The sequence below is a fragment of the Micromonospora sp. WMMA1996 genome (genome assembly GCF_002573675.1).
GTDB lineage: Bacteria > Actinomycetota > Actinomycetes > Mycobacteriales > Micromonosporaceae > Micromonospora > Micromonospora sediminicola.
Genome location: NZ_PDHU01000001.1, coordinates 56913 through 114354, shown reverse-complemented (window position 1 = coordinate 114354; position 57442 = coordinate 56913). Strand labels below are relative to the sequence as shown.

The following is a 57442-nucleotide window of genomic DNA, read 5'->3' as shown; positions in this document are numbered from 1 at the left end:
CCTGGGCGCCGCCGCGCCGCTGTTCGCCGCCGTCACCCGCCGCTACGTCGACGCGCACTTCGGCGCGCGGCCGCACTCCCGGTTCGTCGCCATCATCGGCGACGCCGAGCTGGACGAGGGCAACATCTGGGAGGCGGTCGCCGACCCGGCCACCACCGGCCTGGGCAACGTGATGTGGCTCGTCGACTTCAACCGCCAGTCGCTGGACCGGGTCGTCCCCGGCATCCGGATCAACCAGTGGCGGGGCCAGTTCGAGGCCGCCGGCTGGCACGTCGTGGAGGTCAAGTACGGCCGCAAGCTGGCCGAGGCGTACGCCCGGCCGGGCGGGGTGGCGCTGCGTGACTGGATCGACCGGATGCCGAACGAGCAGTACCAGTCGCTGTTCGGGCTGGCCGGGCCGGCCCTGCGCAAGCAGTTCCTGGACGGCGCGCCGGCCGAGGTGGCCGCGTTCGTCGCCGAGATCGGCGACGACGAGCTGGGCCCGCTCGTCACCGACCTGGGCGGGCACGACGCGCAGGCGATGCTCGACGCGTACGCCCAGTGCGACGCGGTCACCGACCGGCCCAGCGTGGTGTTCGCGTACACGGTCAAGGGCTGGGGCCTGCCGATCGCCGGCAACCCGCGCAACCACTCGGCGCTGCTGAGCACCGAGCAGGTGGACGCGTTGCGCGCCGCGCAGGGCCTGACCCCGGAGACCGAGTGGGACCGCCTCGACCCAGCGTCCCCGGCCGGCATCCGGGCCGGCGAGCGCCGGGAGGCGCTGTCCCGCCCGCCGCGCGAGCGGGCGCTGGGCGTCACCGTCCCGGAGACCACCCGGGTACGCGCGAACAAGCCCGTCTCCACCCAGGAGGTCTTCGGCCGGGTGCTGGTCGACCTGGCCCGCGATCCGCAGGTGGCGCCCTACCTGGTGACCACCGCGCCGGACGTGGCCACCTCGACCAACCTGGCCGGGTTCATCAACAAGACCGGCGTCTTCGCCCCCACCGAGCAGCGTTCCTGGACCGAGGACCGGATGCTGCGCTGGACGGAGAGCCCCGCCGGGCAGCACATCGAGCTGGGCATCTCGGAGATGAACCTGTTCCTGCTGCTGGGCCAGCTCGGCCTGTCGTGGGACCTGTCCGGCCAGCCGCTGCTGCCGGTGGGCACGGTCTACGACCCGTTCGTGCTGCGCGGGCTCGACGCGTTCCTCTACGGCACCTACTCGGGTTCCCGGTTCGTGGTGGCCGGCACCCCGTCCGGCATCACGCTGGCGCCCGAGGGCGGCGCCCACCAGTCCACCATCACCGCCTCGGTCGGGCTGGAGCTGCCCGGCGTGACGTTCCTGGAGCCCGCGTACGCCGGCAGCCTCGACTGGCTGCTCTGCGACGCGCTCGGGCAGATCGCCGGTGGATCCGCGCCGGCCGCGACCGCCGCGCCGGCCGAGGACGGGGCGTACTACTTCCGGCTCAGCACCCGGCCGGTCGACCAGGCCCCGTTCGAGGCGGCCCGGGCCCGGCTCGGCGAGGCGGTGCTGCGCCGGCAGGTGGTGGCCGGCGCGTACCGGCTCGTCGACGCGCACCAGGCGTACCCGGATCTGGCGGACGCCCCGGTGGTGCAGCTCGCGGCCTCCGGCGCGGTGCTGCCGGAGGTCCTGGCCGCCGCCGCGGAGCTGGCGGAGGAGGGCGTCGCGGCGCACGTGGTCGACGTGACCAGCCTGGACCGGCTCTACCGGGCGTGGCAGCGGACGCTGCGTCAGGGCGTGCGGACCGCCACCGTGCCGAGCGTGCCCGGCGCGTTGCGGTCGGCGTTCGTCGACCGGGTGCCGGTGGTCACCGTGCATGACGCCGCCTCGCACGCGATGGCCTGGCTCGGCTCGGCGGTGGGCGCTCCGGCGGTGCCGCTCGGGGTGGACGAGTTCGGCCAGTCCGGCAGCGTCCGTGACCTGTACGAGCTGCACGACCTGCTGCCGGGCAGCATCGTCAACGCCGCGCTGGCCGCGCTCGCGCTGCGCTGACCCGACCGCCGCGGCGGCGCCGGCGGGCGAGTGGCGGGAGGACCGGTCAGCCGGTGGTGGTCGGGCTCGGGGAGGTGGCGCTCGACGAGGGCGACGGTGACTCCGACGGGCCGCGGGTGGGGGTCGGGGTGACCGGCACCTGGTCGCCCTTGGCCGGGTCCCGGATGACGTGTCGCTCCAGGTTGACCTGGGACTGGCCGGTGCCGCCGACGGTGATCTCGTCGTAGGCCTGGAGCAGCTTCTGCTGGTCGAAGTAGAGCACCGTCATGGTCAGCGGGGTGGGCTTCTCGCCCTCCAGCCCGCGCAGCCCGGCCCCGCCGGTCGAGCCCTCCACCATCAGCGTGGTCGGCTGCTTGCCCGGCGCCTGCGGCAGCTTCGAGACCTGCCGGGAGTGGGTGTGCCCGGAGAGCACCAGCGGGCAGGTGCCGGAGAGCGGCCCGGCCGAGGCCGGGTCGTGCACCAGCGCGACGTCCACCTTCCGCGGCGACTTCCCGACCGTGGCGGCGAGCTGCTCGCCGGCGCCGATCACCTGGTCGGCGACGGCCGAGGTGAGGCCGCTGCCGGCCGGTGAGGTCTCCTTGTCCGGGGTGAACCGGGGGTCGCCGATCCCGGCGATGGTCAGCCCGCCGACCGTCGTGACGGAGTTGTTCAGCACGATCGCGTTCGGCTGCTGGGCCACCGCCGCGGCCGTGCGGGGCGAGTCGTGGTTGCCGCGGATGAACACGTACGGCTTCTTGAGCAGGCCGATCGAGCCGACGAAGGAGGCCTCCGGCTCGCTGCCCCAGTCGGTGATGTCGCCGGTGTCGATCACGACGTCGATGCCGAACTGCTCGACCACGGTGCGGATCAGCTGCCAGCCGGTCGGGTTCAGGTGCATGTCCGACACGTGCAGCACCCGGGTGGTGCCCGGGGACGGCTGCACCACCGGCAGCGCGGAGACCGTGGTGTAGAGCTTGCTGACGTTGCCGACCAGCCGCTGCAACTGCTCCGCGTACTTGGTGTAGTCGTTGGCGATCCGCCGCGCGTCACCGACGATCGCGGGCGCGTTGACCAGCAGGCCCTCGTACCGGGGCTCCTCGATCGCCTGCGGCCGCAGGGTGGCGGCGCCGAGGCCGAGGCTGCCGGCGGTGACCACCAGCGCCAGGCCGCCGGCCCAGGCGGTACGCCGGACGTCCCGGAACACGAGCGCGGCCAGGAGCAGGGTGGCCAGCACCGTCGAGGCGAGCGTCTTCAGTCCGAGTCGCATCACGCCGGCGCGGACGTCCTCCACCGCCGACTGGCTGGCCCGGCTGATGCTGGCCGGGTCGTCGATCAGCGCCTCGGTGCGGCCCTGGTCCAGCGCGCCCACCTCGACGGTCAGGTAGGCCGGCCCGTCGTGACTGTCCAGCAGCAGCGCGCCCAGCGGCGGGATGTCGACGGTGGTGCCGCCGGTCAGCGACGGGCTGAGCTTCAGCTCGGCGCGGAACGGGCCGATGTCGGTGCCGACGTGGCCGCCCGCGTACGTGCCCACCACGATGCCGCCGAGGGTGACCGCGAGCAGCGCGAGCACCACGCCCACCCGGCGCAGCCGGTGGCCGGGTCGCCACGCCGTCCAGCGGCGGGCAGGCCCGGTCTCCGGGGGCGTCGTGTCCCCGGCGCGGTGCTGTTCGTTCTCGTGGTCGTCCATGCTGAGATTCTGACCTGCCCCTGTGGCGATCTTGGTAAACCCGGCCGAAGCCGGTCAGCTCCGCCCGGCCCCGCCGTCGGCGAAGACCAGGCGCAGGATCCGGTCGTCCTCCGCGGCGGGCCTGCCCCGGCCGTCCCGGTTGGAGGTGCTCACCCAGATCGAGCCGTCCGGCGCCACGGCGGCGGCCCGCAGCCGGCCGTACTTGCCGGTGAGCAGCTCACGCGGCTGGCCCAGCACGGTGCCGTTGCCGGCCAGCTCGACCAGCCACAGCCGTTGGCCGCGCAGGCAGGCGGTGACCAGCAGCCGCTCGACCGCGGCCAGCCCGGAGCAGGACGCGTCGGCGGTGCGCCACTGCACGATCGGATTCACGTAGCGCTTGTCGTCGCCCCGCCCCTCGACCTGCGGCCAGCCGTAGTTGCCGCCCTGGTTGATCTGGTTGATCTCGTCCCAGGTGTTCTGGCCGAACTCCACCGCGTACATCCGCTTGTTCGGCGTCCAGGCGAAGCCCTGCACGTTGCGGTGCCCGGTCGACCAGACCGGGGATCCGGCGGTCGGGTTGCCGGGGGCCGGCTTGCCGTCCGGGGTGATCCGCAGGATCTTGCCGCCGAGGCTCTTCGGGTCCTGCGCGTTCTCGGTGCGCCCGGCGTCGCCGGTGCTCGCGTAGAGGTAGCCGTCCGGGCCGAAGCCCAACCCGCCGCCGTCGTGGTTGCCGGCCTTGGGGATGCCGGTGAGGATCGGGGTCGGCGGCTGGCCGAGCCGCAGCTTCGCGATCCGGTTGTCGTCCTGCGCGGTGTAGTAGACGAAGACGGTGCGGTCCCGCGCGTAGCCCGGGGAGACGGCGATGCCGAGCAGGCCGCCCTCACCACCGGACGCCACGCCCGGCACGGTCTGCACCGGCCGCACGGTGAGCCCGTCCGGCCCGGACTCCGGCCCGACCTGGAGGATCCGCCCGCTGTCCCGTTCGGTGACCAGGGCCGCGCCGTCGGGCAGGAACGCGATGGCCCACGGCACCTCCAGCCCCTTGGCCAGCACCGTGGCCACCACCTGCTGGCCGGCCCCACCGGGACTGGCCGTGGCCGAGGGCGTCGGCAGGTTGGGTGGCTCGCCGGCCGGGTCCGGCTCGGGCTCGCCGAGGGCACAGCCGGCGGTGCCCAGCAGCAACGCCGCGCACGAGGCCGCCAGCGCCGTCCGGAGGCGGCGGATGCGGGGGTACGTCAGACGCGGGCTCACCCGGCCCAGCCTAGCCGGGCGGGCCGGGGAACCCGGCGTGTCGAGCGCGGACGCGACGGTGGCCGGTCAGCCGGCCCGCAGCGCGAGCAGGGCGACGTCGTCCTCGCGGCGGTGCGCGGCGGCGAGCAGCCGGTCGCAGAGGAGGCTGAGCGGCACCCCGGACCCGGCCGCGGCGAGGTGGGCCAGCAGTTCCGCCTGCCCCTCGTCGATCGGCTGGTCGCGGCGCTCGATCAGCCCGTCGGTGTGCAGCAGCAGCGTGTCGCCCGGCGCGAGGACGAGAGCCCGCCCGGTGCGCCGGGGCGGGCGGGCCAGACCGAGCAGCGGACCCCGTCCCTCGGCCACCGACACCGTGCCGTCGGCGCGGATCAGCAGTGGTGGCGGGTGGCCGGCGTTGCACCAGCAGACCCGCAGCCCGTCGCCGTGCGGGCGGACCCGGGCCAGCACCGCGGTGGCGACCGTGGGCACCCGCAGCCCGCCGATGGCCCGGTCGAGGTTGGCCACCAGCTCCTCCACCGGGTCGTCCCGCCCGTACGCGTTGCCCCGGACCAGGTTGCGCAGCTGGCCCATGGAGGCCGCCGCCTCGATGTCGTGCCCGGCGACGTCGCCGATCGCGGCCACCAGCTCGCCGTCGGGCTGGACGAACGCGTCGTACCAGTCGCCGCCGACCTCGACCCGGTCGGCGGCCGGCAGGTAGCGGGCGGCCAGCTCGATCCCCGGCACCGCCGGCAGCGCGGGCAGCATGCTGTGCTGGAGCACCTCGGCGACGTGCCGCTGCTCGCCGTAGAGCCGGCTGTTGCCGACGGCCTGGCCGGCCCGTACGCCGATGTCCTGGGCGGTGCGCAGGTCGCTCGCGTCGAAGCCGCGCCGGCCGGGACGGTTGACGAGCGTGACCGCGCCGATCACCCGGTCACCGGCCGCGGTGATCGGCACGGTCAGGTGGGAGCTGATGCCGAGCCGCTCGGCCAGCGTCACCAGCTCCGGACGGGTGGTGCCGCGCGCCACGTCGTCGAGGCCGGCGACGCCGCGCATCACCGGCCGGCCGCTGCGCAGCACCGACCGGATCAGCGACTCCGGGCCGAGCCCGGTGGTCAGCAGCGCGGTGAAGCGGGCGAGGTCGGCGTCGCGCTCCGGGTCGCGGTGCACCCCGGAGACGGTGCGCGGGCGGCCGGCCGGGTCGACCAGGGTGATCAGGCACCAGTCGCCGAGCAGCGGCACCATGGCGTGCGCGAGCCGGTCGACGGCGGTGGACACGTCGAGGGTGCCGCCGAGCATCTCGCTCATCCCGGCCAGCATGGCGAGCCGGTCGTGTGCCTCCTCGGCGCGGCGGCGGGCCTCGTCGGCGCTGCGGACGGCGATCCGCAGCCGCAGCTCCGAGGAGCAGGCGGCGGCCAGGTCGCCGAGCGTCCGCAACTGCTCCTTGGTCCAGGCCCGGGGCTTGCTGTCGATCGCGCAGAGCGAGCCGAGCACCCGCCCGTCCAGGTCGGTCAGCGGCATGCCCGCGTACGCCACCACGCCCAGGTCCTCGATGGCGAGGTTCAGCCGCACCCGGGGGTAGAGGCGGGCGTCGGGCAGCACCATCGGCACCTCGATGTCGACGACGTGCTGGCAGAACGAGTGGCTGAGCGGGGTCTCCCGGCGGGCCGCCCAGGGCTCGGGCAGCCCGGTCGCGCCGGGGAAGAACTGGCGCTCCGCGTCGACCAGGGAGACCAGCGCGACCGGTACGTCGAGCAGGTCACCGACCAGTCGGGCGAAGCGGTCGAACGCCTCGTCCGGCACGGCGTCGAGGCGGGTCTCGTCGAGGGAACGCAGCCGGTCGGGGTCGGCCAGCGCCGGAATCGGCGCGGCCGTCCGTCCGGGGCCGTCCTCGCTCATCGTCACCCGCTCCCCTTACCCCGGGCACCGGCCGGCGTCCCGCCCTCGATTAAACCCTGTCGCACGTGTGTCCGACCCCCGGCGGGGTGTTCGTCACGGCCCCCGCCGCGCCGACCGGCGCGGACGGATATGGTCGGCGGTCGTGAAGGCATGGATTCCGCACCCCGACGGCCGCCGCCTGCTCGGCGAGATCCCGCCCGGCGTCACCGTGGAGGTGCTGGAGGACCCGTCCCGGCTTCCGTCCGCCCCGGCCGGCGTGCGGTTCTGGGTGCCGCCCTTCCTGTCCGGCCCGGACGCCGGCGCGCTCCTGACCGAGCTGCCCGACGTCGAGGTGGTGCAACTCCTCTCCGCCGGCGCGGACGCCTGGGTGGGCCGGGTGCCGGCGGGTGTGACGCTCTGCGACGCCCGCGGCGTGCACGACTCGGCCACCGCCGAGTGGGTGGTCACCGCGATCCTGGCCGCCCTGCGCGGGTTCGCTCCGCTGGCCCGCGCCCAGGCGCGGCGGGAGTGGGCGTACGACGAGGTGGCCCCGACCGACGAGCTGGCCGGCAAGCGGGTGCTGATCGTCGGCGCCGGCTCGATCGGCGCGGCCGTGCGCGCCCGGCTCGCCCCGTTCGAGGTGAGCTTCACGCTGGTCGCCCGTACGCCCCGCCCGGCCGACGGCGTGCACGGGGTGGCCGAGCTGCCCACCCTGCTGCCCGAGGCGGACGTGGTGGTGCTGCTGGTCCCGCTGACCGACCGGACCCGGGGCCTGGTCGACGAGCGCTTCCTCGCCGCGATGCCGGACGGCGCGCTGCTGGTGAACGCCGCGCGTGGTCCGGTCGCCCGCACCTCGGCGCTGGTCGCCGAGCTGTCGTCGGGGCGCCTGCGGGCCGCGCTGGACGTCACCGACCCGGAGCCGTTGCCCACCGACCATCCCCTGTGGGAGCTGCCCAACGTGCTGCTCACCCCGCACGTGGCCGGCTCGGTGCGCGGCCTGCTGCCGCGGGCCTACCGGCTGGTGGGGGAGCAGTTGCGGCGCTTCGCGGGTGGGGAGGAACTGGCGAACCGGGTGGTCGACGGCTACTGACCCGGTGCGTCGTCGTCGGGCATCTCCTGCCCGGTCGCGGTGATCAGCCGGGGCAGGTCGGTGGCGCGGACCGCGGGCAGCACCAGCACCTGCCCGTCGTCGAGCCGGGCGACCGCCCGCCCCCGGGGGTCACCGGCCAGCTCCGCCACCCGGGCCCAGGGCACCCGCCGCTGCCCGAGGAGCGCGCGCAGCCGCAGCTCCCGGGCGTCCGCGTCGGTGCCGGAGCGCCACGCCCAGACGCCGACCGCGAGCGGCACGAGCAGCACCCAGAGCAGCCACCAGCGGGCACTGGCCAGCGGCAGCGCGCCGATGAAGGCGACGATCGCGGCGGCCAGGATGGCCTGGTTGTGGCGGAAACGGACGGTGTCGGCGCGGCTCACCCCCCGATGATCCCATCCGGCCGGCCCACCCTCCCGATCGGGCGTCACGGCCGCCCGATCGAGCCCTCGCCGTTACGGGATCCTGGTACGGGAACGCCCTCCGAGGGCGCTTCCGTACCAAGATCTCTGCGGATTCCCCGTCGCCGCTGTGACGGACGTCACTGTCGCGTCACCGGTCGCGTCCGGGATCGTTCTTAGGCATGGCCGCAGCGGTCCCCGCCGATGCGGCCCCGCCCGCGCTCCTACCCCGCACGTCGCACCGCAACCGCAACGCCCCGTGCCCCCTCACGAAGGCGACCGCCGTGCCCGTCACCCCTCCCGCCGGTCCCCGCCGGCTCCCGCCCCTGCCCGACCTCGCCGCGTCGCTCGGCGGCGCGCTCTTCCTCTTGGCGGGCGCCGCCGGGCTCGTGCCCGGTCCCGCCGCCGTGGCGCTCGCCGTCGCCGGGGGCTCCGCCCTCGCCTGCGTGCGGCTCGCCTGGCTGGCCGGCGTCCCGCCGGCCCCGTCCCCGGGCGCCGCCCCGTCCCCGGGCGCCGCCCCGGCTCCGCGCCCGCCCGCGCCGGCGGCACGGGACCACGCGGTCCCGAGTCCGGCTCCGGGGACGAGGCGCCCCGCGCCGGGGCCGGGCCGGGCCGGGACCGTCGATCGAGGACGGTCCGAGCCGACCGGGCGGCAGGCACGCCGGGTGGCGCTGTCCCGCCGGGTGGCCGTGATCCTCGACGCCGCCGTCCTGGTCGCCGGGCTCACCGTGGCGGTGTTGCCGCTCAGCGATCCGGCGCACCGGCTGCCGGTGGCGCTGGTCGGTCTCGGTCTCACCGCGCCGCTGCACGCCGCCGCGTTGCTGCGGCTGCCCGGCCGGTCCCGGCTGCCGGGGCGGGAGCGGCTGCGCCGTGGCGTCGACATGCTCGCCCTCGCCGTCAGCCTGGTCTTCGCCGGCTGGATGGTGCTGCCGGTCGGTCCGGTGCCGGTGGCCGCACGGGTCGCCAGCGTCGGCGGAGCGGTGGCGCTGGCCGTGCTCGCGGTGGCGGCGATGGCCGAGCGGCGCCGCCGGCCCGGCGCCGCGCGCTGCCACGCCGGTGCCGGTCTCACACTGGCCGGGCTGTCGCTGCTGGTGGTGCTGTTGGCGTACGACGCCCCGGACCGGGCGATGTCGGCCGTCGGGCCGCCGCTGCTCGCCGGCGCGCTGCTGACCGCGGCCGGCGCCCGGCGTACGTCGGCGGGGGAGCGACCGCACCCCGGCGTGGCGCCGGCCGCGTGGCCCCGGCTCACCGCGCCGGCCGGCGTGGCGGCCCTGGCCGCCGGCGTGCACCTCGGCACGGCGGGGGAGTTCACGCCCGCCGCCATGGCGCTCGGGCTGGCGGTCATCCCACCGATCATGGTGGGCGAGCTGCTCGCCGCCGCCGACCACCGCCGTCGGGTCGAGCGGCTCGCGGCCAGCGAGGCGTCGCTGCGCCGGCTCGTCGGCGGGGAGCCCGACGCCGCCGATGCCGCGCCGTTGACCCGGGCCGACCTGGTCCGGGTGCTGCCCCGGCGCAGTGGCGGCGCGCTGCTCGTGGTGGACCTGCACGGTGAGCACGCGACGGCGCCGGACGCGATGGTGCTGGCCGAGGCGCGTCGGCGGCTCCGGACCGGCTGCGGCCCGCACGACCTGGTCGCCCGCGTCGGCGACACCGAGTACGCCGTCCTTACCGATCTCGGCCCGGTGCTCGCGTACGCGCTGGGCACCCGGCTGCTGGCGGCGCTCGTGGAGCCGTATCCCCGGGCCGGGGGTGTGGTCCGACTGGCGGTGAGCGTGGGATTGGCCGAGACCACCGGCGGCGAGCCGGAGGACGTGTTCCGTCAGGCCGGCCTGGCCCGGCGGCGGGCGGTGCAGATGGGTCGGGACCGGGTCGAGTGGTACGACGCCTACCTGGAGGAGCAGCTGGTCCGCCGGCTCGACCTGGAGCGGGAGCTGCCCGGCGCGGTGGCCCGGGGCGAGCTGGACCTGGTCTACCAGCCGGTGGTGGCGCTCGCCGACCGGTTGCCGGTGGGCACCGAGGCGCTGCTGCGCTGGCGCAGCCCGGCGCTGGGCACCGTGCTGCCGGCGGAGCTGCTGCCGGTGGCGGCCGACCTCGACCTGCTCGGCGAGGTCGGACGGTGGGTGGTGGACCGGGCCTGCCGGCAGCTGGCCGCCTGGTCGGAGGGGGGCCGGGAACTGTGGATGGCGGTGAACGTGACCCCGCGTGAGCTGGCCGCGCCGGACTTCGTGGCCCGCGTCGCGACCGCGCTGGCCGCGTACGACGTGCCGCCGGAACGGCTGGTGGTGGAGGTGGCGGAGCCGGCGGTGGGCGCGGAGCTGTCCACCGTGGTGGCCCGGCTGGCCGGTCTCCGGTCGCTCGGGGTGCGCACCGCGCTGGACGACTTCCGCGCCGAGCACGCCTCGCTGGCCCAGCTGCGCCGGCTGCCGATCGACCTGCTCAAGGTCGGCCCGCACCTGGTCGCGCCCGGCGCGGACGGGCAGCGCCCGCTGATCGACGTGGTGGCCAACCTCGGCGACCGGCTCGGCGTGGAGGTGGTGGTGGAGGGGCTGGAGTCGGACGGTCAGGTGGCCGGCGCGCGCCGGGCCGGCTGCCGCTACGGGCAGGGCTTCGCGCTGGCCCGGCCGGCGACCGCGGAGCGGGTCGAGGCGTGGTTCGAGGAGTTTCCCTCGGCGTCCCGGTGAGCACCAGTGGGTCGACAGCTGAACCGGTTCAGCGGGCGCGCGGCGGCGCGGTGCTGCCGCGCGGGGTGAGGTGGGCGGTCTCGTCCTGGAGTCCGCTCACCGGCTCCCCGGCGATCACCGCGAGGAGCTGCCGGGCGGCGTGCGACCCGTACGCCGGGATGTCCCGGCCCAGCGCGGTGAGCGGCGGGTGCACCAGCTGGCAGAGCGGGGAGTCGTCCCACGCGACGATGGACAGGTCGCCGGGGACGGCGAGCCCCATCTCCTGCGCCACCGAGAGCCCGGCGATCGCCATCACGTCGTTGTCGTAGATCACCGCCGTCGGGCGGTTGGCGGAGCTGAGCAGGCGTCGGGTGGCCCGCGCTCCCTCCTCGCCGGTGTAGTCGGACCAGACCGTGCTCGCCTCGTCCAGCCCGAGCCGCCGGCACACGTCGGTGAACGCGTCGGTGCGGATCTCGGTGTGCAGCAGCGACGGGAGGCCGCCGACCCGGGCGATCCGTCGGTGGCCGAGCGCGACCAGGTACTCCACGGTCTCGACCAGGGCCGCCGCGTCGTCCGACCAGACGCTGGCCAGGCTGCCGGTGTGCCCCGGGCCGCCGATCACCACCGCGGGCAGTTGCAGTTCCTCCAGCGCCGGCACCCGACGGTCGTCGGTGCGCAGGTCGCAGACGAAGACGCCGTCCACCCGACGCTCGGCCCACCAGCGGCGGTAGACCGCGATCTCCGCCTCCTGGTCGGTCACCACCTGGAGGGTCAGCGCGTACGAGCGGGCGGACAGTTCGGCCTCGACGCCGCTGATCAGCTCCATGAAGAACGGCTCGATGCCGAGTATCCGGGCGGGCCGGCACAGCGCCAGCCCGACCGCCTTGGCGGTGGCGCCGGAGAGCGCCCGGGCGGCGCTGCTCGGGCTGAACCCGATCTCGGCCGCGATCGCCAGGATGCGCTGGCGGGTCGCCTCGGAGACGCCGGGCTGCCCGTTGAGCGCGTACGACACCGCGCCCTTGGAGACCCCGGCACGTCGGGCGACGTCGGCGATGGTGGGCCGCTTCACCGCAGCGTTCCTCCACTGTGTCCGGCCCTCGCGGGCGCTGTCGACCGCCGGGGTGGCCGGCGGGAAGTGACGCTACTGCACCGGGCCCGCCGGCCGGTCGGCGCGGCGGACCTCGACGACTGAACCGCACAGTTCGTCACTTGTGCGGTTCAGCGTACGGCCACCCCCACCCCTGTCCGCCACCCCTGCGCTCACGAAACTGCTCCGGAAAGCGCTCCACCACGCATGGTCGCGCTCCCATCCGGCCCCGAAGGTTACGGGACGGCCTCGCTGTTAACCGGCCGTTGACAGTGCCGGAGGTGAACCGTACGGTGGCCTCACTTATCCGGTTCAGTCAACGTCTCTCGATCTCGGGAGCGTTCCCATTCGGCGCGGAGGATGACATGAAACGGTCCTGGACGCACTGGGCGCGCACGGCCGCCGTCGGTGCCGTCAGCCTGGTCATGGTCGCCGCCTGCAGCGGCAGGAGCACCACCGGCGGCGCGGACGCGGCCGACGGTCAGGTCACGTTGAAGATCAATTTCTGGGGCGACTTCGGCCTGCAGGACCTCAAGACCAAGTACGAGGCCGAGCACCCGAACGTGAAGATCCAGCTCAACTCGGGCGAGTACAACGCCCAGCACGAGGACCTGCAGAAGAAGCTCGTCGCCGGCAACGGCGCGCCCGACATCGCGGCGATCGACGAGGGCTTCATGGTCCAGTTCCGCAGCCAGTCCGACAAGTTCGTCAACCTGCTGGACAAGGGCGCCGGCTCCTACGAGAGCAAGTACCTGCCCTGGAAGTGGAAGCAGTCGCTGTCCGCCGACGGCAAGACGCAGATCGGCCTCGGCACCGACGTCGGCGGCCTGGCCATGTGCTACCGCACCGACCTGTTCAAGGCCGCCGGCCTGCCCACCGAACGCGACCAGGTCTCCGCGCTCTGGCCCACCTGGGACAAGTTCCTGGAGGTCGGCCAGCAGTACACCGGCAAGACCAGGAAGAAGTTCATCGACGCCGGCACCAACCTGTTCAACCCGATCCTCGGCCAGCAGCAGGTCGGCTTCTACAACGACCAGGAGCAGCTCCAGATGGAGCAGGGCCCGAAGGTCGCGTTCGACTACACGGTCAAGGCCGTCGACTCCGGGCTCTCGGCCAACCTGGTCAGCTTCCAGGCCGACTGGGACAAGGGCTTCACCAGCGGCGCGTTCGCGGTGCTCGCCTGCCCGGCGTGGATGCTCGGCCACATCAAGGACACCGCGCCCGGCACCCAGGGCAAGTGGGACATCGCGGCGGTGCCCGGCGGCGGCGGCAACTGGGGCGGCTCGTTCCTGACCATCCCCAAGCAGGGCAAGCACGTCGACGAGGCGTACAAGCTGCTGGAGTGGTTGGTCGCGCCGGAGCAGCAGATCGAGATCTTCAAGAAGGTCGGCAACCTGCCGTCGCAGCCGGCGCTCTACGCCGACCCGGCGATCGCCGACTTCAAGAACCCGTTCTTCAACAACGCCCCGGTCGGCCAGATCTTCCCGAAGATGGCGCAGGGCCTCACCCCGCAGTACCTGGGCAAGAAGAACGGCCCGACCCGGGTCGCGGTGGAGAACGTCATCCGCCGGGTGGAGAACAAGTCGCTGAAGCCGGACGCCGCCTGGAACGAGGCGGTCAAGGAGGCCGACAAGGCCGCCAAGTCCTGACGCACCACCGGTGCCGGAGCGGAACCCGACCGCTCCGGCACCGCCGTACCCGTCCACCCTCCTCGGCTCTGGAGTGATCCGATGTCCAGCACCCGTGCCGCGCCCGCGCCGCCGAGCCGCCGACCCGCGCCGGAGCGCGGCCGTCCCGGGGCCGACGACCGGCGGCTGACCTGGCGCAACCGGCTGTACCTCTTCGACATGCGCTACATGCCGTACCTGATGATCGCGCCGTTCTTCCTGCTCTTCATCGTGTTCGGGCTGTTCCCGCTGCTGTTCAACGCGGTGGTCTCGCTGCGCAACTACCGGCTCGACGACCCGACGCTGCCCTACTGGGCGGGCGTCGAGAACTTCAGCCGGCTCGTCGCCGACGAGGACTTCTGGAACGCCCTCTACAACACCTTCGGCATCTTCCTGCTCTCCACCGTGCCGCAGCTGCTGCTCGCCCTGCTGGTCGCCTCGCTGCTCAACCGGCAGCTGCGGGCGCAGACCTGGTGGCGGGTCGGCGTGCTGCTGCCGTACGTGACACCGATCGTCGCCTCGACGATGGTGTTCAGCGTCTTCTTCTCCCGCGACTTCGGCATGGCCAACTGGGTCCTCGGTCTGTTGGGCATCGGCGGCGCCGACGACCCGATCGACTGGCGGGCCGACAAGCTGCACGCCTGGATCGCCATCGCCACCATGGTCAACTGGAAGTGGATCGGCTACAACGCGCTGCTCTACCTGGCCGCCATGCAGTCCATCCCGCGCGACGTCTACGAGGCCGCCGCGATCGACGGCGCCGGCCAGTGGAAGCAGCTCTGGCGGATCACCGTGCCGATGATCCAGCCGGTGGTCCTGTTCACCGTGATCCTGTCCACCATCGGCGGCCTCCAGCTCTTCACCGAGCCGATGCTCTTCGACCCGAACGCCCAGGCCGCCACCGGCGGGCCGAACGGCGAGTGGCAGACCATCGCCCAGCTCATCTACAAGGTCGGCTGGAAGGACCTCAACCTCGGCTACGCCGCGGCCATGTCCTGGGCCCTGTTCCTGATCATCCTGGTCGTCGCCGGGGTCAACTACCTGCTGACGAACCGACTCTCCGGAGGGCGCAAATGAGTGCCGTCGCCTCCCCGCCGGTCCGCCGCAAGCGGCGCGCCATGGCCCGGGCGCCGCAGGACACCCCGGCCGGGCTCTGGACCTACCTGCTCCTCGCGGTCAGCATGCTGTTCGCCGCGTTCCCGCTCTACTGGATGTTCGTCATCGCCACCAGCAACGACGAGGCGCTGGCCAAGCTCCCCCCGGCGATCGTCCCCGGTGACCGGTTCCTGACCAACGTCGACGAGGTCTTCTCCCTCCAGGACGTCTACTTCGCCGCCTCGCTGGTCAACAGCGTCATCGTCTCGACCGTGGTGACCGCCTCGGTGCTGTTCTTCTGCTCGCTCGCCGGGTTCGCCTTCGCCAAGCTGCGGTTCAAGGGCAGCAACGCGCTGATGCTCTTCGTGGTGCTGACGCTGACCGTGCCGAACCAGCTCGGCATCGTCGCGCTCTACATCGTGATGGGCAAGCTCGGCTGGAACGGGACCCTGCTCGCGGTCATCGCGCCCGGCCTGGTCACCGCGTTCGGCGTGTTCTACATGCGGCAGTTCATCGTCAACACCGTCCCGGACGAGCTGGTCGAGTCGGCCCGGGTCGACGGCGCCACGACCATGCGGGTGTACGGCACCATCGTGCTGCCCGCGATCCGTCCGGCCCTGGCGGTTCTCGGCCTGCTCACGTTCGTCGCCACCTGGAACGACTTCCAGTGGCCGCTGATCACGCTCAGCGGCACCGACTTCCCCACCTCGATGGTCGCGGTCTCCGACCTGGCCAGCGGCAACTACGTGATCTACCGGCGGGTGCTGGCCGGCGCGTTCATCGCGACCATCCCCCTGCTGCTCATGCTGTTCATCGGTGGACGCCAGATCGTCCGCGGAATCATGGAAGGCGCGGTGAAGTCGTGAGCCGTTCCACGCTGCTGCACGAGGGTTGGACGTTGCGGGCCCTGCCCGGCCCGCAGGTGCCGTCGGAGATCGCCGGGGTCGAGGTGCCGGCGACCGTGCCCGGCTGCGTGCACACCGACCTGCTCGCGGCCGGGCTCATCCCCGACCCGTACCTCGACGACAACGAGAACCGGCTCACCTGGATCGGGCGCACCGACTGGGTCTACCGGACCACGTTCCACCACGAGCCCGGCGGCGACGACCGGGTCGACCTGGCCTGCGCCGGCCTGGACACGGTCGCGACGGTCACGCTCAACGGCGTCGAGGTCGGGCACACCGAGAACCAGCACCGCTCCTACCGCTTCGACGTCCGGTCGCTGCTGCGTGCCGGCGACAACACCCTCGCCGTACGCTTCGACTCGCCGTACCGCTACGCCGAGGCTCACCGGGACCGGCTCGGCGACCGGCCGAACGCGTACCCGGAGCCGTTCCAGTTCATCCGCAAGACGGCCTGCAACTTCGGCTGGGACTGGGGACCGACGGTGGTCACCGCCGGCATCTGGCGGCGGATCGCCCTGCACGCCTGGTCCGCCGCCCGGCTGGCGACCGTCCGGCCGCTGGTCACGGTCGACGGCGGCGTCGGCCGGGTGGAGCTGCACGTCGAGGTGGAGCGGACCCGCGACGAGCCGCTGACCGTCCACGCCACGGTCGCCGGCGTCGCCGCCGAGGTCACGGTGCCGGCGGGGGAGCGGGCCGCCCTGCTCACCCTCACCGTCGACGACCCCGCGCTGTGGTGGCCCGCCGGGTACGGCGAGCAGCCGCTGCACGACCTCGACGTGACCCTGCGCGCGGCCGACGGCCGGGACCTGGACACCGTGTCGCGCCGGATCGGCTTCCGCTCGGTGCGCCTGGACACCACACCCGACGCGCACGGCACCCCGTTCACGCTGCACGTCAACGACGTCCCGATCTTCGTCAAGGGGGTCAACTGGATCCCCGACGACGCATTCCCCAACCGGGTCACCCGGGCCCGGCTGGCGCAGCGGTTCGACCAGGCCCTCGGGGCCAACGTCAACCTGCTGCGGATCTGGGGCGGCGGCCGCTACGAGTCGGACGACTTCTACGAACTGGCCGACGAGGCGGGGCTGCTGGTGCAGCAGGACTTCCTGTTCGCCTGCGCGGCGTACCCGGAGGAGGAGCCGTTCCGCACCGAGGTCGAGGCGGAGGCGCGGGAACAGGTGACCCGGCTCGCCGGCCACCCGTCGCTGGTGCTCTGGACCGGCAACAACGAGAACATCTGGGGCTGGCACGACTGGGACTGGCAGGAGCCGCTCGCCGGGCGCACCTGGGGACGCGGCTACTACCTGGAGCTGTTGCCCACGATCGTCGGCGAGCTGGACCCGACCGTCCCGTACTGGCCGGGCAGCCCCTGGTCCGGCAGCGACGACATCCACCCCAACGACCCGGCGCACGGCACGATGCACATCTGGGACGTCTGGAACGACGACGACTACACCAAGTACCGCGAGTACGTGCCGCGCTTCGTGGCCGAGTTCGGCTACCAGGCCCCGCCCGCGTTCGCGACGCTGCGCCGGTCCATCTCGGACGAGCCGCTGGCGCACGACTCACCGGGCATGGCCCACCACCAGAAGGCGATCGACGGCGACCTGAAGCTCCAGCGCGGGCTGGACGCCCACCTGCCGGTGCCGGCCGACTTCGACGACTGGCACTACTACACCCAGCTCAACCAGGCCCGCGCCATCCAACTCGGCGTCGAGCACTTCCGGTCGCACCGGCCGGTCTGCACCGGCACGATCGTGTGGCAGCTCAACGACTGCTGGCCGGTCACGTCCTGGGCCGCCGTCGACGGCGACGGCCGCCGCAAACCCCTGTGGTACGCGCTGCGCCGCGCCTACGCCGACCGGCTGCTCACCGTGCAGCCGCGCGACGGTGGGCTGGCGCTGGTGGCGGTGAACGAGACCGGGCGGGCGTGGACCGCGCCGGCCACTGTCACCCGGCTCACGCTGGCCGGGGAGCCGAGGGCGAAGACCTCGGTCGACCTCGACGTCCCGGCGTACTCCTCGGTGGTGCTGCCGCTGCCGGCGGAGCTGGCGCGGCCGGACGAGGCGCGCCGCGAGCTGCTGGTCGCGGAGGCCGGTGACACCGCGGAGCGGGCGCTGTGGTTCTTCGCCGAGGACCGCGACGTCGAGTGGCCGGCGGCTGACTGGGACGCGACGGTCGAGCCGGCGGACGGCGGCCGGCGGGTCCGGGTGACCGCCCGGACGGTGCTGCGCGACCTGACGCTGTTCCCCGACCGGCTGGACCCGTCCGCGCAGGTCGACCAGGCGCTGGTGACGCTGCTGCCGGGGGAGTCGGCGGTCTTCACGGTGCGGGCGGACGCGCCGCTGGACGCCGACGCGCTCACCCGCCGCCCGGTGCTGCGCTGCGTCAACGACCTGCTCTGAGGCGGTCACCCCCATCTCCGTCGACTTGAAGATTTCTGCAAGTGCTAAAGTCTTCAAAGTCGTCGGAGGGATCAGTCGTGTCGGTGCCGCTCTACCAGGCCAAGGCGGAGCTGTTCCGCACGCTCGGGCACCCGGTGCGCATCCGGGTGCTCGAGCTGCTCCAGGACGGGCCGAAGCCGGTCCGCGACCTGCTGGCCGCCGTCGACGTGGAGGCGTCCAACCTCTCCCAGCAGCTCGCCGTGCTGCGCCGCGCCGGCATGGTCACCTCGTACCGGGACGGCCCGCTGGTGATGTACGCGCTCAGCACCCCCGACGTGGCCGACCTGCTCACCGCCGGGCGGCGCATCCTCGGCACGGTCCTCACCGACCGGGACGCCCTGCTGGACGAACTCCGGGCCTCGGGGACGGACCGGTGAGCACGGCGTCTGCCGTTCGCGCCGGTGACGTCGTCCGGCAGGCGGGCCGGCTGTTCGGCGGGCTGCTGCCCGGCCGGGCCGACTGGGCGGCCGTGCGCCGCTCGCCCCGGCGTGACCTGCTCGCCGGGCTCACTGTCGCCGTGGTGGCGCTGCCGCTGGCGCTGGCCTTCGGCGTCACCTCCGGGCTCGGCGCGCAGGCCGGTCTGGTCACCGCCGTCGTCGCCGGAGCGGTCGCGGCGGTCTTCGGCGGCTCGAACCTCCAGGTCTCCGGCCCCACCGGGGCGATGACCGTCGTGCTGGTGCCGGTGGTGCAGCAGTTCGGCGCCGGTGGCGTGCTGATGGTCGGCGCGCTGGCCGGGCTGATCCTGATCGCGCTCGCGCTGGCCCGCCTCGGCCGGTACGTGCGCTACCTGCCGGCCCCGGTGATCGAGGGCTTCACCGCCGGCATCGCCGTGGTGATCGCGCTGCAACAGGTGCCGGCCGCACTCGGCGTCACCGGCGCACACGGGGAGAAGGTGTGGGCGGTGGCCGCCGACGCGGTCGCCCGGTTCGCCGCGCATCCCCGCCCCGCCGCGATCGCCGTGGCGCTCGGCGTGGCGGCGCTGATGCTGCTCGGCGGCCGGTGGCGGCCCGCCGTGCCGTTCTCCCTGGTCGGGGTGGCCGCCGCGACGCTCCTCGCCGAGCTCGCCCCGATCGACCTGACCCGGATCGGCGAGCTGCCGCAGGGGCTGCCCGCGCCGTCACTGGACTTCGTGGACCTCGGGGCGCTGGGCGTCCTGCTGCCGAGTGCCCTGGCGGTGGCCGCGCTCGCCGCCCTGGAGAGCCTGCTCTCCGCCACGGTGGCGGACGGCATGACCGTCGGCGAGCGGCACGACCCGGACCGGGAACTGTTCGGCCAGGGCCTGGCCAACCTCGCCTCCCCGGTCTTCGGCGGCATCCCGGCGACCGCCGCCATCGCCCGTACGGCGGTGAACGTGCGCGCCGGTGCGTCCTCGAAGCTCGCCGCGCTCACCCACGCGGTCGCCCTCGCCGCGATCGTGCTCGCCGCCGCTCCGCTGGTCGGCCGCATCCCGCTGGCCGCGCTGGCCGGGGTGCTGCTCGCCACCACGGTCCGGATGGTGGAGGCGGCCTCCCTGCTGGCGCTGATGCGGGCCACCCGGGCCGACGCGGTGGTGCTGGTGCTGACGTTCGCCGTCACGGTGATCTGGGACCTGGTGACCGCCGTGGTCGTCGGGCTCGCCGTGGCGGTGGTCCTGGCGCTGCGCGCGGTGGCCCGCAGCGCCAGGCTGGAACAGGTGCCGCTGGACACCGGCGAGCACAGCGCCGAGGAGCACGCGCTGCTCGCCGAGCACATCGTCGCGTACCGGCTGGACGGGCCGCTGTTCTTCGCCGCCGCGCACACGTTCCTGCTGGAGCTGGCCGAGGTGTCCGACGTGCGGGTGGTGATCCTGCGGATGTCCCGCGTCTCCACCGTCGACGCGACCGGCGCCCAGGTGCTCGGCGACGCCGTCGCCCGGCTGCGCGCCCGGGGGATCACGGTGCTGCTCTCCGGCATCACCCCGGGCCACGACCAGGTGCTCAGCACCCTCGGCGTCGCCGACGAGCTGCGCCGCGAGGGCCTGGTGTTCGCGGACACCCCGGCCGCCATCCGGTACGCCCGGGGCGTCGCCCTCGCCGCGAGACCGGCCTGGGCTTCCGTCCCTTCGAGCGCCCGCCCGCGCCCGCCGAGGACGATCAGGTAGCTGAGGATCCAGAACTCTCCCACCGTGGCGGGCACCACCAGCAGGTCTCCCGCGACACCGACGCCGGGGGCGAGGTAGGCGACGAACGTCATGAGCACGTAGCCGACGCCGCCGGCGACGAGGATCCAGCCCAGCGGCCGGGGCAGCCAGCCGCCCGACCGGAGCACGCACCAGCCCATCGGCACCAGCCAGAGACCGAAGAAGAGCCCGCGAGGTGTTCCGGCCCGACGCGGGCGGGGAGGCCGACGCGGGCGCGACGGACGCCGAGCTGGTGGCGCTGGCCGAACGGTTGCCGCACCTGGCCGCGATGGTGGCCGCCGAGACGCACGACGCGGCGGATCCCACCCTCGGGTGGTGCGACAGTCAGACCGAGTTCGAGTTCACCCTCGACCTGCCCTTCGACGGCCCGGAACGACACCGGCCGCGCGCCTGAGTCCGTCGGTGGAGCGCCATTCGCAGTCAGGTATCGGACTGATAAGCCGATCAGAGCCGAATTGATGACACGGGCTATCCGTCCGGCATTCGGTTTCGACCGGGACGGATCACTCGACATCCGACTGGTCAACTCTTTCCGTTCGTACGCGCCAACTGTCGCGCCGCTTTCCGGCCGGGCCCGCGAGTAACTTCTCGTACCACCGCATTCACGAGGAGTCACTTTATGTCTGAGGAAACCTGGCTCGCGGCCCGCCTGATCCCCACATCCGGGATCAACGGCGCGGAGGAGCAGGAACGCCGGGCGACCTCCGCCCTGCTGGCGGTGATGAGCGCAGTCCGGGAGTTCGGACGTGTCCTGACTCAGTCCGTCGGCGCGCCGGCCGGAGTGGTGCAGACCTTCATCGAGGTGCCCTTCAAACTCGGAAACCAGCAGCTCTTCCCGGACGGTCTCATTCGCGTCAGCAGGGGACAACGCCAGTGGACCGCACTCGTGGAGGTGAAGACCGGCAGTAACCCGCTGCGGTCCGAGCAGTTGGAGGCCTATCTGGACATCGCACGGGAGCAGGGATTCGACGCCCTCATCACGATCTCCAACGAGATCGCCCCCGTCCCGGGGCAGCACCCGACGACCGTCGACCGGCGGAAACTCCGCAGGGTCGCCCTGTACCACCTGCCCTGGACGGAGATCCTCACCCAGGCGGTCATTCAGAAGGAATACCGCGGCGTCGCCGACCCGGATCAGGCATGGGTTCTGGGCGAGTTGATCCGATACCTGGAACACCCGCGCTCGGGCGCTCTTGAGTTCAGCGACATGGGGCCGGCGTGGGTGCAGGTTCGGGATGGGGTGTCTGCCGGGACACTGCGGGCGGGCGACGGTGCGGCAGCGCAGGTCGCCGGACGCTTCGACGCCCTGATCCGTTACGCGTGCCTTCGACTCGGTCGACGGCTCGGCACCGACGTGACTCCCGCGCTGAGCCGCCGCGACCTCGCCGATCCGGCCGCGCGCACCCAGTCGCTCGCCAACCAACTCGCCAATGCCGGCACCCTGACCGGCGGCATCCGGATTCCGGGTGCGGTCGGCCACCTTCACGTCACCGCCGATCTGCGGGCAGGGCAGATCGTCTGCCACGTCGATGTCGACGCCCCACGGTCTGGCCGGCCGACAACCCGGGTGAACTGGCTGGTCCGTCAACTGAAGGACGCGCCGGACACGGTCCGGATCGAGGCATTCGCGATGCACGCCCGAGGCGGCGGCGCCACCGATCTCCTCCGCCAGATCCGCGCCGAGCCGACGACGCTCATCAGCGACCCCTCGCGCGAACTACGGGCATTCCGCATCGCCCAGAGCATGGCCGCGGGAACCAAGCGTGGCAGCGGTCGGGGCGCCTTCATCGACTCCGTGCTGCACGCCATCGACGACTTCTACGAGCAGATCATCCAGAACCTGAAGCCGTGGATGCCCGCGCCGCCCCGGTTGCGTATGTCGGAGGACCTGATTCCCGTACAGCCGGTCGCCTCCAGCCTCGTCTCCACCGCCATCTCCTCCCAGGACAGCCCCGAGTTCGACACCCAGGAGACGCCCGGCGGCTCCGGTTCCCCGGACCGCTCCGGCGAGTGACCCACCGTTCCGCCCATGTGAGGTCGGTCGGCTGGGCCCCTACCCGCCGGGCCTGGTCGACGACCTGAAAGATGGTCTGACCCTGACGGACAGGTGCGTCGCTCGACGGGCTGCGGCCGGGCGGGTTCGGGCTGCGCCGGGCGGGTACCAGCACGGCATGACTGATCCGGTTGAGCTGTCCGAACTGCACGCCGGAGGCGCCGACCCCGACGACGCCACCCCGCACGAGCCGCACGCGGACCTGGACGGAACCGACGAGAACTCACCGGCGGAGTTCGGCCTGCCGATAGACGCCACCGCCCCGGCCGAGGAGGACTCCACCCGGTCCTGACGCAGCCGTCGCGTGGGCTGGCGGTCGCTAATTGGGCAGGGCGGCCAGGCCGGCCAGCAGTTCCCACCGCTCGGCCTCGGTGAGCACCGCGTACGCCGGTTCGTCGCGGCGGTCGGTGTCCGCCTCGATCGCCGCGCGTTCCGGCCCGTCCGGCAGCGCGCGGATCTCGGCGGCGGTCAGCCCGGCGGCCCGCCACGCGGCCCGGTGCGCGTCCGCGCGGTGGTGGCGCAGCGAGCCCAGCCGGGTCACCAGCAGCAGCGCGGGGGACGCGCCTTCCGGCTCGTACGGCGGGGACATGGCGTGGAACGCCGGCCCGCCGGTGGCCTGCGCGTGCGCCAGCACCCGGCCGACCAGTTCGGCGAGCCGGGGCACGACGACCAGGCCGGGCAGCACCCCGGGCAGCATGCCCCACTTCTCCTCGGCGGCCTCGCCGGTGGCCCGCTGCGCGAACAGCACCAGTTCCCGCCCCAGGTCGGTGAGGTGCCAGGCGCCCTCGTCGTCCCGGACGAAGATGCCCTGCTCCAGCTCCCGGCTCATGTCACCGTCGCCGTAGGCGAGGCCGTCGGCGAGCGCCTCGGCGGGCATTGGCCGGGCCAGCACGCCGGAGAAGAAGCTGTTCTCGGCGCCGAGGTCGCAGCCGCGCTCGGCGTAGAACGCCTCCATCCGGGGGCGGGCCGCCCAGCGGGCGCCCACGTAGACCCGGTCGATCGCCGGCCGGACCAGTCGCGCGTAACTCACCGTCGTCTCCACGCCGCCGGACCCTACCGGCGGCGTGGCGTTAACAGGGGGCCCCTCCTCTACCGGAGGCGTTAAGAGGGGGCCCTTCCTTACTCGGGGACGCGGCGGTAGGCGCCGTCGCTGGCGGAGGTGGCCATCGACGCGTACGCGCGCAGCGCCGCCGACACCGGGCGCTGCCGGTCGGTCGGGGTGTACGGGCGGTCCCGCTTCTCCTCCGCCACCCGCCGCGCGGTCAGCTCGTCGGCGGGCACGTTCAGCTCGATGGACCGGCCCGGGATGTCGATGACGATCTCGTCGCCGTCGCGGACCAGCGCGATCAGGCCGCCGGAGGCCGCCTCCGGCGAGACGTGCCCGATGGACAGCCCGGACGTGCCGCCGGAGAAGCGGCCGTCGGTGAGCAGCGCGCAGGCGCGGCCGAGCCCCCGGCCCTTGAGGAACGAGGTCGGGTAGAGCATCTCCTGCATGCCGGGGCCGCCCTTCGGGCCCTCGTAGCGGATCACCACCACGTCCCCGGCGACGACCTCCTTGGCGAGGATGGCGGTCACCGCGTCGTCCTGCGACTCGTAGACCTTCGCCGGCCCGCGGAACGTCAGGCACTCCTCGGGCACCCCGGCGGTCTTCACCACGCAGCCGTCCGGCGCCAGGTTGCCGTGCAGGATGGCCAGCCCGCCGTCCGCGCTGTAGGCGTGCTCGCGGTCGCGGATGCAGCCGCCGGCCGCGTCGGTGTCCAGCGACGACCAGCGGTTGGTGGTGGAGAACGGCTCGGTGGTGCGCACCCCGCCGGGCGCGGCGTGGAACAGCTCGACCGCCTCTCGCGTGGCCGATCCGCCGCGCACGTCCCAGTCGGCGAGCCACCGGTCGAGGTCGGGGGAGTGCACCGCGCGCACGTCGCGGTGCAGCAGGCCGGCGCGGTCCAGCTCGCCGAGGATGGCGGGGATGCCGCCGGCCCGGTGCACGTCCTCCATGTGGTAGTCCGGGGAGTTCGGCGCGACCTTGGCCAGGCACGGCACCCGCCGGGAGATGGCGTCGATGTCGGCCACCTGGAAGTCCAGCTCCGCCTCGCGGGCGGCGGCGAGCAGGTGCAGGATCGTGTTGGTGGAGCCGCCCATGGCCACGTCGAGCGCGACCGCGTTCTCGAACGCGGCCCGGCCGGCGATCGCGCGGGGCAGCACCGAGGCGTCGTCGTTCTCGTACCACCGCTTGGCGATCTCCACGGCGGTGCGGCCGGCCTCGACGAAGAGCGACCGGCGCGCGGCGTGGGTGGCCAGCGTCGACCCGTTGCCGGGCAGGGCCAGGCCGATCGCCTCGGTGAGGCAGTTCATCGAGTTGGCGGTGAACATGCCGGAGCAGGAGCCGCACGTCGGGCACGCGGAACGCTCGATCTCGCCGAGCTGGTCGTCGGTGACCGCCTCGTTGGAGGAGGCGATCATCGCGTCGATCAGGTCGATCTTGGAGTGGACGACGCCCTCGATCGCCACCGTCTTGCCGGCCTCCATCGGGCCGCCGGAGACGAAGACGGTCGGGATGTTCAGCCGCAGCGCGGCCAGCAGCATGCCGGGGGTGATCTTGTCGCAGTTGGAGATGCAGACCAGGGCGTCCGCGCAGTGCGCGTTGACCATGTATTCGACCGCGTCGGCGATCAGCTCCCGGCTGGGCAGCGAGTAGAGCATGCCGCCGTGGCCCATGGCGATGCCGTCGTCCACCGCGATGGTGTTGAACTCCCGGCCGACGCCGCCGGCCTCGGCCACCGCGTCGGCGACCAGGCCGCCGAGGTCCTTGAGGTGGACGTGACCGGGTACGAACTGGGTGAAACTGTTCGCGATGGCGACGATCGGCTTGCCGAAGTCGTCGTCGGTCATCCCGGTGGCCCGCCAGAGGGCCCGGGCGCCGGCCATCGTCCGACCGTGGGTGGATGTCCTCGACCGCAGCTCAGGCATGACTACCAGTCTGACACCGCCCGCGCGGCGACCCCCCGCCGTGCACCCTGTGTCCCAACAGTTGCACACCCGGTGCCCCACGGAGGGCGCGGATCCGGCAGAGTTGACGCGTGCAGTCGTCCCCGGGGATGGTCACCGTCGCGGTGCTGAGCGGCTCCGTCGCGACCGCCGCCGCCGCGCTGCTCGCCGTGTCCGCCCGCCGGCGCACCGGCCCCCGGCGGCAGGCCCACCTGCTGCTGGCCGTCGCCGCCGGCGCCGCACTGCTGAGCCTGCTCCTCGGCCTCGGTGGTCTGCTGGTCGCCGGGGACCACTGGGCGCACCGGCAGGGCCAGCGCACCGGGTGGGCGACGCTGGTCGCGGTGGGCACCACGGTCGCCGCGCTCGGCCTCGGCGCGGCCCTGCTCCGGCTGCCCGGCGCGGCCGCGACGCGGGCCGCCACCGCCCGGCTGCTGCTCGACGGCCTGATCATGGCCGCCGCGCTCTGGTTCGTCGGCTGGGTGGCGGTCAGCGAGCCGACCCGGCTGCTCGGTGGCACCATCCCGGCCGCCTGCCTGCCCATCCTGCTGGCCACCGTCAGCGCGGCGCTCACCGCCGGGCTGACGCTGATCCTGGTGCTGCGCGTCGCCCCGCCGCGGGGCTGGCTGACCCTGCTCGGGGCCGGGGCGATCGCGGTGACGGTCGGCGGGCTCGGCGTCTCCGCCGGGCTCTGCCAGGGCGGGCCGGGCATGCTGGTGGCCGGTGCCACGACGACCGCCGCCGGCCTGCTGGCGACCGCCGTCGCCGGGCGCCGGGCCGACCTGACGCAGCTCGACGTCGATCTCATCCGCCGCGACGGCGAGTACGCCTTCGCGCCGATGTTCGCCATCGCCGCCTCCGCGATGTACCACCTGTTGCAGGGCGGCCGGTTCGACGGTTACGGGATCATGGCCGGCAGTGTCGAGGGGTTCGCGCTGGTGGCCCGGCAGTACCTGGCCCTCAACGACGTCCGCGGCTACGCCGTCCGGCTGGCCGAGCGGGAGGCGCACTTCCGCGAGCTGGCGCACACCGACCCGCTCACCGGCCTGGCCAACCGGCGCGGGCTGCTGCGCGCCCTGCACCGCTGCGCCGAGGCGGGCACGCCCTGCGTGCTGCTCGGGCTCGACCTGGACGGCTTCAAGAACGTCAACGACATGCGCGGGCACGACGTCGGCGACGCGGTGCTGGCCGAGGTGGGCCGGCGGCTGCGCGGCAACCTGCGCCCGGGTGATCTGGCCGCCCGGCTCGGCGGGGACGAGTTCGCCGTGCTGATGCACGGGTCGGCCGAGCCCGGGCCGGTGGCGGACCGCCTGCTCGGGGTGCTCGGCCGGCCGTACGAGGAGGCGGACGGGCCGGTCTTCCTGTCGGTCAGCATCGGTGTGGCCGGCAGTCGCGGCGACCACGACGTCGAGCTGCTGCTGCGCAACGCCGACCTGGCGCTGCGCTACGCCAAGCAGCGCGGCAAGAACCGGATCGAGCGCTACGACGCCACGTACGACCAGCTGCTGAGCCGGCGCACCCGGCTGGAGCACGAGTTGCGTGGCGCGATCGAGCGCGACGAGCTGCGGCTGGTCTTCCAGCCGGTGGCCTCGCTGCCCTCGGTACGCCCGGTCGGCGCCGAGGCGCTGCTGCGCTGGCACCACCCGGAGCTGGGCAACGTGCGGCCGGACGAGTTCATCCCGCTCGCCGAGGAGTGCGGGATGATCGCCAAGCTCGGCGCCTGGGTGCTGCACCAGGCCTGCTACCAGCTCTCCCGGTGGCTGGCCGACGGGCACGACGTCTGGGTGTCGGTGAACGTCTCGCCGCGCGAGCTGCACGCCCCGGAATATGTCGTCCAGGTCGCCGACGCGCTGCGCGCGCACCACGTGCCGCCGCAGCGGCTGGTGCTGGAGGTGACCGAGCACGCGGTCGCCACCGACCTGGACGAGTTGATCCGGCGGCTGACCGCGCTGCGGCTGACCGGCGTACGGATCGCGTTGGACGACTTCGGCGCGGGCTACTCCTCGCTCGGGCAACTCCGCCGGCTGCCGATCGACATCCTCAAGATCGACCACAGTCTGGTCGCCGAGCACGAGCCGGTCCGGCCGATCGGCCGGGACGGGCCGGCGTTCGCCCCGATGGTCGACATCGTCATGCGCCTCGGCCACCAGCTCGGGTTGGAGGTGATCGCCGAGGGCGTCACCAACCCGACGGAGCTGGCCGCCGTGGTGGCCGCCGGCTGCCGGTTCGGCCAGGGCGCGCTCTTCGGCTGGGGCGTGCCCGCCGAGCACCTGGAGGCGATGCTGGAGGCGGCCACCGCGCCCGGCAACCGGCCCACCTCGGTCCCGCCCGCGCCGCCGCCCCCGCCGGTGCGGACCCCGTCGCCGTTGCTGCCCCGGCTGCGCAACAACCCGCCCGCCCCGCGTCCCCCGATGGAGGGATCACCGCAGGTGGCGAGCGGCGTGGAAGGGGTGCCGGCGGGCGACACGCCCACGTCCGTGAACCAGAATGTGGGATCAGTTGACTCATCGCGTGAGATGCGTCAGGCTTGACCGCATGTCGTCGAACCGGTCGCTGCGAGTACTTACCTGAGCGCACTCTCCCCCCGAGAGTGCGCTGGCCCCGTGCATCCTGCACGTGGGCTTTTTTGTTGCCGTCGGACCATCGCCGGGACGTCCGCGTCCCATCCTGACAACCGCGTCACCCACTCACAGCCGAAGGCCTGAACCGCCATGACGAGACCCACGCCAGAGACCCTCGCCCACTCCGCCCGACGAGCCCGCCCGGGCGCCGGCGCGGCCGGCGACCCCGACCACGCTCCCGCCCCGCGCGGTGCCGCCCCCGCCGGCAGCCGGGCCGTCCCGGCCGGCGCGGACACCCCCGCCGCGCCCGTACGGCAGCCCGCCACCGCGCAGGTCTCCGGCGCCGGCTCGCTGGTGCGGTCGCTGGAGGCGCTCGGCGTCGACGTGGTCTTCGGCATCCCCGGCGGCGCGATCCTGCCCGCGTACGACCCGCTCTACGACTCGACGGTCCGGCACATCCTGGTCCGCCACGAGCAGGGCGCCGGGCACGCGGCCACCGGCTACGCGCAGGCCACCGGCCGGGTCGGCGTCTGCATCGCCACCTCCGGTCCGGGCGCGACCAACCTGGTCACCCCGATCGCCGACGCCTACATGGACTCGGTGCCGATGGTGGCGATCACCGGTCAGGTGGCCCGGCCGTCGATCGGCACGGACGCCTTCCAGGAGGCCGACATCCAGGGCATCACGCTGCCGATCACCAAGCACAACTTCCTGGTGCAGACCCCGGACGAGATCCCCCGGGTGCTGGCCGAGGCGTTCCACCTGGCCTCGACCGGCCGGCCCGGCCCGGTGCTGGTCGACATCCCGAAGGACGTGCTCCAGGCGCCGGCCACCTTCGCCTGGCCGCCCACCCTGGACCTGCCCGGCTACCGGCCCACGCTGCACCCGCACGGCAAGCAGATCCGCGAGGCGGCCCGGCTGATGACCTCGGCCCGCCGCCCGGTGCTCTACGTCGGCGGCGGCGTGCTCAAGGCCGGCGCCACCGAGGGGCTGCGCCGGCTGGCCGAGCTGACCGGGATCCCGGTGGTCACCACGCTGATGGCGCTCGGCGCGTTCCCCGACTCGCACCGCCAGCACCTGGGCATGCCCGGCATGCACGGCACCGTCGCCGCGGTCTACGGCCTGCAGAAGGCGGACCTGATCGTGGCGCTGGGCGCGCGCTTCGACGACCGGGTGACCGGCAAGCTGGACTCGTTCGCGCCGGACGCCGCGGTGGTGCACGCCGACATCGACCCGGCCGAGATCGGCAAGAACCGGCACGCCGACGTCCCGATCGTGGGCGACGCGCGGCACGTCATCGACGAGCTGATCGCGGCCGTCACCGCCGAGCACGCCGCCCACCCGGCCGCCGACCTGGCGGACTGGTGGACCCAGCTCGACGACCTGCGCGAGCGCTACCCGCTCGGGTTCGAGGAGCCGGCCGACGGCACGCTCTCCCCGCAGTACGTGATCAAGCGGCTGGGGGAGATCGTCGGCCCGGACGCGGTCTACGTGGCCGGCGTCGGCCAGCACCAGATGTGGGCCAGCCAGTTCATCTCGTACGAGAAGCCGAACACCTGGCTCAACTCCGGCGGCCTGGGCACCATGGGCTACGCCGTCCCGGCGGCGATGGGGGCGAAGGTCGGCCGACCCGACACCACGGTGTGGGCGGTGGACGGTGACGGCTGCTTCCAGATGACCAACCAGGAGTTGGCGACCTGCGCGCTGGAGGGCATCCCGATCAAGATCGCCGTGATCAACAACGGCAACCTCGGCATGGTGCGGCAGTGGCAGACCCTGTTCTACGGGGAGCGCTACTCCAACACCGAGCTGGGCACCCACAAGCACCGCATCCCGGACTTCGTCAAGCTCGCCGAGGCGCTCGGCTGCGTCGGGCTGCGCTGCGAGAACGCCGCCGACGTGGACAAGACCATCGAGGCGGCCATGGCGATCACCGACGCGCCGGTGGTCGTCGACTTCGTGGTCGGCAAGGACGCGATGGTCTGGCCGATGGTGGCCGCCGGCACCAGCAACGACGAGATCATGTTCGCTCGGGGTGTTCGCCCCGCGTTCGACGAGGACGAACTCTGATGACGATGCACACCCTGTCCGTGCTGGTGGAGAACAAGCCGGGTGTCCTGGCGCGGGTCTCCGGGCTGTTCTCCCGGCGCGGCTTCAACATCGACAGCCTCGCCGTGGGCGAGACCGAGAACCCGGACGTCTCCCGCATCACCATCGTGGTCAACGCCGAGTCCTCGCCGCTGGAGCAGGTGACCAAGCAGCTCAACAAGCTGGTCAACGTACTCAAGATCGTCGAGCTGGACCCGCAGGTCTCGGTGGCCCGGGAGCTGCTGCTGGTCAAGGTCCGCGCGGACCGCTCCGCCCGGGCCCAGGTGCTGGAGACGGTCGGCCTGTTCCGCGCCCGGGTGGTCGACGTCGCGCCGGACACGCTGACCATCGAGGCCACCGGCACGCCGGACAAGCTCGACGCGCTGCTGCGAGACCTGGAGCCGTTCGGCATCAAGGAGATGGTCCAGTCCGGCACCGTCGCGATCGGGCGCGGCTCCCGCTCCATCACCGCCGGCCCGGCGCTGCGCGCCGCCTGATCCGTACCCACCAGTTTTTCGACGGGCCGACGGGCACCGCCGTACGAAAGGGAAGTCAATGAGCGTTGAGGTGTTCTACGACGACGACGCCGACCTGGGCCTGATCCAGGGCCGCAAGGTCGCCGTGATCGGGTACGGCAGCCAGGGGCACGCGCACGCGCTGTCGCTGCGCGACTCCGGCGTCGACGTGGTGATCGGCCTGCCCGCCGGGTCGAAGAGCCGGCCCAAGGCCGAGGAGCAGGGCCTGCGGGTGCTCAGCCCGGCCGAGGCGGCGGCCGAGGCCGACGTGATCATGATCCTGGCGCCGGACACCGCCCAGCGTGGTCTCTACGCCGACGCCATCGCGCCGAACCTGGCGCCGGGCAAGGCGCTGTTCTTCGGCCACGGCTTCAACATCCGGTACGGCCTGATCACGCCGCCGGCCGACGTGGACGTGGCGATGGTCGCCCCGAAGGGCCCCGGCCACCTGGTCCGCCGCCAGTACGTCGACGGCAAGGGCGTGCCCTGCCTGGTCGCCGTCGAGCAGGACGCCAGCGGCAACGCCTTCGCCCTGGCGCTGGCGTACGCCAAGGCGATCGGCGGCACCCGGGCCGGCGCGATCCGGACCACGTTCACCGAGGAGACCGAGACCGACCTGTTCGGCGAGCAGGCGGTGCTCTGCGGCGGCGCGGCGGCGCTGGTGCAGACCGGTTTCGAGGTGCTCACCGAGGCCGGCTACGCGCCCGAGGTGGCCTACTTCGAGTGCCTGCACGAGCTGAAGCTCATCGTCGACCTGATGTACGAGGGCGGCATCGCCCGGATGCGCTACAGCATCTCCGACACCGCCGAGTACGGCGACCTGTCCCGCGGCCCGCGCGTCGTCGACTCCCGGGTCAAGGAGGAGATGCGCAAGATCCTCGGCGAGATCCAGTCCGGCGAGTTCGCCCGCGAGTGGGTGGCCGAGGACGAGGCCGGCCGGCCGAACTTCGCCAAGTGGCGGGCCGAGGGTGCGGCGCACCCGATCGAGGAGACCGGCCAGAAGCTGCGGGCCATGATGAGCTGGGTCGACCGGCCCATCACCGAGACCGCCTGAGCCAACTGTCCACGCGGCCCGCGACCCGACGCTCTCCCCGGCGTCGGGCCGCGGGCCGCGGCCGTTCACGTGCTGGGACGCGGTGAGCAACGCCTCGTCCCGTCCCGCCCCGGTGAACGGGGGATGTCGGGCGTGCGACGGGCCTGTGTGAGGGCGCTCACCCCGCGGTCCGGGACGCGAAAGGCGGGCCGCCCCCTACCATCCTTGGTGTGGTGCCCCGGCGCACCCGACGGCCATGGCACGGCTCGGCGCAGGGCGCAGCGCGGCGTCCCGACGCCCCCAGGCCGAACCGATACCGAGCGTCTACGAGGACCGATGAATCCTGTCGTACTGATCGCCGAAGAACTCGCACCCGCCGCCATCGAGGTGCTCGCGCACGACTTCGACGTGCGTCACGTGGACGGCACCGACCGACCGGCACTGCTCTCCGCCCTCTCCGAGGCCGACGCGGTGATCGTACGCAGCGCCACCCAGATCGACGCCGAGGCGATCGCCGCCGCGCCGCGCCTGAAGGTGGTCGCCCGGGCCGGCGTCGGCCTGGACAACGTCGAGGTGCCCGCCGCCACCGCGCGGGGTGTCATGGTGGTCAACGCTCCCACCTCCAACATCGTCTCCGCCGCCGAGCAGGCCGTCGCGCTGCTGCTCGCGGTCGCCCGCAACACCGCCAGCGCCAGCGCCGCGCTCAAGGCCGGCGAGTGGAAGCGGTCCAAGTACACCGGCGTGGAGATCCAGGGCAAGACCGTGGGCGTGGTCGGCCTCGGCCGCATCGGCGTCCTCTTCGCCCAGCGCATCGCCGCCTTCGGCACCCGGATGATCGCGTACGACCCGTACATCCAGCCGGCCCGCGCCGCGCAGCTCGGCGTCCGCCTGGTCGGGCTGGAGGAACTGCTGCGGGAGAGCGACTTCATCTCGATCCACCTGCCGAAGACGCCGGAGACGGTCGGCCTGATCGGCGAGAAGGAGCTGGCGATCGTCAAGCCGGGCGTCCGGATCGTCAACGCGGCCCGCGGCGGTCTGGTCGACGAGCAGGCCCTGGCCGACGCGATCGCGGAGGGCCGGGTCGCCGGCGCCGGCGTCGACGTGTACGCGAAGGAGCCGTGCACCTCCTCGCCGCTGTTCGCCTTCGACAACGTGGTCGCCACCCCGCACCTGGGCGCCTCCACCAACGAGGCGCAGGACAAGGCCGGCCTGGCGGTGGCGAAGAGCGTCAAGCTGGCGCTCCAGGGCGAGTTCGTGCCGGACGCGGTCAACGTGCAGGCCGGCGGCGTGGTCGCCGAGGACGTCCGCCCGCTGCTGCCGCTGGCCGAGAAGCTGGGCCGGGCGTTCACCGCCCTGGCCGGGGGCGTGGCCGCCAGCGTCACCGTCGAGGTGCGCGGCGAGATCGCCACCCACGACGTGTCGGTGCTCAAGCTCGCCGCCACCAAGGGGCTGTTCAGCTCCGTGGTGGAGGAGCAGGTCACCTACGTCAACGCGCCGCACCTGGCCGCCGAGCGGGGTGTCGAGGTCACGCTCGCCACGCCGGCCGAGACGATCGACCACCCGAACCTGGTGACCGTACGCGGCGCGCTGCCGGACGGGCGGACCGTGCGGGTCTCCGGCACGGTGACCCACACCGGCGCCCGCGACGTGCTCAAGCTGACCGAGGTGGACGGCTTCGACGTCGAGATCGGCGCGGAGGGCATCCTGGTCTTCCTGCGCTACGTCGACCGGCCCGGCGTGGTCGGCACGGTCGGCACGCTGCTCGGCGAGGCCGGCGTCAACATCGCCGCCATGCAGGTGGCGCGGCGGGAGGCCGGCGGTGAGACGCTGATGACGCTCACCGTCGACCAGGCGCTCGGCGCCGACCTGCTCACCTCCGCGGCCGACTCGATCGGTGCGGTCGCGGCCAGCGCCGCCGACCTGCGCGACGAGTAGTCCGGACGCAGACGGAACGGGGCCCGGCCACTGCGGCCGGGCCCTTCGTCGTTCCGGCGGGTCAGGAACGGACGCGGGCCGGCGGCGGGTAGACCGAGCCGTCCTGCGCGTCGAACAGCATCAGGTCGTGCTCGCCGGCCAGCCGCTCGATGTCCAGCAGGACCTGGTCCGGGCAGGTGGGGTACAGGTTCATCTCGACGTGGTCGGCGGCCGCGTGCAGCGGCGCGACCTCCCACGGCGTGCCCGGCCGGGCGGGACGGTCGGGATAGCTCGCCGTGATCGCCCGGTAGAAGCCGACCACCCGCGGGTCCGGGTGCTGCTCGCCGTGCCGGCCCTCGCGGCACCGCTGCACCGCCGCCCGCACCTGCTCCGGTGTCGCCCCGTTCGGCAGGGCCCACACGCTCAGATCGAAACTCACGGCGGACAGCGTGCCATCCCGGGCGGCCCACGTCACTTCTGCCCCGCCCCGCCGGTCCACCTGCTGATTGCCGACACGGTGACGGACGGTCCGCTGTGGAGACTCTTGCGTCGAGTTGCGTCGATTCGCTAGCGTACCGGTGCGGTTTCCGGCTGAGTCGATTTCCGGCCCGTCTTCGGGTGGCGTGGTCGGGCGTCCGGCCTGTCGGCCCGCACCCCTCGAATGCGCGAGCCACGCGCACTCGTCGCTGACCGGCCCCCACGGTCGTTGCCGAGACCGTGGGGGCCGATCGCGGCCCGCACCCCGGATGCGAGAACGGGGCGCGGTGGCGCCTCAGCGCCGGTGGTGCGCGAAGAGCGGGCGGTAGTCCGATCCGGTGCGGAACCAGGCCAGGCCGGCCGGGCCGGCGGCGTACAGCGCGGTGGCGTAGGCGTCGGCGACCGCCAGGTCCGGGCCCACCACGGTGGCCGCCGCGAGGCGGTCGGTCGGCTCCCCGGTGTGCGGGTCGACGACGTGCCCGCGCCGGCCGGTGACCCCGGACGTGCCGACCGCGCCGGCGGTCATCTCCAACACCAGCGGCGCCCGGCGGGTGTCCGTGGGGTGGTGCACCGCGACCCGCCATGGTCCGCCGTGCGCGGCGTGCCCGCGTACCGTCAGGTCGGCGCCGCTGAGCACGGCGTAGTCGTGGATGCCGGCGGCGCGTAACCGCGCCGCGGCCCGCTCCACCGCCCAGCCGCCGAGCAGGCCGCCGGGATCGAAGCCGCCCGGCACCGCCCAGGCGTCGAACCAGCCGTCGGTCGCCGCCCGCATCGCGGCGCAGCGGTCCACCAGATCGGCCAACGGCGGGTACGAGTCGGGGCTGATCTCGTCCCGGCGCAGCCGCGAGACCAGGCTGTCCGGCTGGTTCGGGCCGTAGGTGAGGTCGACGGCGCGCAGCTCCGCGACGGCGTCCCGGAGCGCCTCGCCGACGATCCGGTGGCCCAGCCAGTCGGGCGCGTTGAGCAGCAGGGTGTACTCGGCGGTGGAGGTGTGCACGGTGTGCCGGACGCTGATCCGGTCGTACGCGCCGCCGCCGGCCCGCTCCACCCGGTGGCTGCGCGCCCCCAGGCGCAGGTCCGGGCGGGGGTGGTGGAACGCGGACTGGTCGACCCAGCGGGTCCGGGGTTGCTCGTCCGCCCAGTGGGCCCGCCGCTGGTCGATCCGCATGACACCCGCCCCCTCGCTGGCCGCCGCCGCGGTGCGGCGATGCCGGTCCCGGACCCCCGTCGACCCGGTCGAACTGACCATAAGCAGTGGAGATGACCGCACCATGAATGCCGGCTGGGAGCCTGCTGTGCATCGGCTCGTCCCGGATGATGGAAGACTCGTACCGGGGGCCGGGACGCCGACGTACGGTTGCGCAGAACGTCGAAGTGAGGAGCGTCAGGTGACACGCATCGCGGTGGTGGCCGGCGACGGCATCGGTCCCGAGGTGGTCGGGCAGGCCCGCAAGGTCCTCGACGCGGTGCTGCCCGGGATCGAGGCGACCGAGTACGACCTGGGCGCCGCCCGCTGGCACCGCACCGGCGAGGTGCTCCCCGACGCGGTCCTCGACGAGCTCGCCGGGCACGACGCCATCCTGCTCGGCGCGGTCGGCGACCCGACCGTGCCGCCGGGCGTGCTGGAGCGGGGGCTGCTGCTCAAGCTCCGCTTCGCCTTCGACCAGTACGTCAACCTCCGCCCGTCCCGGCTCTGGCCCGGCGTGACCGGCCCGCTGGCCGCGGTGAAGCCCGGCGAGGTCGACCTCGTGGTGGTCCGCGAGGGCACCGAGGGGCTCTACGCGGGCGCCGGCGGCACGCTGCACCGGGACACCCCCGCCGAGGTGGCCACCGAGGAGAGCCTGAACACCCGGCACGGCGTCGAGCGGGTGATCCGGGACGCGTTCACCCGGGCCGGCCGTCGCGAGCGCCGCAAGGTCACCCTGGTGCACAAGACCAACGTGCTCACCCACGCCGGCTCGCTCTGGTCGCGGGCCTTCGCCCAGGTGGCCGCCGAGCACCCCGACGTGACCACGGAGTACCAGCACGTCGACGCCGCCGCCATGTTCCTGGTGACGAACCCGTCCCGCTACGACGTGGTGGTGACCGACAACCTGTTCGGCGACATCCTCACCGACATCGCCGCCGCCGTGACCGGCGGCATCGGGCTGGCCGCCAGCGGCTGCATCAACCCGGAGGGGCACTACCCGTCGATGTTCGAGCCGGTGCACGGCTCCGCGCCGGACATCGCCGGCAAGGGTGTCGCCGACCCGGTGGCCGCCGTGCTCTCCGCCGCGCTGCTGCTCGACCAGCTCGGCCACGCCGACGCCGCCGCGCGGGTCACCGCCGCCGTCGCCACCGAGCTGGCCGGGCGCACGCCCGGCGCGCCACTGCGCACCGAGGAGGTCGGCGACCGGCTCGCCGGGTACGCCGTAGCCTGACCGGGCCGTTCCCGTGGCGGCCCGGTTCCGGGCCGCCAGACCCGTTTCCGGGCCAGCTCCGGCCGATTGGCATCGTCGATGTGCCGGGGCGGAACTATCCGCTGAACGACCGTTCGGGGTAAGTTTCTGGCACCAGTGACGGCGGCGTGCGATCCCGTACGCCGTGGGACCCGCAGGGAGGTCAGCGCGATGAGCGGTGGTGACAAGCTCGATTTCGAGATCCGTCCGAATCCCGCGCCGGTATCCGCCGCCGACCGGGCCGCCCTGCTGGCGAACCCGGGCTTCGGCCGGGTGTTCACCGACCACATGGTGATCGTGCGCTACGCCGAGGGCAAGGGCTGGTACGACGCCCGCATCGAGGCGCGGGCGCCGATCCCCATGGACCCGGCCGCCGCGGTGCTGCACTACGCGCAGGAGATCTTCGAGGGCCTCAAGGCCTACCGGACCGGCGACGGCGCGGTGACGATGTTCCGTCCGGAGGCCAACGCGGCCCGGTTCGCCGCCTCCGCCCGCCGCCTCGCCATGCCGGAACTGCCGCCGGAGACGTTCGTCGAGTCGCTGCGCCGGCTGGTCGAGATCGACCAGGAGTGGATCCCGGAGCACGAGGACGCCAGCCTCTACCTGCGCCCGTTCATGTTCGCCAGCGAGGTCTTCCTCGGGGTGCGCCCGGCCAACGAATACCTCTACTGCGTCATCGCCTCGCCGGCCGGCGCCTACTTCGCCGGCGGGGTGAAGCCGGTGACGGTGTGGGTCTCCCCGGACTACACCCGGGCGGCGCCCGGTGGCACCGGCGCGGCCAAGTGCGGCGGCAACTACGCCGCCTCGCTGGCGGCCCAGGCCGAGGCGATCGAGGCCGGCTGCGACCAGGTGGTCTTCCTGGACGCGGTGGAGCGGCGGTTCGTCGACGAGCTGGGCGGCATGAACGTCTTCTTCGTCTACGACGACGGCACGCTGGTCACGCCGCCGCTGGGCGGCACGATCCTGCCGGGCATCACCCGCGACGCGGTCCTGACCCTGGCCGCCGAGGCCGGGCACGAGGTGCGGGAGCAGCCGGTCAGCTTCGCCGACTGGCAGGCGGACGCCGCCAGCGGCCGGCTGCGCGAGGTCTTCGCCTGCGGCACCGCCGCGGTGATCACCCCGATCGGTGGCGTGCGCTTCCCGGACGGCGAGTTCCTCATCGGCGGCGGTGAGCCGGGCCGGACCACCATGGCGCTGCGGCAGAAGCTCGTCGACATCCAGCGCGGCCGCGCCGAGGACCGCCACGGCTGGGTCACCCGGGTCCTCTGACCCACCCCACCACCACGGCCGGCCCCGTCCCCCGACGGGTGCCGGCCGTTCCCCTTCCTATCGGGCGGGGAGGGTCACTCCAGGAGGTGGGTGCGGAGGGCGGCCAGTTGGGCCTCGGTGACGCCGGCGTGGGTCAGGTAGCCCTCGATCGAGCCGTAGCCGGCGCGCAGCTCGGCCAGGAACAGCTCCATCGCCTCGGCCGGGGAGGCCAGGAACGGCGGCGGGACCTCCTCCGCGTCCGGCAGGGTGGCCCGCACCCAGGCGCTGAACCGCTCGGACGCGGCGGTGCTCAACGCGTAGTCCGCGACGACGTCGTCGTCCGGCACGCCCAGCACGGCGAGCGTCAGCGCGCAGACGATGCCGGTGCGGTCCTTGCCGGCGACGCAGTGCACCACCACCGGCGCGTTGGCGCTGTCGGCGATCAGGCCGATCGCCTCGGCCAGCCCGGCGGTGCCGGTGCGGGCCAGGTCGGCGTAGCGGTCGGCCAGGTAGCGGGCCAGGCTGACGCCGGAGGACTCGAACTGCCGCGCGGCCCAGTCCTCGTGCTCGGGGTGGATGTGCCGGTAGGCGAGCCCGTCGTAGGCCGGCACCCGGCCGTCGCGTTCCACCTCGGTCGGGCGGCGCAGGTCGATCACCGTGCGGATGCCGAGCGCGGTGAACGCGGCCCGGTCGGTCTCGTCGATGCGGTGCAACGAGTCGGAGCGGTAGAGCCGGCGGCGCCGGACGGTGCGACCGTCGCGGGCGCGGTAGCCGCCGACGTCGCGGAAGTTGAACAACGCGGGGAAGGGTGTCTCCGGGGCATCCACCCCTGACACGGTAACGGCCGGCGGGGCGTCTGGGAGCCCCCGCCGGCCGTGCGCCGGGTGTCAGATCCGGGCCGGGCCGTCCGGCGGCAGCGCGGAGTGGTTCTCGCCGTAGTAGCCGCCGAGCCTGTCCCGGTAGGCGGGGTCGGCGTGGTTGGCCTCGTCGTACTCCGGGGCGGCCTTGATCTGGTCCTTGTCCCGGTCGACGTGGACCTTCCGCTCGTCGTGGTCGACGTGGTTCACGGTGCCGGCCGGCAGCATGACCTTCTTGCCGAAGATCCACGGGCCGGTGTCGACCACCAGGTAGCTGTCGTCCACCTCGTGGCTGGCCTTGTCGATCTTGCCGATGCTGCCGTCGGTGGCCTCCACCTTGTAGCCGGTGAGGTCCGCGCTGGCCACCCCGGCCTCGTCGCGGTAGCGCCACGGGTCGAACGCGCCGGCGGGCGCGCCGCCGGCGTGGGCGCCCTGGCCGCCGTCGAGGACCGGGTCGGTGGCGCCGTGCGTGGTGTGCGGGTCGAGCCTGTCCATAGGGGTAACTCCTGTCCCGACTGTCCCAGTCGTCAAGGGAGTGAAAGTCACGGTGTCCCGCGAATTCCTACCCGTTGGCCGGCTTGCCAACCCTCCGGAACCGCCGAGGGCCGGCGCCGCGGCTCGCGGCACCGGCCCGCTCGCGGCGGTCGTACGGCCGGTCAGGCCAGCGCGGCCTCCGCGTCGAGGGTCACCGCGGCGGCGTGCACGACGGCGGCGATCCGCAGCCCCTCGTGCACCTGGTCGCGGCTGAAGCCGGCCGCGCGCAGCGTCTTCTCGTGCGACTCCAGGCAGACGCCGCAGCCGGTGATCGCGGAGACGGCCAGGCACCACAGCTCGAAGTCGGTCTTCTCCACGCCCGGGCGGGCGATGATCTGCATCCGCAGCCGGGCCGGCAACGACGCGTACTGGTCGTCGCCGATCAGGTGCTTGGCCCGGTAGTAGACGTTGTTCATGGCCATCACCGCCGCCGCGCCCTTGGCCGCCTCGACCGCCTCCGGCGTGAGGTGACCGGCCGCCTCGGCGGCGATCTCCCGCAGCACCACCGGGTTGCGGGACGCCACCGCGCAGGCCAGGGCCGTGCCCCAGGCCTGTTCCGGCTTGAGCGTCGAGGTGGTGATGGTGGAGCTCAGGTTGAGCCGGATGTCCTTGGCGTAGTCGGGCAGGGCCGCCTTGACCGCGTCCAGACCCATCGTCAGGCCCCGGCGCCGGCGAGGAGCGCGTTGGCGTCCAGCGTCGCGCCGCCGGAGTTCCAGTTGCACGGGCACAGCTCGTCGGTCTGCAGCGCGTCGAGCACGCGCAGCACCTCGGAGACGTTGCGGCCGACCGAACCGGCGGTCACCATGGCGAACTGGATCTCGTTGTTCGGGTCCACGATGAAGGTGGCCCGCTGCGCGACGCCGTCGGCGCCGAGCACGCCGCAGGCCTCGGTCAGCTCGCGCTTGATGTCGCTCAGCATCGGGAAGGGCAGCTCGCGCAGGTCCGGGTGGTCCTTGCGCCACGCGTAGTGGACGAACTCGTTGTCCACGGAGACGCCGAGCACCTGGGCGTCCCGGTCGGCGAACTCGCCGTTGAGGCGGCCGAACTCGGCGATCTCGGTCGGGCAGATGAAGGTGAAGTCCTTCGGCCAGAAGAAGACGACGCGCCACTGGCCCTCGTGGGACTTGTGGTGGATCGTCTCGAACGCCTTGTCGGCGTCGAGCGAGACGCAGGCGGTGAGTTCGTACTCGGGGAAGTGGTCACCGACAGTGAGCACGGGTCCTCCTTGACAGCGGCCGGGTACGGGTGGCCCGGCCAGTAACTGGATCAGTTCCAGATACTTCCGTAGCGCCGTTTCCGCTCGTGGGCGGTGGTCACCCGTGTGAAGACGATCACCAGCGACGCGGCCGTCCCGGGATGTGGATTTCGCCTCCCAAAAACCGGTGGAGGTGGCAGAGTGCTCGTCGTGACCAGCTCTGTCCTGATCATTGGCAGCTAGCGCGCCGGCCTTCCCCTCCGCCGAGCGCGCAGACCTCCCGCATCCGCGGGGGGTCTTTTTGTTGCTCCCCCAGGCACGAGAAGAGGACTCCGATGACCTTCCAGGTGTACGACACGACGCTGCGCGACGGCGCCCAGCGTGAAGGGCTCAGCTACTCGGTGGTCGACAAGCTGGCGGTGGCCCGCCTGCTCGACGACCTCGGAGTCGGCTTCATCGAGGGCGGCTGGCCGGGGGCGGTACCCAAGGACACCGAGTTCTTCCGCCGGGCCCGCACCGAGCTGGACCTGCGGCACGCGGTCCTGGTCGCCTTCGGGGCCACCCGCAAGGCCGGCCTGGCGGTCGAGGACGACCCGCAGGTACGCGGGCTGCTCGACGCCCGGACCCCGGCCGTGGCGCTGGTCGCCAAGGCGGACCTGCGGCACGTCGAGCGGGCGCTGCGCACCACCGCCGAGGAGAACCTGGCGATGGTCCGCGACACCGTGGCGTACCTGGTGGCGCAGGGGCGGCGCGTCTTCGTCGACGGGGAGCACACCTTCGACGGCTTCCGCCACGACCCCGGCTACACCGCCGCGGTGGTGGAGGCCGCGCTGGCCGCCGGCGCCGAGCGGTTCGTGCTGTGCGACACCAACGGCGGCATGCTGCCCTCCCAGGTCACCGCCGCGATCGAGGAGCTGGTCGCGCGCACCGGCGTCGCGCCCGAGCGGCTCGGCATGCACGCCCAGAACGACACCGCGTGCGCGGTGGCGAACACCATCGCGGCGGTCGAGGCCGGCGTCCGGCACGTGCAGGGCACCGCCAACGGTTACGGCGAGCGCCCCGGCAACGCGGACCTGTTCGCGATCGTCGCCAACCTCCAGCTCAAGCTCGGCATGCCCGTCCTACCGGAGGGCTGCCTGGAACAGATGGTGCGGGTCTCGCACGCCATCGCCGAGATCGCCAACATCGCCCCCGACACCCACCAGGCCTACGTCGGGGCCGCCGCCTTCGCCCACAAGGCGGGGCTGCACGCGAGCGCGATCAAGGTCGACCCGTTGCTCTACAACCACGTCGACCCGGCCGTGGTGGGCAACGACATGCGGATCCTGGTGACCGAGATGGCCGGCCGGGCCAGCATCGAGCTCAAGAGTCGCGAGCTCGGCCTGGACCTGGCCGGCCATCCGGACGCGCTGTCGTCGGTCACCGCCCGGGTCAAGGAACTGGAGGCGGGCGGCTGGTCGTTCGAGGCCGCCGACGCGTCGTTCGAGCTGCTGGTCCGCTCGGAGCTGCCGGACGCCGCGCCGGCCCGGCCGTTCGCGCTGGAGTCGTACCGGGTGCTGGTCGAGCACCGCGAGGACGGGGCGGTGGTCTCGGAGGCGACCGTCAAGATCCGGGTACGCGGTGAGCGCGTGATCGCCACCGCCGAGGGCAACGGCCCGGTCAACGCGCTGGACGAGGCGCTGCGGGTGGGGCTGGCCCGGCACTACCCGGAGCTGCGCGAGTTCGAGCTGGCCGACTACAAGGTCCGCATCCTGGAGGGCAGCCACGGCACCGGCGCGGTGACCCGGGTGCTGGTGGAGACCGCCGGTGCCGGCCGCGACTGGACCACGGTCGGCGTGCACCCCAACGTGGTCGAGGCCAGCTGGCACGCCCTGGTCGACGCGCTCACCTACGGCCTGGACCGGGCCCGGGCGCAGGACGGGGCACCCGCCTGAGACGGAGGGCTCACGCCGCCGGCAGGCGCAGCTCGGCCAGCAGCGCCCGGTGGTCGCTGCCGGGCACCGGCCAGGTGCCGGCGGCGCGGACCGCGATCCGCCGGTCGACCAGCACGTGGTCGATGGTGACCGGTGGGATCGGATCCCCGTCGTACGGGCCCCACGTGCCACCGAGGCCGGTGCCGGTCGCGTCGGCCGCGTCGGTGTAGCCGGTCGCGATCAGGTCGCGCAGCGCCGCGTGGTCCAGGGTGGCGTTGAAGTCCCCGGCCAGCACGGTGAGCCCGCCGGTCGGCGTGGCCGGCGGCTGCGCCCGCTGGTCGGTCCACCAGTCCGGCACCACGTCGACCGCGTACGGCGCGGCCGGATGCGCCGACTCCACCCGCAGCGGCGGCGCGCCCGGCACCGCCACCGTCCCGTACGCCTGGGTGAAGAAGAAGCCCCGGTTGCGCCGGTGGCCGGTGTCGCTCAGCGGCTCGCGGGCGTACAGGCCGGATCCGGTGGCGCCCACCTCAGGGCTCAGCGACCGGTGCGGCAGCAGCGTGGCCAGGCCGAGCCGGTCCAGGTCGGCGGCGAGCCGCGGGGTCAGTTCCTGCACGGTGAGCACGTCCACCCGCCGGGCGCGGACCAGCTCCACCAGGCCCGCCGGGTCGGCGGAGCCCAGGCGCAGGTTGGCGGTGAGCAGCCGCAGCGTCGGGCCGGCGGCCGGGGGCCGGTCGTCGGGCAGCACGCGCGGGGCCACCGCGCCGAGCAGCGCCAGCGCGGCGAGCGCCGCCACCGCCGCGGGCGCCCGGCGCCGCAGCGCGAGCGCCGGCACCACCACGACCCAGGCCAGGGCCGCGACGTACGGCGTGAAGGCGGTGGTCAGCACCAGCGGACCCCGCTCCAGCCCGGCCAGGCGCAGCACCGCCCAGGCGGCCACCGGCGCGGCGGCCGACCAGCACGCCGCCGTCACCCATCGCCCGCCCCGGGCGTCACCGCGTGTCGGCGCTTCCGTCGTGATCACGACGGTCAGGCTACCGGCCGCCGTGCCGCATCCCGTGAAGCAATTTCGTGAATGGTCGAGCGCTACTCACTCACAATTTAGGCGGGTCGCGGACACGCAATGAGAACTATTGACCCGTCGCATTTTCCGGTGCTAGGTTCCAACCTGGTTGAGACGTCGCGACTCTCTGTAGTAAGGCCAGTTCAGCAGCGGTGCGCTCCCGACGCGGACACCCGATGGTCCGCAATTGTTCGCGCCCGATCGCCCGTGCTCGAAAGCATCCGTCCCGCGCGGCAATTCGCGGGTCGGCCGTATCACCACGGTCCACAAAAGGGAGATCTGTCATGGCCACATTCTTCAAGCGAAAGGCGACGGTGGTGGCACTCGCCGCCCTGTCCCTCACCGTGGCGGGCGGAGGCGTCGCGATCGCCGCCCAGCCGCAGGCGAAGGCCCCGCAGCCCGCCGTCCGGCACGCCACGCAGCAGCCGCCGGTGACCGCCGCCGAGCAGCGGGCCGCCAAGGCGGCCCTGCGGGCCACCCTGGCCCCGCCGGCGCCGGGCACGGTGGCCTGGGCGGTCGTCGCCCAGAACGGGACGCTGCTCCAGCACTCCGGCAACGTCGTCTCCTCGTCCAAGTTCGCGCCCGGGCCGGGTGTCTTCGCCGGCCAGTACCTGGTGCTGCTGGACTACAACGTGTCCGCGAAGTCCTACCACGTGTCCCTCGGCACGAACGACTCGGCGAACGTGCCCCCGGCCGGTGAGGTCGCGGCCGCGCCGCGGACGCTGACGCCCACCGGGGTCTTCGTGCAGACCCGCAGCTCCTCCGGCGGCTACTCGGACCGGCCGTTCCACATCGTGATCGCCAACTGACCCACCCGCCCGCGCGTCGACCCCCGCTCCGGCGGGGGTCGATGTCGTGTTCCGTGTCGATCCGGGCGTCCCACCGCCGGTTCGCGCCGTTGCCGCCCGATCGGGGAGGTCCTCCCGGTCCGGCCCGCCGACGGCCGGACAGGGGCCGATAATCCGACGTTTGTCGCGCGTCCGGCCCGGGAAGCAAGCACCGTGACGGACATCTCGGACACCCTGGCCAGCGTGCCCAGCCCGGTCGATGCCGATGCGAGCGGCGTCGAGCTGGAACAGACCCTCTTCGAGGTCAAACGCGTGATCGTCGGGCAGGATCGGCTCGTCGACCGCCTGCTCACCGCCCTGATCGCCGACGGTCACTGCCTGCTGGAGGGCGTGCCGGGGGTGGCCAAGACGCTGGCCGCGCAGACGCTGGCCACGGTGGTCGGCGGGACCTTCGCCCGGATCCAGTTCACGCCCGACCTGGTCCCGTCGGACATCGTCGGCACCCGGATCTACCGCGCCTCCACCGAGACGTTCGACGTGGAGCTGGGACCGATCATGTCGAACCTGGTCCTCGCCGACGAGATCAACCGGGCCCCGGCCAAGGTCCAGTCGGCCCTGCTGGAGGCGATGGCCGACCGGCAGGTCTCGATCGCCGGGCGGAGCTGGCCGGTGCCCGACCCGTTCCTGGTGCTGGCCACCCAGAACCCGATCGAGTCGGAGGGGGTCTACCAACTCCCCGAGGCGCAGCGCGACCGGTTCCTCATGAAGGTCGTGGTCGACTACCCCAGCGACGCCGACGAACTGGCCATCCTCTACCGGATGAGCACCGAGCGGCCCACCCCGCGCCCGGTCCTCGACCCGGCCCGGCTGCGCGAACTCCAGCGCCGCGCGACCGACGTCTTCGTCCACCACGCGCTGGCCGAGTACGTGGTCCGGCTCATCCTCGCCACCCGCGACCCCGGGCGGTTCGGGCTGCCCGACGTCGCGCCGCTGCTGGCGTACGGCGCGAGTCCCCGGGCCACGCTCGGTCTGGTCGCGGCGGCCCGGGCACAGGCCCTGATCCACGGCCGGGACTACGTGCTGCCCGAGGACATCCGGGACCTGGCGGTGGACGTCCTGGCACACCGGCTGGTGCTCTCCTTCGACGCGGTCGCCGACGGCATCTCCGGCGAGGACGTGGTGCGCCGGCTGGTCGAGGCGGTGCCCCCGCCCCGGCTGGTGACCGGGCCCGCGGAGGCGGCGCCGGACCTGGCGGCGGCATGACCCGCCGGGCCGTCCCCGCCCCGCCCACGCCCGCCCGGCCCGATCTCGGCGCCGCCGCTCCCGGCCTCGCCGACCTCGCTCCCGACCAGCGGGTACGCCGACTGGAGCTGACCGTGACCCGGCGGCTGGACGGTCTGCTGCACGGCCGGTACCGGGGGCTGCTGCCCGGGCCCGGCAGTGAGGCGGCCGGCAGTCGCGAGTACCGCCCCGGCGAGGACGAGGTCCGGCGGATGGACTGGGCGGTCACCGCGCGCACCACCGTCCCGCACGTGCGTGAGGTCGACGCCGACCGGGAGCTGACCACCTGGATGGTCGTCGACGCCAGCGCCAGCATGGAGTACGGAACCGCCGCGCTGGACAAGCGGGAACTCGCGGTGGCGGCGGTGGCCTGCGTCGGCTTCCTCACCGCCGGGGTCGGCAACCGGCTCGGCGCCCAGGTGCTCGCCCCGGACGGGCTGCGCCGGTTCCCGGCCCGCAGCGGGCGTACCCATCTGCTCGGGCTGCTCCGCGCGCTGCTCGGCGCCCCGCGTACCGACGACGGGCCGGACCCGCGCGCGGCCGGTCCGGCCGGCGCCCGGGCGGACGCCGCGCCGGGCCTCGCCGACGGGCTGGACGGCCTGCACCGGGTCGCCACCGGCCGGGGCCTCGTGGTGGTCGTCTCCGACTTCCTCGACGAACTGCCCGAGGACCCGGACGGCCCGCCGCCGCCCTGGGCCGCCGCGCTGCGCCGGCTGGCGGTCCGGCACCAGGTGCTCGCCGTGGAGGTGACCGACCCGCGCGAGCTGGAGCTGCCCGACGTCGGGTTGATCACCCTGGTCGACCCGGAGAGCGGTCGCCACCGCGAGGTGTGGACCGGCGACCCGGCCCTGCGCGAGCGGTTCGCGCGGGCCGCCGCCGAGCAGCGCGACCAGGTCCGCCGCACGCTGCGCCGGGCCGGCGCGACCCACCTGGAGCTGCGCACCGACCGGGACTGGTGCGCGGACGTCGTCCGGCACGTACACGAGCAGCGCCGGCTGGCGACGGCGCCGGCCGGCGCCCGGGGAGGTGCCGCATGACCTGGCAGTCGCCCGCCCGCCTGTGGCTGCTGCTCGCCGTCGCCGCGTTGGTCGCCGGCTATCTCGTGCTGCAACGCCGGCAGAGCCGCTACGCGGTCCGGTTCACCAACCTGCGCCTGCTGGACCGGGTGGCCCCGCGCCGGCCGGCCTGGCGACGACACGTCCCGGCCGGACTCTTCCTCGCCATGCTGGCGCTGCTGGTGGTCGGCTTCGCCCGGCCGGAGGCGGAGGTGCGGGTGCCCCGGGAGCGGGCCACCGTGATGGTCGCGGTGGACGTCTCCACCTCGATGCTCGCCTCCGACGTGGACCCGGACCGGCTGACCGCGGCCAAGGAGGCCGGCCGGAAGTTCGTCGACGGGCTGCCCGACGAGTTCAACGTCGGCCTGGTCGCGTTCGCCGGCAGCGCGGCGGTGCTGGTGCCCCCGAGCACCGACCGGGAGGCGCTGCACGAGGGGATCGAACGGCTGGCCGAGGGGATCACCGGCGTGCAGGGGACCGCGATCGGCGAGGCGATCAGCACCTCGCTGGGCGCGGTGAAGAGCCTGGACGCCACCGCCGCGAAGGACCCCCCGCCGGCCCGGATCATCATCCTCTCCGACGGCGCCAACACCTCCGGGATGGACCCGATGGAGGCCGCCGACCAGGCGGTCGCCGCCAAGGTGCCGGTGCACACGATCTCCTTCGGCACGCCCGGCGGCTCGGTCGACCGGGGCGGCCGGGCGATCCAGGTGCCGGTGGACGGGCAGACGCTCAAGGCGGTGGCCGACCAGACCGGCGGCGGTTTCCACGAGGCGTCCACCACCGCCGAGCTGAAGGACGTCTACGAGGACATCGGCACGTCGGTCGGCTACCGCACGGAACGGCAGGACGTCTCGGCCCGCTTCATCGGGCTCGGGCTGGTCCTGGCCATGGGCGCCGCCGCCGGGTCGCTGCGGTGGTTCTCCCGGCTGCCCTGACCCGCACACCACGACCGGACGACGGCACGACACGTGAGGAGCCAGGCATGGCAGTGCAGACCGGACTCGGCGAGCCGCGCGGTCCGTGGTTCGTCTCGCCGGAGCTGGACCCGGACGGGCGCGGGCACCGGGACGGGGCGGGCCCCGACCAGGGGGCGGGGCGGCGGAGTTGGCAGAGCCGGCTGCTGGGCGCGGCGGCGGTGGTGGCGCTCTCCACCGTCTCCGGCGCGGCGGCCGGCACCTGGGCCGCCGACCGGGGCGCGCCCGGCCCGTCCGCGGCCTCGGCCGCGCCGGTGCCGGCGGAGCTGGTCACCGCCGCCGGCCGGACCGTGCCCGGCGTGGTGTCCGTGATGGTCGCCGGGAAGTCCGGCGCGGGGGCCTCCGGGTCCGGCTTCGCCATCGACAACGAGCAGCACATCGTCACCAACGACCACATCCTCGCCCGGGGTGGCTCCGGGCCGGTGACGGTGGAGACCTCGGACGGGCGTCGGTTCCCCGCCGAGGTGGTGGGCCGGGAGCCGGGCAGCGACCTCGCGGTGCTCAAGGTGCCGGCGTCCGCCGGGCTGCCGCCGCTGCCGTTGGCCAAGGCGAACTCGACCCGGGTGGGGGAGCCGGTGCTCGCGGTCGGCTCGCCGCTCGGGCTGGCCGGCACCGTCACCGCCGGTATCGTCAGCGCGCTCAACCGGCAGGTGCGGATCGGCAACGGCCGGCACACGGCGGTGCAGACCGACGCCTCCATCAACCCGGGCAACTCCGGTGGGCCGCTGGTGAACGCGCGCGGCGAGGTGGTCGGGGTCAACACCGCCATCGCCACCATCGACGGGAACGGCTCGATCGGCATCGGCTTCGCCATCCCGATCGACCAGGTCCAGCAGACCGCCGACACCATCATCGGTCGTGGCGGCTGAGCTGCGCAGACGCCGCGGAACTGTCGGATATCCGGCGTGGGAGCATCGGACAATGGAAATATTACGCTGAGTATGGATACTGGCGGAGGTGGAGCAAGCTGTCATCGCGGCCCTCCTCGTGGTGGGCCTGGTCATCGGCGCCGGTGTCGGCGCGTCGTACGCCCGTGCCCAGCGCGGCTGGAAGGACTACCAGACGATCCGGACCAGCGTGCCCGGCGCCCGGCGCAACGCCTGGACCGCGATCCGTGGCGTGGTCGTCAAGATCGCCGTGATCGCCCTGCTGACGGTCGGCGCGGCGGCGTACGCGGCGTCCGGCTCCGACGAGGAGCGGGCCAGTCCCACCCCGACCGGAACCCCCACCCCGAGCCACCGTCCGGGGCGCTAGCCTCGGGGGCGTGGACGACGGACTGCGGGTGACCGACCGGCTCGTGGTGCCCGCCGCCGAGCTGCGGGAGCGGTTCTCCCGATCGTCCGGGCCGGGCGGGCAGGGGGTCAACACCACCGACTCGCGGGTCGAGTTGAGCTTCGACCTGGCCGGCTCGCCGAGCGTGCCCGAGTCACTGCGGGAACGGGCCCTGACCCGGCTCGCCGGCCGGCTGGTCGACGGCGTGCTGACCGTCGCGGCCAGCGAGCACCGCGCGCAACTGGCCAACCGGGAAGCGGCCCGGGAGCGGATGGCCGCCCTGCTGCGCGAGGCGGTCGCCCCGCCGCCGAAGCCGCGCCGCCCGACCCGACCGTCGCGGGGCGCCAAGGAGCGCCGGTTGGCTGAGAAGAAGCGGCAGTCGCAGCGCAAGCGCGACCGTCGGGTCGACGGTGACTGACCCGAAACCCGGTTGATCAGCCGGCCGGGCGGCCCGGAGAATTTCCCCCGTGCCGACCGGTTTCTCCGTCAAGCCCACGCTCACCGGCGAGCGTGTGCTGCTGCGCCCGTTCCACGACGACGACCTGCCCGCGCTGGCGGAGATCCTGACCGACCCGGAGGTGGCCCGGCTGACCGGGAGCCCGCCCGGGGAGGGCTTCCCCGAAACCCGGCTGCGGGCCTGGTACGGCACCCGCAACAGCCAGACCGACCGGCTCGACCTGGCCGTGGTCGACCGCGCCACTGGGCGCTGCGTCGGCGAGGTGGTGCTGAACGAGTGGGACCGCGCCAACGCGAGCTGCAACTTCCGCACCCTGATCGGGCCGGCCGGACGGGACCGGGGCCTCGGCACCGAGGCGGTCCGGCTGATCGTCGGCTACGGCTTCGAGCAGCTCGGCCTGCACCGCGTCGGGCTGGAGGTGTTCGCGTTCAACCCGCGCGCCCGGCGGGCCTACGAGAAGGTCGGCTTCGTGGCCGAGGGGACGCTGCGGCAGGTGCTGCGCGACGGCGACGGCTGGGTGGACGCCACCGTCATGTCGATCCTCGCGCCGGAGTGGGCCCGACACCGGGGGCATCCGGAGGGTTGAGCCGGAGGCGTCGACCCGCGTCCGTGCTCGCCGTCGCCGGCCTGCGCGCTCGGCTGACCCGCCGCGGCCCGGCTCAGGCCGGGCCGGCGGGCGCCGACCGGTCCAGCGCGGCCAGCAGGCGGGACCGCAGCCCGGCGGCCCGCTCGGCGAAGCCGCGCTGGGCGGCGGCGTATTCGGCCCGGCCCTCCGGGGTCTCCACCCGCACCGGCGGGTGGCCCAGGTCCGCCAGGTCGTACGGGCTGGCTCGCATGTCCAGCACGCGGATCTCCCGGGCCAGCGCGAACGCGTCCGCGACCAGCTCCGACGGCACCAGCGGGGAGAGCTTGTAGGCCCACTTGTAGAGATCCATGTTGGCGTGCAGGCAGCCCGGCTGCTCCAGCGCGTGCTGACTCTCCCGGGTCGGTTGGAGCACGTTGAGCGGCCGGGCCGGACCCGTGAAGAACCGGAACGCGTCGAAGTGGCTGCACCGCACGCCACGCTCCTCGACCACCGCCGCGGTCGCCTCCGGGCTCAGGCGCAACGGCCAGGCGTTGTGCCGCACCTGCTCCTGGGTCTGCCGGTAGACCATCGCCCACTCGTGCATGCCGAAGCAGCCCAGGTGCGCCGGGCGACCGGCGGTCGCCGTCAGCAGCGTACGGATCCAGTCGATCGACTCGGCGCGCCGCGCGCGTACCCGCTCGGTGTCGAGGGTGAGCCCGGCGGCGCCGGCGGTGTAGTCCGGGCCGAACCCGGCCGGGTCGGCGTCGCGCAGCGCCACGCCCGCACCCGGGTGCCAGCGGCGCAACTGCGCCGGGCGGTGCGAGTAGTAGGTGAACAGGAAGTCCTCCACCGGATGCTTCACCCCGGTGCGGCGGCGCGCCAGGTGCGGCGCCAGCCAGGCGTCGACCCGCTCCTCGTGGGCGCGCCGGCGGGCCTGCCAGTCGGCCGCGTCGAGCACGGCGGCGGGGGCGAGGGCGGCGGTCACGGACCCCAGGGTACGACCGCCGCCCGCACCCCGGTCAGTCCACGTCCACCCGCACGCCGGCGGAGAACACCCCGCTGCGCAGCTCCAACTGCTTCGGCGGCTCGCCGCCGTGCACGGTGAACACCAGCGGCAGCAGCACCCGCCGCCCGGCGGCCACCGGTTGGGCGAACACGTCCCGGCCGAGGTTCGCCACCCGCGTGGCGTTCTCGTCCGCGGCCACCCAGTTGCCGCCGGGCAGGTACGCGCGCTGCAACTGACCGTGCCACGTCTGCTGCTCGGACGTGAGGTTGCGCACGCCCACGGTGGCCAGGCACGGCCGCCCGCCGCCGGGCGCCGCCGGGAGCACCCCCGTGCCGCAGCTCATCCGGTAGACGGTGAACTCGAACGCGGTCTCCCGCAACGGCACCCCCAGCGCGCCGGTGACGCTGCTGCCCACCCAGGCGCCGCTGGTCGGCTGCTTGGTGGTGTCCATCGCGGCGACCCGCTGCGTGGCCGTCCACGCCGCCGCCCCGACCACGCCGGCCAGCACCGCGGCGGCCACGCCGACCACCAGCCAGACCGGCGGCCGGCGACGTCGGACGGCGGGCGTGGGCAGCGCCGGGCGCGGGTAGACGGTGCCCCGGTCCTCCGGGCCGCCCGCCCCGCTCACGGCGACCGGTTCGGCCGGTCGGGGCCCGGTCGTGCCCGACGCCCCGACCGTGCCCTCGCTCGTCGCGGCGGGCCGGCGGCGTCGCCGGGCCGCCACCCACCAGAGCAGGCCGCCGGTGAGCACCAGCAGCGCCGCGAACGCGGCGAGCAGCACCGGCGGACGACGCCAGGCCGGGGCCGCCGTCACCTGCGCCGCCGGCGCCGTGGCCGCGCCCACCCAGGTCGCCGTGGCGCAGTCGTACGGGCGGGTGCCGTCGGTGCCGTAGACGCAGGTGGGGGCCGTCACCGAACGGCCCGGACCGGTGACCGTGAGCGCGGTGTGCAGCGTGGTGGTGCTCCGCGCCGGCAGCCGCAGCCGCCAGGTGACCTCGCCGGCGGTCGCCCCGACCGGTCCGGTGGCCCGGCCCCCGCCGGTCACGGTGGTGGCGCGGGAGCCGGTCGGCAGCTCCTGCCGCACCAGCGTCTCGACCGGTGTCGTAGCGGCGTTGCGCACCTCGATCCGGTAACCCGGCGTCGGCGTGCCGGCCGCGCCCACCGCCACGCTCACCGGTGGCATCGACGCCGGGACCGGAGCCGGGCCGGTGGTCGGCACCGCGGGCGGCACCGCCGGGACGCCGGTCGGGATCGGGGTGGCCGCCGCGGCCGGGCGGGCCGGCGCCGCGACCGCGGCCGGCGGTGGGGCCGGTCGGGCGGGAGCGGCGGTCGCCCGGGGCGCCGCCGGGGGCAGCGCGGGCACGGCGGCGATGACGCCGAGGCAGTTCACCAGCACTGCCAGGGTCCTGTGGTGTCGTCTCGATGCAGGCATACCAACGAACCTCCGGACCCGAAGCTATGGTCCGGGGCCCGCCGGGCGGGTACGAAGCCGGCAATCCCGCCCCGGCCGGTGTGATCCGGCGTACCCTGGCCGGCCGCGCCGGGCCGGACCGGCCGCCACCCGCCGGTGTCGGGGATAGATTGGCCAGGTGCGTATCGCTCGTTTCGCTCATGCCAAGGGAATGTCGTTCGGAGTCGTCGAGGGCGAACCGGAGGCCGGGCCGCAGGGCCTGACCATCGCCGAGATCGAGGGCCACCCGTTCGGGCAGATCCAGTTCTCCGGCGCCCGCTGGGCGCTCTCCGACGTCCGGCTCCTGTCGCCGATCCTGCCCAGCAAGGTGGTCTGTGTCGGCCGTAACTACGCCGAGCACGCCGCCGAGCACGGCAGCGAGGTGCCCAAGGAGCCGCTGCTCTTCCTCAAGCCGTCCACCTCGGTGATCGGTCCGCGCGACGCCATCCGCCTGCCGATCTTCTCCAAGCAGGTGGAGCACGAGGCGGAGCTGGCCGTGGTGATCGGGGCGCCGGGCGCCCGCCGGGCCGACCGGGCCGCCGCCGAGCGGGCCATCTTCGGCTACACCTGCGCCAACGACGTCACCGCGCGGGACCTCCAGCGGTCCGACGGCCAGTGGACCCGGGCCAAGGGCTTCGACTCGTTCTGCCCCATCGGTCCGTGGATCACCACCGGGCTGGACGTGGCCGACCTGGAGATCCGGTGCGAGGTGGGCCGCAACCCGGAGGAGATGGAGGTCCGCCAGCTCGGCCGGACCAAGGACATGGTCTTCGACGTGCCGGGCCTGGTGTCCTACATCTCGCACGTGATGACGCTGCTTCCCGGCGACGTCGTGCTGACCGGCACGCCGGCGGGGGTTAGCCCGCTCACCGAGGGGGATACGGTCACCGTGCGGATCGAGGGGATCGGGGAACTCAGCAACCCCGTGGTCCCCGTCGCCTGATCCGTCCGACGCCCCGTTTCCGCAGGTCAAGGGCGGTTCGGGGGGTTGGATTTGGCCTGTCGGCACCGGGAGGGTAAAGTTCATTCCCGGCGCCGCAAGGGGCCAATGGGGTATGGGGTAATTGGCAGCCCGACTGATTCTGGTTCAGTTAGTCTAGGTTCGAGTCCTGGTACCCCAGCGCAGCCGCGGGTTCGCAAGAACCCCGGTCGCTGGATTCCGGCAGTTCACCACTGCCGGAGTGCAAGAAGGTTCTGGCCCCGTCGTCTAGCGGCCCAGGACGCCGCCCTCTCAAGGCGGTAGCGCCGGTTCGAATCCGGTCGGGGCTACAGCACCGTCAGCCCGTCCCACTTCCCGGGGGCGGGCTGTTCTGCTGTTCGGTGCGCAGCGCAGGGGGTGACCCCCCGCGGCGGTGCCGAACGCGGTGCGGCTAGACTACTGCCACACCGCCCGGCAGGGTGGTGAAGCAGGAAAAGTGCCTGGCCCCGTCGTCTAGCGGCCCAGGACGCCGCCCTCTCAAGGCGGTAGCGCCGGTTCGAATCCGGTCGGGGCTACGTCATCGAACGGCCCGTCTCGCTCCCGCGAGACGGGCCGTTCGCCATTCTGTCTACCCTCCGGCCCGGTCCCTCCTCGTTGATCAAGGAGTTTGCGTCACCCGGGCTGCCCCGATCCGAAGCAAACTCCTTGATCGACGGGCGGGACGGCTGCCGCCGCCGGGAACAGCGAAGATCTTGGTAGGAAACGGCCCCTCCAGGGGCCTTTTCGTACCAAGATCTTGCAGCCGGGCAGCCGGGCAGCCGGGCAGCCGGGCAGCCGGGCAGCCGGGCAGCCGGGCAGCCGGGCAGCCGGGCAGCCGGGCAGCCGGGCAGCCGGGCAGCCGGGCAGCCGGGCAGCCGGGCAGCCGGGCAGCCGGGCAGCCGGGCAGCCGGGCAGCCGGGCAGCCGGGCAGCCGGGCAGCCGGGCAGCCGGGCAGCCGGGCAGCCGGGCAGCCGGGCAGCCGGGCAGCCGGGCAGCCGGGGGGCCGGGCAGGCGGGGGTCAGAGGCCGGAGAGGCGTTGGCCGGCGCGGACGACGGCCATGGCGTGGCGTTCGCCGGGGCGGCGGCCGAGGCGTTCGATCGGGCCGGAGATGCTGATCGCGGCGATCACCCGCCCGGTGCGGTCGCGGATCGGGGCGGAGACGCTCGCCACACCGGCCTCCCGCTCCGCGACGCTCTGCGCCCAGCCGCGCCGGCGCACCTCGGCCAGCGTGCGGCCGGTGAACTTGGAGCGGGGGAGCAGCGGCATGACCGCCTCCGGTGGCTCCCAGGCGAGCAGGATCTGGGCCGCCGAGCCGGCGGTCATCGGCAGCACCGAGCCGACCGGGACGGTGTCCCGCAGGCCGCTGGCGCGTTCGGCGGCGGCCACGCAGATGCGCTCGTCGGCGCGGCGCAGGTAGAGCTGGGCGCTCTCGCCGGTGGCGTCGCGCAGCGCCGCGAGCAGCGGTTCGGCGGCGGTGAGCAGCACGTCCGGGGCCGCGTTGGCCAGCTCGCCCAGGCGTGGACCCGGGCGCCATCGGCCCTGGGTGTCCCGGACCAGCATCCGGTGGATCTCCAGCGCCTGTGCCAGCCGGTGCGCGGTGGCCCGGGGCAGCTTGGTGCGTTCAACGAGTTCGGCAAGGCTGGCGCCGTCGACACAGGCGGCCAGGATGACCACCGCCTTGTCGAGAACGCCGACACCGCTCATACTGTGTCCCACAAGCCGAAATTTACCTCCCAGAATTTAGGATGTCCAGATGGTGGGAGTCACTCAACCGAGGACCCTGGCCGAGAAGGTCTGGGACGCGCACGTGGTCCGCTCCGCCGCCGGCGAACCGGACCTGCTCTTCATCGACCTGCACCTGCTGCACGAGGTGACCAGCCCGCAGGCGTTCGACGGGCTGCGCCTGGCCGGGCGCGGGGTGCGCCGGACCGATCTGACGATCGCGACCGAGGACCACAACACCCCGACCGGGTACGACGACCCGGCGTTCCGCTCCCGGCGCGGCGACCTGCTCACGATCGCGGACCCCACCTCCCGCACCCAGATCGAGACGCTGCGCCGCAACTGTGCCGAGTTCGGGGTGCGGCTGCACCCGCTGGGCGACGAGAACCAGGGCATCGTGCACGTCATCGGCCCGCAGCTCGGTCTCACCCAGCCCGGCATGACCATCGTCTGCGGCGACTCGCACACCGCCACCCACGGCGCGTTCGGCGCGCTCGCGTTCGGCATCGGCACCAGCGAGGTCGAGCACGTGCTCGCCACCCAGACGTTGCCGCAGGCCCGCCCGCGCACCATGGCGGTCAACGTGGTCGGCGAACTGGCGCCCGGCGTCACCGCCAAGGACCTGGTGCTCGCGCTGATCGCGCAGGTGGGCACCGGCGGCGGTCGCGGCCACATCGTCGAGTACCGGGGCGAGGCCATCCGCGACCTCTCGATGGAGGGGCGGATGACGATCGCCAACATGTCCATCGAGTGGGGCGCCAAGGCCGGCATGATCGCGCCGGACGAGACCACGTTCGCGTACCTGAAGGGGCGGCCGAACGCGCCCCAGGGGGCCGACTGGGACGCGGCGCTGGAATATTGGCGGACGTTGCCCACCGACGAGGGCGCGACGTTCGACACCGAGGTCACGCTGGACGCGAGCCGGATCACGCCGTTCGTCACCTGGGGCACCAACCCCGGTCAGGGCGTTCCGCTGGGCGCGACCGTGCCGGACCCGGAGGCGTTCGACACCGAGCCGGAGCGGGTCGCCGCCCGGCGGGCGTTGGAATACATGGACCTCACCCCCGGCACCCCGCTGCGCGACCTCGCCGTCGACGTGGTCTTCGTCGGCTCCTGCACCAACGGCCGGTTGGAGGACCTGCGGGCCGCCGCCGACGTGCTGCGCGGGCGGCGGGTCGCCGACGGCGTACGCATGCTCGTGGTCCCCGGCTCCGCCGCGGTCCGGGAGGCGGCCGAGATCGAGGGGCTGGACCAGGTCTTCACCGACGCGGGCGCCGAGTGGCGGTTCGCCGGCTGCTCCATGTGTCTCGGGATGAACCCCGACACGCTCAGGCCCGGGGAGCGCTCCGCCTCGACCTCCAACCGCAACTTCGAGGGCCGCCAGGGCCGGGGCGGGCGTACCCACCTGGTGTCCCCGCCGGTCGCCGCCGCCACCGCCGTGGTCGGCCGGTTGGCCGCCCCCGCCGACCTGTAGAAGGGCAGCCGAGAGATGGACAAGTTCACCACCCACACCGGTACCGTGGTGCCGCTGCGGCGGTCCAACGTGGACACCGACCAGATCATCCCCGCCGTGTACCTCAAGCGGGTGACCCGGACCGGTTTCGCCGACGGTCTGTTCAATGCGTGGCGGGAGGACCCGTCATTCGTTCTCAACGATCCCTCTTATTCGGGTGCGTCGATTCTTGTGGCCGGTCCGGAGTTCGGCACCGGGTCGTCCCGGGAGCATGCCGTCTGGGCGCTGCGGGACTGGGGCTTCCGGGCCGTCGTGTCGCCCCGCTTCGGTGACATCTTCCGCGGCAACGCGCTGAAGGAAGGGCTCCTTCCGGTCGAGCTGGAATTGAGTGCCGTGGAGCAACTCTGGGCGCTCGCGGAATCCGATCCGACCACTCCGGTCACCGTTGATCTCGACGCCCGCGAGGTCCGCGCCGGGGATGCCACCTGGGCCTTCCCGCTGGACGACCACAGTCGGTGGCGGCTGATGGAGGGCTTGGACGACATTGGACTCACCCTCCGGCACGAGGCCGACATCGCCACGTACGAGGCATCCCGGCCGGTGTTCCTGCCCTCGATCGCCTGACCCGTACCCCCTTTTCGCCCCCGCCGGCCCGACCGGTGGGGGCGAATCCGTTGCGACACAAGGGCTTTTTTCCACCGAATGTTTGTGTCCAGGCAGCACAGGGCATACCGTGCGCGCAGAATGGCTCGCGTCGAGTCAGTTGCACAATCGGGAGGAAGTCGTGAACAAGGCCGAGCTCATCGAGGCGCTCGCCGTTCGCCTGGGGGACCGGAAGACGGCGACGGCCGCGCTCGACGCGGTTCTCGCTGAGGTCCAGGCGGCGGTCACCAAGGGCGAGAAGGTGGCGATCACCGGTTTCGGAGCGTTCGAGAAGCGCGTCCGGGGAGCCCGAACAGCGCGCAACCCGCGGACCGGCGAGGCGGTGAAGGTCAAGAAGACCTCCGTCCCGACCTTCCGGGCGGGCGCGGGCTTCAAGGAGATGGTGGCCAGCGGCAAGGTGCCGAAGGACACCGCCGCCGCGAAGAAGACCACCGGGGCCGCCAAGACCACCGCGGCGGCGAAGAAGACCACGGCGGCCAAGACCACCGGGGCCGCGAAGAAGACCACGGCGGCGAAGGCCACCAAGACCACCGCCGCGAGCAAGAAGGCCGCACCGGCCAAGAAGGCCACCGCGACCAAGACCGCGGCGGCGAAGAAGACGACCGCGGCGAAGTCCGCCACGGCCAAGAAGACCACCGCGGCCAAGAAGACGACCGCGGCCAAGTCGGCCACGGCCAAG

General features: G+C 73.7%; 49 protein-coding genes, 3 tRNA genes and 1 pseudogene (2 of these 53 only partly in view). 35 read left to right on the top strand and 18 right to left on the bottom strand.

Annotation, left to right across the window (positions count from 1 at the left end):
* Nucleotides 1–1993, top strand: partial view of a pyruvate dehydrogenase gene (locus COO58_RS00520; protein ID WP_098743395.1) — the 3' portion only. It extends 365 nt beyond the left edge of the window; only the last 1993 of its 2358 coding nucleotides appear in the window; the start codon falls outside the window, past its left edge; it ends in the stop codon at nt 1991–1993.
* 46 nt (nt 1994–2039) lie between these two features.
* Here the strand turns inward: COO58_RS00520 and COO58_RS00515 are convergent, their stop codons facing one another.
* The 3 genes from COO58_RS00515 to COO58_RS00505 all read right to left on the bottom strand — a co-directional run bounded on the left by COO58_RS00515 (nt 2040) and on the right by COO58_RS00505 (nt 6761).
* Complete coding sequence (locus COO58_RS00515; RefSeq protein WP_098743394.1) at nt 2040–3659, bottom strand: metallophosphoesterase; 1620 nt, start codon at nt 3657–3659, stop codon at nt 2040–2042.
* A 54-nt stretch (nt 3660–3713) separates the two neighbouring features.
* Complete coding sequence (locus COO58_RS00510; RefSeq protein WP_091580636.1) at nt 3714–4889, bottom strand: sorbosone dehydrogenase family protein; 1176 nt, start codon at nt 4887–4889, stop codon at nt 3714–3716.
* A 66-nt stretch (nt 4890–4955) separates the two neighbouring features.
* Entirely contained in the window at nt 4956–6761 is a 1806-nt protein-coding gene (locus COO58_RS00505) for a SpoIIE family protein phosphatase (RefSeq protein ID WP_098746000.1), read from the bottom strand.
* Between the two features lie 142 nt (nt 6762–6903).
* Here COO58_RS00505 and COO58_RS00500 point away from each other — a divergent pair, with 142 nt between their 5' ends.
* Nucleotides 6904–7830 (top strand): 2-hydroxyacid dehydrogenase, encoded by a 927-nt coding sequence (locus COO58_RS00500; RefSeq protein WP_098743392.1) that lies wholly within the window; start codon nt 6904–6906, stop codon nt 7828–7830.
* Here the strand turns inward: COO58_RS00500 and COO58_RS00495 are convergent.
* The gene (locus COO58_RS00495) at nt 7824–8210 is read right to left on the bottom strand and encodes a PH domain-containing protein (protein ID WP_098743391.1); all 387 of its coding nucleotides are present in this window, start codon (nt 8208–8210) and stop codon (nt 7824–7826) included. The genes COO58_RS00500 and COO58_RS00495 overlap by 7 nt on opposite strands.
* Before the next feature lie 302 nt (nt 8211–8512).
* On the opposite strand from COO58_RS00495, the gene COO58_RS31085 reads away from it, so the two are divergent.
* Nucleotides 8513–10909 carry a bifunctional diguanylate cyclase/phosphodiesterase gene (locus COO58_RS31085; protein WP_304363125.1) on the top strand — a complete coding sequence of 799 codons (2397 nt, stop codon included), beginning with the start codon at nt 8513–8515 and terminating at the stop codon, nt 10907–10909.
* A gap of 28 nt (nt 10910–10937) precedes the next feature.
* On the opposite strand, the gene COO58_RS00485 is transcribed toward COO58_RS31085, so the two are convergent.
* On the bottom strand, nt 10938–11957 hold the full coding sequence (locus COO58_RS00485; protein ID WP_091580620.1) for a LacI family DNA-binding transcriptional regulator: 1020 nt from the start codon (nt 11955–11957) through the stop codon (nt 10938–10940).
* Between the two features lie 383 nt (nt 11958–12340).
* On the opposite strand from COO58_RS00485, the gene COO58_RS00480 reads away from it, so the two are divergent.
* The 6 genes from COO58_RS00480 to COO58_RS00455 all read left to right on the top strand — a co-directional run bounded on the left by COO58_RS00480 (nt 12341) and on the right by COO58_RS00455 (nt 20205).
* Nucleotides 12341–13624 (top strand): ABC transporter substrate-binding protein, encoded by a 1284-nt coding sequence (locus COO58_RS00480; protein WP_091580613.1) that lies wholly within the window; start codon nt 12341–12343, stop codon nt 13622–13624.
* An 81-nt stretch (nt 13625–13705) separates the two neighbouring features.
* The gene (locus tag COO58_RS00475; protein ID WP_091580606.1) at nt 13706–14719 is read left to right on the top strand and encodes a carbohydrate ABC transporter permease; all 1014 of its coding nucleotides are present in this window, start codon (nt 13706–13708) and stop codon (nt 14717–14719) included.
* A 41-nt stretch (nt 14720–14760) separates the two neighbouring features.
* Entirely contained in the window at nt 14761–15603 is an 843-nt protein-coding gene (locus tag COO58_RS00470) for a carbohydrate ABC transporter permease (protein WP_172968022.1), read from the top strand.
* A complete protein-coding gene (locus tag COO58_RS00465; RefSeq protein WP_098743388.1) occupies nt 15600–18047 on the top strand; it encodes a glycoside hydrolase family 2 protein in 2448 nt (815 codons plus the stop codon). Before COO58_RS00470 ends, COO58_RS00465 begins: the two co-directional genes overlap by 4 nt.
* A gap of 77 nt (nt 18048–18124) precedes the next feature.
* Nucleotides 18125–18463: a helix-turn-helix transcriptional regulator gene (locus COO58_RS00460; RefSeq protein ID WP_091580596.1), complete on the top strand. Its 339-nt coding sequence runs from the start codon at nt 18125–18127 to the stop codon at nt 18461–18463.
* A complete protein-coding gene (locus tag COO58_RS00455; RefSeq protein ID WP_098743386.1) occupies nt 18460–20205 on the top strand; it encodes a SulP family inorganic anion transporter in 1746 nt (581 codons plus the stop codon). Before COO58_RS00460 ends, COO58_RS00455 begins: the two co-directional genes overlap by 4 nt.
* 41 nt (nt 20206–20246) lie before the next feature.
* On the opposite strand, the pseudogene COO58_RS30540 reads toward COO58_RS00455, so the two are convergent.
* Nucleotides 20247–20384 (bottom strand): annotated as a pseudogene (locus tag COO58_RS30540) (DUF4386 family protein); the annotation flags it as partial.
* Between the two features lie 35 nt (nt 20385–20419).
* On the opposite strand from COO58_RS30540, the gene COO58_RS00445 reads away from it, so the two are divergent.
* The 3 genes from COO58_RS00445 (at nt 20420) to COO58_RS30055 (ending at nt 22589) form a co-directional block, all read left to right on the top strand.
* Nucleotides 20420–20638 (top strand): hypothetical protein, encoded by a 219-nt coding sequence (locus COO58_RS00445; RefSeq protein ID WP_255292495.1) that lies wholly within the window; start codon nt 20420–20422, stop codon nt 20636–20638.
* Between the two features lie 225 nt (nt 20639–20863).
* The gene (locus COO58_RS00440; RefSeq protein ID WP_098743385.1) at nt 20864–22258 is read left to right on the top strand and encodes a stress response protein; all 1395 of its coding nucleotides are present in this window, start codon (nt 20864–20866) and stop codon (nt 22256–22258) included.
* Between the two features lie 157 nt (nt 22259–22415).
* Nucleotides 22416–22589, top strand: a complete 174-nt coding sequence (locus tag COO58_RS30055; protein ID WP_176558710.1) for a hypothetical protein — start codon at nt 22416–22418, stop codon at nt 22587–22589.
* Nucleotides 22590–22616: 27 nt separating this feature from the next.
* Here COO58_RS30055 and COO58_RS00435 read toward each other — a convergent pair whose 3' ends face one another.
* Both COO58_RS00435 and ilvD read right to left on the bottom strand, forming a co-directional pair.
* Nucleotides 22617–23339: a hypothetical protein gene (locus COO58_RS00435; protein ID WP_255292494.1), complete on the bottom strand. Its 723-nt coding sequence runs from the start codon at nt 23337–23339 to the stop codon at nt 22617–22619.
* A gap of 77 nt (nt 23340–23416) precedes the next feature.
* Nucleotides 23417–25264 (bottom strand): dihydroxy-acid dehydratase, encoded by a 1848-nt coding sequence (gene ilvD / locus COO58_RS00430; protein ID WP_098743384.1) that lies wholly within the window; start codon nt 25262–25264, stop codon nt 23417–23419.
* Nucleotides 25265–25374: 110 nt separating this feature from the next.
* Here ilvD and COO58_RS00425 point away from each other — a divergent pair, with 110 nt between their 5' ends.
* The 5 genes from COO58_RS00425 to serA all read left to right on the top strand — a co-directional run bounded on the left by COO58_RS00425 (nt 25375) and on the right by serA (nt 33411).
* On the top strand, nt 25375–27810 hold the full coding sequence (locus tag COO58_RS00425) for a bifunctional diguanylate cyclase/phosphodiesterase (RefSeq protein WP_098743382.1): 2436 nt from the start codon (nt 25375–25377) through the stop codon (nt 27808–27810).
* Nucleotides 27811–27990: 180 nt separating this feature from the next.
* Nucleotides 27991–29910, top strand: coding sequence for an acetolactate synthase large subunit (locus COO58_RS00420; RefSeq protein ID WP_091580581.1), 1920 nt, complete (start codon nt 27991–27993; stop codon nt 29908–29910).
* Entirely contained in the window at nt 29910–30425 is a 516-nt protein-coding gene (ilvN, locus tag COO58_RS00415) for an acetolactate synthase small subunit (RefSeq protein WP_091580577.1), read from the top strand. Before COO58_RS00420 ends, ilvN begins: the two co-directional genes overlap by 1 nt.
* A gap of 58 nt (nt 30426–30483) precedes the next feature.
* Nucleotides 30484–31497 (top strand): ketol-acid reductoisomerase, encoded by a 1014-nt coding sequence (ilvC, locus tag COO58_RS00410; RefSeq protein WP_091580573.1) that lies wholly within the window; start codon nt 30484–30486, stop codon nt 31495–31497.
* 315 nt (nt 31498–31812) lie between these two features.
* Entirely contained in the window at nt 31813–33411 is a 1599-nt protein-coding gene (serA, locus tag COO58_RS00405; protein WP_091580569.1) for a phosphoglycerate dehydrogenase, read from the top strand.
* Between the two features lie 61 nt (nt 33412–33472).
* Here serA and COO58_RS00400 read toward each other — a convergent pair whose 3' ends face one another.
* Both COO58_RS00400 and COO58_RS00395 read right to left on the bottom strand, forming a co-directional pair.
* Nucleotides 33473–33829: a hypothetical protein gene (locus tag COO58_RS00400; RefSeq protein ID WP_172967839.1), complete on the bottom strand. Its 357-nt coding sequence runs from the start codon at nt 33827–33829 to the stop codon at nt 33473–33475.
* A 333-nt stretch (nt 33830–34162) separates the two neighbouring features.
* Complete coding sequence (locus COO58_RS00395) at nt 34163–35035, bottom strand: FAD:protein FMN transferase (RefSeq protein WP_098745995.1); 873 nt, start codon at nt 35033–35035, stop codon at nt 34163–34165.
* Nucleotides 35036–35255: 220 nt separating this feature from the next.
* On the opposite strand from COO58_RS00395, the gene COO58_RS00390 reads away from it, so the two are divergent.
* Together COO58_RS00390 and COO58_RS00385 are read left to right on the top strand one after the other, a co-directional pair.
* The gene (locus tag COO58_RS00390; RefSeq protein ID WP_098743381.1) at nt 35256–36287 is read left to right on the top strand and encodes a 3-isopropylmalate dehydrogenase; all 1032 of its coding nucleotides are present in this window, start codon (nt 35256–35258) and stop codon (nt 36285–36287) included.
* Nucleotides 36288–36476: 189 nt separating this feature from the next.
* A complete protein-coding gene (locus COO58_RS00385) occupies nt 36477–37574 on the top strand; it encodes a branched-chain amino acid aminotransferase (RefSeq protein WP_091580556.1) in 1098 nt (365 codons plus the stop codon).
* 74 nt (nt 37575–37648) lie between these two features.
* Here the strand turns inward: COO58_RS00385 and COO58_RS00380 are convergent, their stop codons facing one another.
* The 4 genes from COO58_RS00380 to COO58_RS00365 form a co-directional block, all read right to left on the bottom strand.
* Nucleotides 37649–38380 carry a tyrosine-protein phosphatase gene (locus tag COO58_RS00380; RefSeq protein ID WP_172967838.1) on the bottom strand — a complete coding sequence of 244 codons (732 nt, stop codon included), beginning with the start codon at nt 38378–38380 and terminating at the stop codon, nt 37649–37651.
* A gap of 60 nt (nt 38381–38440) precedes the next feature.
* Complete coding sequence (locus tag COO58_RS00375; protein WP_098743379.1) at nt 38441–38905, bottom strand: PRC-barrel domain-containing protein; 465 nt, start codon at nt 38903–38905, stop codon at nt 38441–38443.
* A gap of 161 nt (nt 38906–39066) precedes the next feature.
* Entirely contained in the window at nt 39067–39597 is a 531-nt protein-coding gene (locus tag COO58_RS00370) for a carboxymuconolactone decarboxylase family protein (protein WP_091580544.1), read from the bottom strand.
* Between the two features lie 2 nt (nt 39598–39599).
* On the bottom strand, nt 39600–40160 hold the full coding sequence (locus COO58_RS00365; protein ID WP_098743378.1) for a peroxiredoxin: 561 nt from the start codon (nt 40158–40160) through the stop codon (nt 39600–39602).
* Nucleotides 40161–40474: 314 nt separating this feature from the next.
* Between COO58_RS00365 and cimA the strand changes: the two genes are divergently transcribed.
* Entirely contained in the window at nt 40475–42073 is a 1599-nt protein-coding gene (gene cimA, locus COO58_RS00360; RefSeq protein WP_098743376.1) for a citramalate synthase, read from the top strand.
* A gap of 10 nt (nt 42074–42083) precedes the next feature.
* On the opposite strand, the gene COO58_RS00355 is transcribed toward cimA, so the two are convergent.
* Entirely contained in the window at nt 42084–43076 is a 993-nt protein-coding gene (locus COO58_RS00355; RefSeq protein WP_369700162.1) for an endonuclease/exonuclease/phosphatase family protein, read from the bottom strand.
* 323 nt (nt 43077–43399) lie between these two features.
* On the opposite strand from COO58_RS00355, the gene COO58_RS00350 reads away from it, so the two are divergent.
* The 8 genes from COO58_RS00350 (at nt 43400) to COO58_RS00315 (ending at nt 49531) form a co-directional block, all read left to right on the top strand.
* Nucleotides 43400–43924 carry a hypothetical protein gene (locus COO58_RS00350; RefSeq protein ID WP_091580532.1) on the top strand — a complete coding sequence of 175 codons (525 nt, stop codon included), beginning with the start codon at nt 43400–43402 and terminating at the stop codon, nt 43922–43924.
* Nucleotides 43925–44116: 192 nt separating this feature from the next.
* Nucleotides 44117–45166, top strand: coding sequence for a MoxR family ATPase (locus COO58_RS00345; RefSeq protein WP_091580527.1), 1050 nt, complete (start codon nt 44117–44119; stop codon nt 45164–45166).
* Nucleotides 45163–46221, top strand: coding sequence for a DUF58 domain-containing protein (locus COO58_RS00340; RefSeq protein ID WP_091580523.1), 1059 nt, complete (start codon nt 45163–45165; stop codon nt 46219–46221). The genes COO58_RS00345 and COO58_RS00340 overlap by 4 nt, the downstream gene beginning before the upstream one ends.
* Entirely contained in the window at nt 46218–47177 is a 960-nt protein-coding gene (locus tag COO58_RS00335) for a VWA domain-containing protein (RefSeq protein ID WP_098743375.1), read from the top strand. Before COO58_RS00340 ends, COO58_RS00335 begins: the two co-directional genes overlap by 4 nt.
* A gap of 47 nt (nt 47178–47224) precedes the next feature.
* A complete protein-coding gene (locus COO58_RS00330) occupies nt 47225–48085 on the top strand; it encodes a S1C family serine protease (protein ID WP_098743373.1) in 861 nt (286 codons plus the stop codon).
* Between the two features lie 88 nt (nt 48086–48173).
* Nucleotides 48174–48470 carry a hypothetical protein gene (locus COO58_RS00325; protein WP_098743372.1) on the top strand — a complete coding sequence of 99 codons (297 nt, stop codon included), beginning with the start codon at nt 48174–48176 and terminating at the stop codon, nt 48468–48470.
* 10 nt (nt 48471–48480) lie between these two features.
* The gene (gene arfB / locus COO58_RS00320) at nt 48481–48906 is read left to right on the top strand and encodes an alternative ribosome rescue aminoacyl-tRNA hydrolase ArfB (protein WP_091580508.1); all 426 of its coding nucleotides are present in this window, start codon (nt 48481–48483) and stop codon (nt 48904–48906) included.
* A 49-nt stretch (nt 48907–48955) separates the two neighbouring features.
* The gene (locus COO58_RS00315) at nt 48956–49531 is read left to right on the top strand and encodes a GNAT family N-acetyltransferase (protein ID WP_098743370.1); all 576 of its coding nucleotides are present in this window, start codon (nt 48956–48958) and stop codon (nt 49529–49531) included.
* A gap of 73 nt (nt 49532–49604) precedes the next feature.
* Here the strand turns inward: COO58_RS00315 and COO58_RS00310 are convergent, their stop codons facing one another.
* Nucleotides 49605–50495 (bottom strand): 3-methyladenine DNA glycosylase, encoded by an 891-nt coding sequence (locus COO58_RS00310; RefSeq protein ID WP_098743369.1) that lies wholly within the window; start codon nt 50493–50495, stop codon nt 49605–49607.
* A 34-nt stretch (nt 50496–50529) separates the two neighbouring features.
* Nucleotides 50530–51948, bottom strand: a complete 1419-nt coding sequence (locus COO58_RS00305) for a hypothetical protein (protein ID WP_098743367.1) — start codon at nt 51946–51948, stop codon at nt 50530–50532.
* Between the two features lie 157 nt (nt 51949–52105).
* Here COO58_RS00305 and COO58_RS00300 point away from each other — a divergent pair, with 157 nt between their 5' ends.
* The 4 genes from COO58_RS00300 (at nt 52106) to COO58_RS00285 (ending at nt 53460) form a co-directional block, all read left to right on the top strand.
* Nucleotides 52106–52909 (top strand): fumarylacetoacetate hydrolase family protein, encoded by an 804-nt coding sequence (locus tag COO58_RS00300; RefSeq protein ID WP_098743366.1) that lies wholly within the window; start codon nt 52106–52108, stop codon nt 52907–52909.
* A 106-nt stretch (nt 52910–53015) separates the two neighbouring features.
* Nucleotides 53016–53087 (top strand) — tRNA-Gln (locus tag COO58_RS00295).
* 75 nt (nt 53088–53162) lie between these two features.
* A tRNA-Glu gene (locus COO58_RS00290) sits at nt 53163–53235 on the top strand.
* Between the two features lie 152 nt (nt 53236–53387).
* Nucleotides 53388–53460, top strand: a tRNA-Glu gene (locus COO58_RS00285).
* Between the two features lie 482 nt (nt 53461–53942).
* Here the strand turns inward: COO58_RS00285 and COO58_RS00275 are convergent.
* On the bottom strand, nt 53943–54629 hold the full coding sequence (locus COO58_RS00275) for an IclR family transcriptional regulator (protein ID WP_013284529.1): 687 nt from the start codon (nt 54627–54629) through the stop codon (nt 53943–53945).
* Nucleotides 54630–54678: 49 nt separating this feature from the next.
* On the opposite strand from COO58_RS00275, the gene leuC reads away from it, so the two are divergent.
* The 3 genes from leuC to COO58_RS00260 all read left to right on the top strand — a co-directional run.
* Entirely contained in the window at nt 54679–56121 is a 1443-nt protein-coding gene (gene leuC / locus COO58_RS00270) for a 3-isopropylmalate dehydratase large subunit (RefSeq protein ID WP_091580492.1), read from the top strand.
* A 15-nt stretch (nt 56122–56136) separates the two neighbouring features.
* The gene (gene leuD / locus COO58_RS00265) at nt 56137–56724 is read left to right on the top strand and encodes a 3-isopropylmalate dehydratase small subunit (protein ID WP_098743364.1); all 588 of its coding nucleotides are present in this window, start codon (nt 56137–56139) and stop codon (nt 56722–56724) included.
* Nucleotides 56725–56884: 160 nt separating this feature from the next.
* Nucleotides 56885–57442 carry the 5' portion of an HU family DNA-binding protein gene (locus COO58_RS00260; protein ID WP_098743362.1) on the top strand. It continues 69 nt past the right edge of the window, so 558 of the gene's 627 nt are visible here — the first part of the coding sequence; its start codon is at nt 56885–56887; the stop codon falls past the right edge of the window.

Bases quoted from the DNA above. Each gene is read 5' to 3' on its own strand.
- COO58_RS00515 (WP_098743394.1), bottom strand. From the start codon at position 3,659: ATGGACGACCACGAGAACGAACAGCACCGCGCCGGGGACACGACGCCC.
- COO58_RS00505 (WP_098746000.1), bottom strand. From the start codon at position 6,761: ATGAGCGAGGACGGCCCCGGACGGACGGCCGCGCCGATTCCGGCGCTG.
- COO58_RS00480 (WP_091580613.1), top strand. From the start codon at position 12,341: ATGAAACGGTCCTGGACGCACTGGGCGCGCACGGCCGCCGTCGGTGCC.
- COO58_RS00475 (WP_091580606.1), top strand. From the start codon at position 13,706: ATGTCCAGCACCCGTGCCGCGCCCGCGCCGCCGAGCCGCCGACCCGCG.
- COO58_RS00470 (WP_172968022.1), top strand. From the start codon at position 14,761: ATGGCCCGGGCGCCGCAGGACACCCCGGCCGGGCTCTGGACCTACCTG.
- COO58_RS00440 (WP_098743385.1), top strand. From the start codon at position 20,864: ATGTCTGAGGAAACCTGGCTCGCGGCCCGCCTGATCCCCACATCCGGG.
- COO58_RS30055 (WP_176558710.1), top strand. From the start codon at position 22,416: ATGACTGATCCGGTTGAGCTGTCCGAACTGCACGCCGGAGGCGCCGAC.
- ilvD (WP_098743384.1), bottom strand. From the start codon at position 25,264: ATGCCTGAGCTGCGGTCGAGGACATCCACCCACGGTCGGACGATGGCC.
- COO58_RS00420 (WP_091580581.1), top strand. From the start codon at position 27,991: ATGACGAGACCCACGCCAGAGACCCTCGCCCACTCCGCCCGACGAGCC.
- ilvN (WP_091580577.1), top strand. From the start codon at position 29,910: ATGACGATGCACACCCTGTCCGTGCTGGTGGAGAACAAGCCGGGTGTC.
- ilvC (WP_091580573.1), top strand. From the start codon at position 30,484: ATGAGCGTTGAGGTGTTCTACGACGACGACGCCGACCTGGGCCTGATC.
- serA (WP_091580569.1), top strand. From the start codon at position 31,813: ATGAATCCTGTCGTACTGATCGCCGAAGAACTCGCACCCGCCGCCATC.
- COO58_RS00395 (WP_098745995.1), bottom strand. From the start codon at position 35,035: ATGCGGATCGACCAGCGGCGGGCCCACTGGGCGGACGAGCAACCCCGG.
- COO58_RS00385 (WP_091580556.1), top strand. From the start codon at position 36,477: ATGAGCGGTGGTGACAAGCTCGATTTCGAGATCCGTCCGAATCCCGCG.
- COO58_RS00375 (WP_098743379.1), bottom strand. From the start codon at position 38,905: ATGGACAGGCTCGACCCGCACACCACGCACGGCGCCACCGACCCGGTC.
- COO58_RS00370 (WP_091580544.1), bottom strand. From the start codon at position 39,597: ATGGGTCTGGACGCGGTCAAGGCGGCCCTGCCCGACTACGCCAAGGAC.
- cimA (WP_098743376.1), top strand. From the start codon at position 40,475: ATGACCTTCCAGGTGTACGACACGACGCTGCGCGACGGCGCCCAGCGT.
- COO58_RS00350 (WP_091580532.1), top strand. From the start codon at position 43,400: ATGGCCACATTCTTCAAGCGAAAGGCGACGGTGGTGGCACTCGCCGCC.
- COO58_RS00340 (WP_091580523.1), top strand. From the start codon at position 45,163: ATGACCCGCCGGGCCGTCCCCGCCCCGCCCACGCCCGCCCGGCCCGAT.
- COO58_RS00335 (WP_098743375.1), top strand. From the start codon at position 46,218: ATGACCTGGCAGTCGCCCGCCCGCCTGTGGCTGCTGCTCGCCGTCGCC.
- COO58_RS00330 (WP_098743373.1), top strand. From the start codon at position 47,225: ATGGCAGTGCAGACCGGACTCGGCGAGCCGCGCGGTCCGTGGTTCGTC.
- COO58_RS00305 (WP_098743367.1), bottom strand. From the start codon at position 51,948: ATGCCTGCATCGAGACGACACCACAGGACCCTGGCAGTGCTGGTGAAC.
- COO58_RS00275 (WP_013284529.1), bottom strand. From the start codon at position 54,629: ATGAGCGGTGTCGGCGTTCTCGACAAGGCGGTGGTCATCCTGGCCGCC.
- leuC (WP_091580492.1), top strand. From the start codon at position 54,679: ATGGTGGGAGTCACTCAACCGAGGACCCTGGCCGAGAAGGTCTGGGAC.
- leuD (WP_098743364.1), top strand. From the start codon at position 56,137: ATGGACAAGTTCACCACCCACACCGGTACCGTGGTGCCGCTGCGGCGG.